The organism is Thermostichus sp. MS-CIW-40 (genome assembly GCF_054058315.1).
The window spans coordinates 113079-170271 of record NZ_JBSSAC010000001.1 but is presented as its reverse complement, the minus strand read 5'-3'; the positions used below and the strand labels follow the sequence as shown (position 1 = coordinate 170271).

50 protein-coding genes and 1 tRNA gene (2 of these 51 only partly in view) are annotated in these 57193 nt (G+C 60.1%); 26 read left to right on the top strand and 25 right to left on the bottom strand.

The window, feature by feature from the left end; genetic code table 11:
* Positions 1–799, bottom strand: the 5' portion of a protein-coding gene (locus ACVWXF_RS00780; protein ID WP_457473375.1) for a RecQ family ATP-dependent DNA helicase. 617 nt of this gene lie to the left of the window's left edge; 799 of the gene's 1416 nt are visible here — the first part of the coding sequence; its start codon is at positions 797–799; the stop codon falls past the left edge of the window.
* A 311-nt stretch (positions 800–1110) separates the two neighbouring features.
* On the opposite strand from ACVWXF_RS00780, the gene hisB reads away from it, so the two are divergent.
* The 11 genes from hisB (at position 1111) to ACVWXF_RS00725 (ending at position 12846) form a co-directional block, all read left to right on the top strand.
* Complete coding sequence (gene hisB, locus ACVWXF_RS00775; protein WP_011432314.1) at positions 1111–1731, top strand: imidazoleglycerol-phosphate dehydratase HisB; 621 nt, start codon at positions 1111–1113, stop codon at positions 1729–1731.
* A 78-nt stretch (positions 1732–1809) separates the two neighbouring features.
* Positions 1810–2103 (top strand): alpha/beta hydrolase, encoded by a 294-nt coding sequence (locus ACVWXF_RS00770; protein ID WP_414351516.1) that lies wholly within the window; start codon positions 1810–1812, stop codon positions 2101–2103.
* A 140-nt stretch (positions 2104–2243) separates the two neighbouring features.
* The gene (locus ACVWXF_RS00765; protein WP_457402296.1) at positions 2244–2927 is read left to right on the top strand and encodes a hypothetical protein; all 684 of its coding nucleotides are present in this window, start codon (positions 2244–2246) and stop codon (positions 2925–2927) included.
* 36 nt (positions 2928–2963) lie between these two features.
* Positions 2964–3887 (top strand): ABC transporter permease, encoded by a 924-nt coding sequence (locus ACVWXF_RS00760; RefSeq protein ID WP_414407926.1) that lies wholly within the window; start codon positions 2964–2966, stop codon positions 3885–3887.
* Positions 3888–4507: 620 nt separating this feature from the next.
* Positions 4508–4660 (top strand): photosystem II protein Y, encoded by a 153-nt coding sequence (locus ACVWXF_RS00755; RefSeq protein WP_414330801.1) that lies wholly within the window; start codon positions 4508–4510, stop codon positions 4658–4660.
* A gap of 34 nt (positions 4661–4694) precedes the next feature.
* Positions 4695–5795 (top strand): NAD(P)/FAD-dependent oxidoreductase, encoded by a 1101-nt coding sequence (locus ACVWXF_RS00750; protein ID WP_457473374.1) that lies wholly within the window; start codon positions 4695–4697, stop codon positions 5793–5795.
* A gap of 178 nt (positions 5796–5973) precedes the next feature.
* A complete protein-coding gene (locus ACVWXF_RS00745) occupies positions 5974–6885 on the top strand; it encodes a 6-carboxytetrahydropterin synthase (protein ID WP_457473413.1) in 912 nt (303 codons plus the stop codon).
* A complete protein-coding gene (locus tag ACVWXF_RS00740; RefSeq protein WP_457473373.1) occupies positions 6869–8212 on the top strand; it encodes a DNA double-strand break repair nuclease NurA in 1344 nt (447 codons plus the stop codon). The genes ACVWXF_RS00745 and ACVWXF_RS00740 overlap by 17 nt, the downstream gene beginning before the upstream one ends.
* 122 nt (positions 8213–8334) lie before the next feature.
* Positions 8335–11772, top strand: coding sequence for a maltose alpha-D-glucosyltransferase (gene treS / locus ACVWXF_RS00735; RefSeq protein ID WP_457473412.1), 3438 nt, complete (start codon positions 8335–8337; stop codon positions 11770–11772).
* 47 nt (positions 11773–11819) lie between these two features.
* Positions 11820–12287, top strand: coding sequence for an SOS response-associated peptidase (locus ACVWXF_RS00730; protein ID WP_457402302.1), 468 nt, complete (start codon positions 11820–11822; stop codon positions 12285–12287).
* A 223-nt stretch (positions 12288–12510) separates the two neighbouring features.
* Positions 12511–12846 carry an SOS response-associated peptidase family protein gene (locus tag ACVWXF_RS00725; protein ID WP_457402304.1) on the top strand — a complete coding sequence of 112 codons (336 nt, stop codon included), beginning with the start codon at positions 12511–12513 and terminating at the stop codon, positions 12844–12846.
* Here ACVWXF_RS00725 and dprA read toward each other — a convergent pair.
* On the bottom strand, positions 12785–13942 hold the full coding sequence (dprA, locus tag ACVWXF_RS00720) for a DNA-processing protein DprA (protein ID WP_011432322.1): 1158 nt from the start codon (positions 13940–13942) through the stop codon (positions 12785–12787). The genes ACVWXF_RS00725 and dprA overlap by 62 nt on opposite strands.
* A gap of 142 nt (positions 13943–14084) precedes the next feature.
* On the opposite strand from dprA, the gene ACVWXF_RS00715 reads away from it, so the two are divergent.
* Together ACVWXF_RS00715 and ACVWXF_RS00710 are read left to right on the top strand one after the other, a co-directional pair.
* A complete protein-coding gene (locus ACVWXF_RS00715) occupies positions 14085–14276 on the top strand; it encodes a hypothetical protein (RefSeq protein ID WP_238376882.1) in 192 nt (63 codons plus the stop codon).
* Positions 14269–15723, top strand: a complete 1455-nt coding sequence (locus ACVWXF_RS00710; RefSeq protein WP_457473372.1) for a sodium:solute symporter family protein — start codon at positions 14269–14271, stop codon at positions 15721–15723. Before ACVWXF_RS00715 ends, ACVWXF_RS00710 begins: the two co-directional genes overlap by 8 nt.
* A gap of 24 nt (positions 15724–15747) precedes the next feature.
* On the opposite strand, the gene ACVWXF_RS00705 is transcribed toward ACVWXF_RS00710, so the two are convergent.
* A complete protein-coding gene (locus ACVWXF_RS00705) occupies positions 15748–16572 on the bottom strand; it encodes a CPBP family intramembrane glutamic endopeptidase (protein ID WP_457473371.1) in 825 nt (274 codons plus the stop codon).
* 15 nt (positions 16573–16587) lie between these two features.
* A complete protein-coding gene (gene clpS / locus ACVWXF_RS00700; RefSeq protein WP_099812808.1) occupies positions 16588–16869 on the bottom strand; it encodes an ATP-dependent Clp protease adapter ClpS in 282 nt (93 codons plus the stop codon).
* Between the two features lie 269 nt (positions 16870–17138).
* On the opposite strand from clpS, the gene ACVWXF_RS00695 reads away from it, so the two are divergent.
* The 3 genes from ACVWXF_RS00695 (at position 17139) to ACVWXF_RS00685 (ending at position 18463) form a co-directional block, all read left to right on the top strand.
* The gene (locus tag ACVWXF_RS00695) at positions 17139–17759 is read left to right on the top strand and encodes a PhoD-like phosphatase N-terminal domain-containing protein (RefSeq protein WP_457473370.1); all 621 of its coding nucleotides are present in this window, start codon (positions 17139–17141) and stop codon (positions 17757–17759) included.
* On the top strand, positions 17737–17859 hold the full coding sequence (locus ACVWXF_RS00690) for a hypothetical protein (protein ID WP_276307366.1): 123 nt from the start codon (positions 17737–17739) through the stop codon (positions 17857–17859). Before ACVWXF_RS00695 ends, ACVWXF_RS00690 begins: the two co-directional genes overlap by 23 nt.
* Before the next feature lie 244 nt (positions 17860–18103).
* Entirely contained in the window at positions 18104–18463 is a 360-nt protein-coding gene (locus tag ACVWXF_RS00685; RefSeq protein ID WP_457444599.1) for a hypothetical protein, read from the top strand.
* 55 nt (positions 18464–18518) lie between these two features.
* Here the strand turns inward: ACVWXF_RS00685 and ACVWXF_RS00680 are convergent, their stop codons facing one another.
* From ACVWXF_RS00680 to ACVWXF_RS00670, 3 genes are all read right to left on the bottom strand, one after another.
* On the bottom strand, positions 18519–20813 hold the full coding sequence (locus ACVWXF_RS00680; protein WP_457473369.1) for a glycosyltransferase: 2295 nt from the start codon (positions 20811–20813) through the stop codon (positions 18519–18521).
* A 60-nt stretch (positions 20814–20873) separates the two neighbouring features.
* Positions 20874–22838, bottom strand: coding sequence for a cellulose biosynthesis cyclic di-GMP-binding regulatory protein BcsB (locus ACVWXF_RS00675; RefSeq protein ID WP_457473368.1), 1965 nt, complete (start codon positions 22836–22838; stop codon positions 20874–20876).
* 121 nt (positions 22839–22959) lie between these two features.
* Positions 22960–23361 (bottom strand): cupin domain-containing protein, encoded by a 402-nt coding sequence (locus ACVWXF_RS00670; RefSeq protein ID WP_148202691.1) that lies wholly within the window; start codon positions 23359–23361, stop codon positions 22960–22962.
* A 272-nt stretch (positions 23362–23633) separates the two neighbouring features.
* On the opposite strand from ACVWXF_RS00670, the gene ACVWXF_RS00665 reads away from it, so the two are divergent.
* The 4 genes from ACVWXF_RS00665 to ACVWXF_RS00650 all read left to right on the top strand — a co-directional run bounded on the left by ACVWXF_RS00665 (position 23634) and on the right by ACVWXF_RS00650 (position 28291).
* A complete protein-coding gene (locus tag ACVWXF_RS00665) occupies positions 23634–25274 on the top strand; it encodes a hypothetical protein (RefSeq protein WP_457473367.1) in 1641 nt (546 codons plus the stop codon).
* Positions 25271–26401: a hypothetical protein gene (locus ACVWXF_RS00660; protein ID WP_457473366.1), complete on the top strand. Its 1131-nt coding sequence runs from the start codon at positions 25271–25273 to the stop codon at positions 26399–26401. Before ACVWXF_RS00665 ends, ACVWXF_RS00660 begins: the two co-directional genes overlap by 4 nt.
* A gap of 151 nt (positions 26402–26552) precedes the next feature.
* Positions 26553–27353: a hypothetical protein gene (locus ACVWXF_RS00655; protein ID WP_457473365.1), complete on the top strand. Its 801-nt coding sequence runs from the start codon at positions 26553–26555 to the stop codon at positions 27351–27353.
* A gap of 101 nt (positions 27354–27454) precedes the next feature.
* On the top strand, positions 27455–28291 hold the full coding sequence (locus ACVWXF_RS00650; RefSeq protein WP_457395058.1) for a universal stress protein: 837 nt from the start codon (positions 27455–27457) through the stop codon (positions 28289–28291).
* 24 nt (positions 28292–28315) lie between these two features.
* Here the strand turns inward: ACVWXF_RS00650 and ACVWXF_RS00645 are convergent, their stop codons facing one another.
* The 4 genes from ACVWXF_RS00645 to prmA form a co-directional block, all read right to left on the bottom strand.
* Entirely contained in the window at positions 28316–29836 is a 1521-nt protein-coding gene (locus tag ACVWXF_RS00645; RefSeq protein ID WP_457473364.1) for a hypothetical protein, read from the bottom strand.
* A 7-nt stretch (positions 29837–29843) separates the two neighbouring features.
* Positions 29844–31127 carry a histidine--tRNA ligase gene (hisS, locus tag ACVWXF_RS00640; protein ID WP_457473363.1) on the bottom strand — a complete coding sequence of 428 codons (1284 nt, stop codon included), beginning with the start codon at positions 31125–31127 and terminating at the stop codon, positions 29844–29846.
* Positions 31128–31221: 94 nt separating this feature from the next.
* Positions 31222–32058 carry a 16S rRNA (uracil(1498)-N(3))-methyltransferase gene (locus ACVWXF_RS00635; protein WP_457473362.1) on the bottom strand — a complete coding sequence of 279 codons (837 nt, stop codon included), beginning with the start codon at positions 32056–32058 and terminating at the stop codon, positions 31222–31224.
* A complete protein-coding gene (prmA, locus tag ACVWXF_RS00630) occupies positions 32028–32969 on the bottom strand; it encodes a 50S ribosomal protein L11 methyltransferase (protein ID WP_457473361.1) in 942 nt (313 codons plus the stop codon). The genes ACVWXF_RS00635 and prmA overlap by 31 nt, the downstream gene beginning before the upstream one ends.
* A gap of 414 nt (positions 32970–33383) precedes the next feature.
* On the opposite strand from prmA, the gene ACVWXF_RS00625 reads away from it, so the two are divergent.
* On the top strand, positions 33384–34217 hold the full coding sequence (locus ACVWXF_RS00625) for a hypothetical protein (protein ID WP_457473360.1): 834 nt from the start codon (positions 33384–33386) through the stop codon (positions 34215–34217).
* Here the strand turns inward: ACVWXF_RS00625 and ACVWXF_RS00620 are convergent.
* Positions 34214–34963, bottom strand: coding sequence for a phycocyanobilin:ferredoxin oxidoreductase (locus ACVWXF_RS00620; RefSeq protein ID WP_414344751.1), 750 nt, complete (start codon positions 34961–34963; stop codon positions 34214–34216). The genes ACVWXF_RS00625 and ACVWXF_RS00620 overlap by 4 nt on opposite strands.
* A gap of 211 nt (positions 34964–35174) precedes the next feature.
* Positions 35175–35261: transfer RNA gene (locus ACVWXF_RS00615), tRNA-Ser, on the bottom strand.
* A 151-nt stretch (positions 35262–35412) separates the two neighbouring features.
* Here ACVWXF_RS00615 and panB point away from each other — a divergent pair.
* Positions 35413–36198 (top strand): 3-methyl-2-oxobutanoate hydroxymethyltransferase, encoded by a 786-nt coding sequence (panB, locus tag ACVWXF_RS00610; protein WP_457473359.1) that lies wholly within the window; start codon positions 35413–35415, stop codon positions 36196–36198.
* Positions 36199–36335: 137 nt separating this feature from the next.
* On the opposite strand, the gene ACVWXF_RS00605 is transcribed toward panB, so the two are convergent.
* Positions 36336–36755, bottom strand: coding sequence for a hypothetical protein (locus ACVWXF_RS00605; RefSeq protein ID WP_457473411.1), 420 nt, complete (start codon positions 36753–36755; stop codon positions 36336–36338).
* Positions 36756–36852: 97 nt separating this feature from the next.
* On the opposite strand from ACVWXF_RS00605, the gene ACVWXF_RS00600 reads away from it, so the two are divergent.
* Positions 36853–38529 carry a hypothetical protein gene (locus ACVWXF_RS00600; protein ID WP_457473358.1) on the top strand — a complete coding sequence of 559 codons (1677 nt, stop codon included), beginning with the start codon at positions 36853–36855 and terminating at the stop codon, positions 38527–38529.
* On the opposite strand, the gene ACVWXF_RS00595 is transcribed toward ACVWXF_RS00600, so the two are convergent.
* From ACVWXF_RS00595 to ACVWXF_RS00580, 4 genes are all read right to left on the bottom strand, one after another.
* Positions 38523–39731 carry a glycosyltransferase gene (locus tag ACVWXF_RS00595; protein WP_457473357.1) on the bottom strand — a complete coding sequence of 403 codons (1209 nt, stop codon included), beginning with the start codon at positions 39729–39731 and terminating at the stop codon, positions 38523–38525. The two genes, ACVWXF_RS00600 and ACVWXF_RS00595, sit on opposite strands and share 7 nt — an antisense overlap.
* Before the next feature lie 29 nt (positions 39732–39760).
* The gene (locus tag ACVWXF_RS00590) at positions 39761–40174 is read right to left on the bottom strand and encodes a PH domain-containing protein (RefSeq protein ID WP_011432347.1); all 414 of its coding nucleotides are present in this window, start codon (positions 40172–40174) and stop codon (positions 39761–39763) included.
* 75 nt (positions 40175–40249) lie between these two features.
* A complete protein-coding gene (locus tag ACVWXF_RS00585) occupies positions 40250–40756 on the bottom strand; it encodes a hypothetical protein (protein ID WP_011432348.1) in 507 nt (168 codons plus the stop codon).
* Positions 40757–40818: 62 nt separating this feature from the next.
* Entirely contained in the window at positions 40819–41634 is an 816-nt protein-coding gene (locus ACVWXF_RS00580) for an ion transporter (RefSeq protein ID WP_457473356.1), read from the bottom strand.
* Positions 41635–41782: 148 nt separating this feature from the next.
* Here ACVWXF_RS00580 and ACVWXF_RS00575 point away from each other — a divergent pair, with 148 nt between their 5' ends.
* Entirely contained in the window at positions 41783–42421 is a 639-nt protein-coding gene (locus ACVWXF_RS00575) for a Maf family protein (RefSeq protein WP_457473355.1), read from the top strand.
* Between the two features lie 230 nt (positions 42422–42651).
* Here the strand turns inward: ACVWXF_RS00575 and gatB are convergent, their stop codons facing one another.
* The 7 genes from gatB to ACVWXF_RS00540 all read right to left on the bottom strand — a co-directional run bounded on the left by gatB (position 42652) and on the right by ACVWXF_RS00540 (position 52430).
* Positions 42652–44124, bottom strand: coding sequence for an Asp-tRNA(Asn)/Glu-tRNA(Gln) amidotransferase subunit GatB (gene gatB, locus ACVWXF_RS00570; RefSeq protein WP_414351470.1), 1473 nt, complete (start codon positions 44122–44124; stop codon positions 42652–42654).
* 147 nt (positions 44125–44271) lie between these two features.
* On the bottom strand, positions 44272–44556 hold the full coding sequence (locus tag ACVWXF_RS00565; RefSeq protein WP_414351467.1) for an acylphosphatase: 285 nt from the start codon (positions 44554–44556) through the stop codon (positions 44272–44274).
* Positions 44553–44735 carry a hypothetical protein gene (locus ACVWXF_RS00560; RefSeq protein WP_457473354.1) on the bottom strand — a complete coding sequence of 61 codons (183 nt, stop codon included), beginning with the start codon at positions 44733–44735 and terminating at the stop codon, positions 44553–44555. Before ACVWXF_RS00560 ends, ACVWXF_RS00565 begins: the two co-directional genes overlap by 4 nt.
* Before the next feature lie 1179 nt (positions 44736–45914).
* Positions 45915–46976: a sensor histidine kinase gene (locus ACVWXF_RS00555; protein WP_457473353.1), complete on the bottom strand. Its 1062-nt coding sequence runs from the start codon at positions 46974–46976 to the stop codon at positions 45915–45917.
* A 567-nt stretch (positions 46977–47543) separates the two neighbouring features.
* Positions 47544–48272 (bottom strand): LmeA family phospholipid-binding protein, encoded by a 729-nt coding sequence (locus tag ACVWXF_RS00550; protein ID WP_011432355.1) that lies wholly within the window; start codon positions 48270–48272, stop codon positions 47544–47546.
* Positions 48273–48397: 125 nt separating this feature from the next.
* Complete coding sequence (gene bchD, locus ACVWXF_RS00545; RefSeq protein WP_457473352.1) at positions 48398–50416, bottom strand: magnesium chelatase ATPase subunit D; 2019 nt, start codon at positions 50414–50416, stop codon at positions 48398–48400.
* 571 nt (positions 50417–50987) lie between these two features.
* Positions 50988–52430 (bottom strand): gamma-aminobutyraldehyde dehydrogenase, encoded by a 1443-nt coding sequence (locus ACVWXF_RS00540; protein ID WP_414344852.1) that lies wholly within the window; start codon positions 52428–52430, stop codon positions 50988–50990.
* Between the two features lie 891 nt (positions 52431–53321).
* Here ACVWXF_RS00540 and ACVWXF_RS00535 point away from each other — a divergent pair.
* Positions 53322–54620, top strand: a complete 1299-nt coding sequence (locus ACVWXF_RS00535; protein ID WP_457473351.1) for an efflux RND transporter periplasmic adaptor subunit — start codon at positions 53322–53324, stop codon at positions 54618–54620.
* A gap of 61 nt (positions 54621–54681) precedes the next feature.
* Positions 54682–57193, top strand: partial view of an efflux RND transporter permease subunit gene (locus tag ACVWXF_RS00530; RefSeq protein ID WP_457473350.1) — the 5' portion only. It continues 698 nt past the right edge of the window; the window shows 2512 of its 3210 coding nt (coding positions 1–2512); it begins with the start codon at positions 54682–54684; its stop codon lies beyond the right edge, outside the window.

Below are 57193 nucleotides of genomic sequence, written 5' to 3'. Positions count from 1 at the left end.
TGGCGGTTTTTAGGTTCTGTCGGCCCAGCCACTCGGCCAGCTCTTCCCCATCCCGTCGGGTGCGCACATAGACCAGACCCGACCCGGGATTCTCGCCCAGGAATCGCAGCAGACGACGACGGCGATCCGCCGGGCTCCAGGCTATCGCCACATTGAGGGAGATATTGGCCCGCAGGGGATCGGCGCGAATGTGCTCCGGATCCCGCAGCCCCAGGATTTGGCTGAGGCGGCTGCAGGTTTGGGGGTCAGCCGTGGCGGTAAAAGCGGCGATGGGAAAAGAGGGCTTCACCGGGGCCAGAGCCGGGCGCAGCAATCCCAGACGGCGGTAGTCGGGCCGGAAGGATCCCCCCCAATGCACCAACGTGTGGGCCTCATCCACGATCAGGCCGTTGATTTGCACCTGAGGCTGTTGCAGCCGTTGCCAAACGGGGGGGCTGAATAGGGTCTCCGGCCCCAAATAGAGCAGGCGCAGTCGGTTTTCCTCAAGGGCCTTCAACACCCGCTTGCGCAGGGCCGGATCCAGTTCGCTGTGGAGACAGGCTGCCGGCAGCTTGCGTTTCCAAAGATCCTGAACTTGGTCTTCCATCAGGGCGATCAGGGGCGAGACCACCAGCGTCACCCCTGTTTGCAGCAGGGCTACTAGCTGAAAGCACAGGGATTTGCCAAACCCCGTCGGCAACACCACCAGCGCGTCGCGCTTGTCCAGCAGAGCCTGGATCACCTGATCCTGGGGTGGGCGCAGCCTCTCGTAACCCCAGTGTTGCTTGAGGGCGCGCTGAATCTGCTGCCAATCCTGCAAACGGCAACCCCCTTTTCAACAATTTCCTTCAGCAATCTACAGCGATTTCGGGAGAAGCTGTCTTATAGGCTATTTCAAATCCCGCTGAACCTGCTAGCTCCCCTCTCCCAAGGGGTGAGGGCGCAGAGGATCGGCCCCACCGGCTTGCCTGTAGGGGATCCCTGTCACACCTATCCCCGTGTCCAGGGGGCTGGGATCAGGATCCCCGGCAGAGAAGGGATTCTCACCTGCTGCATGGGTGAAGGTGTCGATGGCGGCGGGCTTGTGCGATCCTAGAGCTGGGACTTCCCGCCTGCTTCGATACTTTTCCCATGACTGCCCTCGACTCCTCGCGCCTGCTCCAGCCCAGAACGGCCTCTGTTCACCGTCGCACTGGAGAAACGGATGTCCAAATTCATCTGAACCTGGATGGCAGCGGGCGCCATGAGATCGATACTGGGATCCCCTTTTTGGATCACATGCTGGCCCAGCTCAGCACCCACGGGTTGATCGATTTGCAGATCAAGGCCATAGGGGATCTGCACATCGACGATCACCACACCAACGAAGATGTGGGCATCACGCTGGGACAGGCTCTGGCGCAGGCTTTGCAGGATCGGCGGGGCATTCATCGCTTCGGCCATTTTTGGGCGCCTTTGGATGAAGCCCTGGTGCAGGTGGTGCTGGATTTTTCGGGTCGCCCTCACCTCAGCTATGGCCTGGAGCTGCCCACAGAGCGCATTGGCCGCTACGAAACCCAGTTGGTGCGGGAGTTTTATCAGGCGGTGGTCAACCACGCCCAGCTTACCTTGCACATTCGCCAAGCTGCCGGTCTCAACGCCCACCATATTGTCGAGGCCAGTTTTAAGGCGTTTGCCCGCGCCCTGCGCATGGCCGTAGAACGGGATCCCCGCCGACAAGAAGGGATCCCCAGTTCGAAGGGAGTACTCTAGGCATGAACTGGCCACGGAGACTGTTGGCCTTGGCTCTGGGATTGAGGACAGTTTTCTTCGGTCTGGGCCAGATGGGGGGTGCAGAGCGCTTGGGGGTGTTTCTGCCGCCTTTGTTTGATTGAGTTCTCCTTGCCCGTGGAGGATCTGGCCCAGTTTGCTCACAATGGCACGGTGAGCCGGCAGTTGGATTTTTATCTGCGGCGGCTTACGCCAGAGCAGCAGGCAGCTTTGGCAGATTTGCTCACACGCGATTTTGATCCCAGCACCTCTGCGCACTACTTTGATTCGAGACCTGAGGCCAGAACAGATCCAACTGGCCTTGTCCGCAGCAGAGGTGCGGAACACTTTCCCGTGAGAAGTGTCTTGAGCTGAGGAGCTGAGAAGAGGGCTGGCTGCTATCTTTGTCGGATGGCCCTCCTTGGTCTTGTTGAATCTCTGCCCATGCTGCTGTTGCTGACCAATCTGATTGCCGTTTTGCTGTTTTTGCTCTGCCCTTAGTGGATGCTGAGTGGATGCTGAGGCGGGAGTTCGGCGGAGCAGGGGTGCTGGCGGGAACCTTTGGCCTCATCGACCCGCAGCAGTTGGGAATCCCGGAGACTTTGGCGGTGGGTTGGATCCCAGGGTTGAGCTGGGCCTGGGTGCTGTTGGCGCTGTTGTCATGTCTGGCTCTGGGGATCAAGGAGCGGCAAGTGCGGGCCCGCTGGCTGTACAGCTTGGGAGTGGTCGGTCTGGTTCTATTTGGGCTGGGCTTGCTCTGGTTTTATGGGGCAGTGGGGGCGGTGAATGGGGCGGCCCTGGCGGAGGGGATCCCGCCGGCTCGGTTGCCGTTGCGGCGGTTCAGCCCTTCTTTGGCTGGCTATGCCAGCTTTGCCTATGCCCTGCTGCTGTTGCTGCTGGGGCGGCTGCAGTTGCCGGGAGGAAAAGCTTTTTTGGTGCGGCAGCGGCAGATCATCGTACCCCTGAGTGCCTTGGGGGCGGCGGTGGCAGCAGGGGCGGTGGTGGTGGGGTTGCTGCGGCCCGGCCTGGGCTCCTCGCCCGATTCGCCTTTTTTTGTAAAGCTGAGCACCAAACTGGACTTGATCACCTACACCTTTTCATTGCTGCAGGCGGCCTGTTGCCCGGCTATTTCACGGATCCCTTGCAGGCAGCCCAGGTGGAAATGGACTGCGATGAACGCTCAACTTGAGTACCTCTGAGCGGAGATCTCGTTTGCGCTGGCGCTGCGGAGCAATATGGCAACTCTGTTTTGGGCTTTGATCCCGGCTACCCTGCGCTCCACTACCCCTCTGTTGCTCACGGCCTTGGGGGGCATGTACTCCGAACGCAGCGGCGTGGTCAATATTGCCCTGGAGGGGATCATCTTGTTTGGGGCTTTGGCGGCGGCGGTAACCACCCAACGCCTGGAAGCTTCCCTTCTGGCCCAGACTCCAGCAGCTCAGGTGGGTTGGATCCCTTGGGTGGGTTTGTTGGCCGGCGCCTTAGGGGGGGTGGCCATTGCCTTTGTGCATGCGCTGATGTGCATCCGCTACAGAGCCGATCAAATTGTCAGCGGCACTGCCATCAACCTGTTGGCCATGAGCGTGCCTTCGCTGGTGCTGCAATCGTTCTACGGCAACACCACCAACTCTCAAGAAATTGTCAATCGGCTGCCGCTGTGGCATGGGTTTAGCCCCTTGGTGTATCTGGCCTTTCTGTTGGTGCCAATCTCCTGGTGGTTGCTGTTCAAAACACCCTGGGGCTTGCGGCTGCGAGCGGTGGGAGAGCATCCTCAGGCTGCTGCCACCATGGGGGTGGATGTCCTGGGTATGCGCTACGCGGCGGTGCTGCTCTCCGGCTTGTTGGGGGGCCTGGCGGGGGCTTATCTTTCCATCGGCTTTTTGAACCAGTTTGTCCGCAACATGTCAGCAGGAAAGGGCTTTATCGCCTTGGCAGCGATGATCTTCGGCAAGTGGCATCCCTTCGGGATCTTGGGCGCAACGCTGTTGTTTGGAGCCACCGACGCCCTGGCCATCCAACTGCAGGGAGGAGATGTGATGCCGCCCGTGTTGATCCAGGCGTTGCCCTTTGTGTTGACGATGGGGGTTCTATCGGGAGTGCTGAGCCGCACCCGCCAAACCCGCCCGCCGGCTGCCCTGGGCAAAATCTACAGCAACTGAAAGAGAGCCGAGAGACAACCCTTTCTAGCGCACAGTCATGATGGTCATCTCGATTCAAACTAGGACACTGCACCCACACCTAAAACGTTGGTCGCGTCGGCGTTGCGGAACAGTAATGCACTCGGCCAAAGGCTTTCCTCAATGGCCCAGGCATCTCACCCTAGACTGAACACCGCAGTCTAGAAATGGTCTAGAAACAGCTTAGAAACCCTCGGAAAGGCAGAGGGGCGCCAAGATGGGCTCCGGGGAACTCCCCAAAACAGGGATCCTCTCATGGGCAGCAATATCAAACTGGCTCGGTTGCTGGCTTTGGCGGCAGTTAGCGGTTGATCGGGGTCGATTGTACGCCCCTGCTGGGTACGCTAGTTCTGGACGCGATTCTCGGTGTGGGCCTGTTGGCTCCCGCCTTGGCAGCCCAGATGGGGCAAAGTCTAGCCGGTAGGGATCCCCATTTGGGTTTATTCTGGACTTAGCCATCTTTCCAGAGTTGCACCTCAGCTTATGCGGGATCCAGAGTCGAAAACGGTTTCACCCCATCGGGATTCCGGCGGTGGCCAACCCTGGAGGCTCTTGTTCCAAGCAGTCGGTAAATCAATCTATGTTAGGGGGGGATGAAAACCATGGACATTGATCTCCGTCCGCTGATCGTTCTGTCGCCCATTGTTTTGGTGGTTGCCTGGGCTGCCTACAACATCATCAAGGCTGCCATCAAGGGAGAAGCCAAGCTCTTCGGAGAGAGGGGCAACAACCCCTTCGGCAGAGGCGGGAGCTGAACGTGCGGATCCGGTCACAGCTGGCAGGCTCAGTATGCTAGGCGAAGCAACCCAGGCAGCGGTAACCCCTTCCGAGGGAGCCCGCTCAACATCCGCCGATGTGATTGTCATCGGGGCGGGAGTGGCCGGTTTGGTGTGTGCAAGGCAACTGCTGCGGGCGGGGCTCCAGGTTCTGGTGCTGGAAAAATCGGCGGGCTTGGGCGGGCGCATGGCCACCCGTCGAGTTGAACATGCTGGGCAAACGGTGCCAGTGGATCATGGGGCTCAATACCTGACTGCCGATTCGGATGGCTTTTATCGCTGGGTGAAGGAGCTGCTGGGCCTGGGGCTGCTGGCGGAATGGACGCGCTCGCTGCATGTGCTGGATCGAGAAGGGCTGCGCCCAGAGGATCCCAACGACGAGAAACCACGCTACGCTTGCCCCCAGGGCATGACAATGCTGGCCAAACACTTGGCTGCCCCGCTGTCGGTACACACCCAAACTCGTGTGGTCAGCCTCAAACCTTTGGCAACAAGCTGGCAATTGAGGGCGGAGAACGGCCAATGCTACGAGGCTGCTGCCCTGGTGGCGACAATTCCGGCCCCCCAGTTGCTGCCCCTGCTCCGGGAAGGGATCCCTTCGGCTGAAAACCTGTTGCCTCTGCTGGAATCCGCCCAGTATCAACCCTGCCTTGCGGTTTTGGCGGGCTACTCTGAGCATACGCCGCCTTGGAAGGGGATCAAGTGCTTGGAGGATCCGATGTTGGCCTGGCTGGGACTGGACAGCAGCAAGCGCCTGCAGCCGCTCCCGCCTGTGGTGGTCTTGCATGGGGGGGCGGAGTGGTCATCTCTGTACTTGGAGGCCGGCCCCTCTGAGCTGGAAAAGGCCGGTCGAGAATTGCTGGCCCACGCGGCCCAACGGCTGGATCCCTGGTTGGCTTCGCCACAATGGATGCAGGTGCACCGTTGGCGCTACGCTTTGCCTTTGGAAACCACGGGATTGGCCAGCTTAAGCACCCGTGTGCCGGTTTCCGCTGCTGAGGGATTGCCTTTGGTTTGTGCCGGCGATTGGTGCGCCGGAGGGCGCGTAGAGGGGGCTTGGCTCTCAGGGCAAGACGCTGCCAAAACCCTGCTTGGAATGCTTTCTGGGAAATGAGGGTATGCACAGGCCGACCCGGTCGGCAGGGCAAGTGCCTGACCTGGCGCAGGACAGAGATGACGGCAAGACCACTGGGAGGGTAGGCTGAGGGCCGCTGAGAATTTCCACCCTCTGGGCCGGGGAGTGTGCCAAGCTGAAAGGGTGGATCCCCTGGCAGATGCTCTCCTCTCCACTCATGTCCAGAATCTGTACAATCTACCGCCGTGCGCAATTTGCCGCCAGCCATCGGTACTGGTTGCCCGAACTCTCAGAAGCCGAGAACTTAGCCCGCTTTGGCCCAAATGCCCGTTTTCCCGGCCATGGCCACAACTATGTGCTGGAGGTGGGCATGAGTGGTGAGGTGGATGACTATGGGATGGTGCTCAACCTCTCGGAGGTGAAGCAGGTGATCCGGCAGCGAGTGATTCAAGATCTCAACTTTGCTTATCTAAATCAAGCTTGGCCGGAGTTTGCCCAAACCTTGCCCACCACCGAGTTTATCGCTTACGTGATTTGGCAACGCCTGGCCGAGGCTCTGCCCCTAACCAGCGTCCGTCTGTACGAGGATCCCGAACTTTGGGCCGAATACCGAGGAGAAGCCATGCAAGCCTACCTGACGGTTGCCACCCATTTCAGCGCCGCCCACCGCTTGGCTCTGGATCACCTGAGTTTTGAAGAAAACAGCGCCATCTACGGCCTCTGTGCCCGTCCCCACGGCCACGGCCACAACTACGGCCTGGAGATCACCGTCAAGGGATCCATCCATCCGCGCACGGGGATGATCGTGGACTTGGCGGCCCTGCAGCGGCTGATCGAGGAGCAGGTGGTGAAGCCGCTGGATCACACCTTTTTGAACAAAGACATTCCCTACTTTGCCCAGGTGGTGCCCACCGCCGAAAACATTGCCCTCTACATCCAGCGGCTGCTGACTCTGCCCCTGCGGGAGCTGGGGGTGCAGTTGCACCGGGTTCGCCTGCAGGAGAGCCCCAACAACAGCAGCGAGGTCTATGGGGAGTTTCCGCTGGAAGAGCTGCTCAACCCCTCAGCAGGGATCCTCCAGGGTGTGGCTCCCCCCGCTTCTGGCAGCCCTATTGCCACGCAACGCTGATGTGACCACCATGCTGGATCTGGTTAAGCTGAGCGGGCAAATTCCTGCGTTCACCCGGCACCTGCAACAGGAGTCGAAAGCCAGCCAAGAACGCCTCCGCCAAGCCTGGCAAGTTTTCGAGCGCTGGCAGCAGGAGCCGCAGGTTTGGCAGTCCCGCTGGGTGGAGTGGGGATCCCATCTGTCGTTTGTTTGCGCCAGCCCCGCCGAGCCGCCGGAAGCCTGGGGATCCCTGCCCAAGGTCGAGCCTCTGCAGGGGCGACACACGGTGGTGGCCACGGATGGATCCCAGATTTTGCCCAGTCACCACGAGATTGCCTACTGCTCGCTGATCAATGTTGGGCGCGTGGTTCTCCACTACGGCACCCAGGAGTGGCCGCTCCTGGACAGCCAGCCCCTGCTGCTGTATGGAGATGGGCCCCTTGCCCAGCAAAACCGCTCAGACTCCCCTCTCTCGGAACCGCGGGCAGAAGGGTTGCCGAGGGCCCCCCTTAACCGGCGAGACTCTCGCCCGCAGCGCGCTCCAGGTGAACGCAATCCTACCAGCGGCACGGAGTCCTCGTTGGGGCTGGAAGAGATACTGGCCTTACGACGCTCCCAAGCGGAACTGGAGGAGCTGGCTCGTTTGGCCCTGTCGGTGCCCCGTCGCCGCACCACGCTGGCGCTCCTGGATGGATCCCTAATCCCTTGGGGACTGGAGCCTCTGCCCCAGTCGGCCCGGCGCCCCTGGTTGGATCCCATTCTGGCGACCTTGGAGCAGTTGCGGGCGGCCCGCATTCCTCTCGTGGGCTACATCAGCGCCTCCCGCAGCAGCGAAACCCTCAACTACCTGCGCTTGGGGCTGTGCCCGTACCTGGGCTGTGACTGCTACCGCTACTGTCCCGGCGAGAAGTCTCCTCCCTGCCATCCCTTCGCCCCCCTGGCAGACCGCGTCTTTTGGGGATCCCTGCTGCAGCCGGGAGAGCGCAGCCCCCTTTGGCGCAGCGGCGCCAGCGTGTTGGACGCCTTCGGGGAACACCACGTCCACTGTTGTTACCTCAATGTTGGCGAGGGATCCCTGGGCCAAGCCGAAATTGCTCGCCTGGAGTTTCCCGCTTGGGTGGTCCAGGATGCGGAGTTGCTGCAGCGGGCTCTGGCAGGGGTGCTGAGCCAAGTGCACAAGGGCTTTGGCTACCCCATCGCCTTGGCGGAAGCCCATCATTTGGCGGTGGTGAGAAGCGGGGATCGGCAGCGGTTTTTTGCCTTGATCGAGCAGGAGCTGCTCCGGGCCGGCCTGCGCCACGTGGCCGTCTCCCGCAAGGAAGCCCAGAAGCGGAGTGGCATTGCCTGAACCGACGCCGGGGATCCCTGGCACCCAAGAGAAGGCTGTAGCCTATTGAGGGGATCCCCATTCAACGGCTAGGGTTGCCAAGGTGTCCCAATCCTGTCTCTGTTGCCGACATGACCGACATGATGATCCGAGCCCCTCTGCGCAGCCTCATCTCCCCCCTCACCCACGACCCCCTTTGGTACAAAGATGCAATCATCTACGAGCTGCCGGCACGGGCCTTTTTCGACAGCGACGGCGATGGCGTGGGCGACTTCCAGGGCCTGACCGAAAAGCTGGACTACTTGCAAGAACTGGGGATTACAGCCGTCTGGCTGCTGCCGTTTTTCCCCTCGCCTTTAAAAGATGACGGCTACGACGTTTCTGACTTTACCAGTGTTCACCCTGACTTGGGCACCCTAGAGGACTTCAAGATCTTTCTGGAGGCTGCCCATAAGCGGGGGATCCGCGTCATCATTGAGCTCATCCTCAACCACACTTCGGATCAGCACCCCTGGTTTCAGCGGGCCAGACGAGCTGCCTCCGGCACCCCCGAGCGGGACTTTTACGTTTGGAGCGATACCCCCGAAAAGTACAAAGAGGCCCGCATTATCTTTCAAGACTTTGAAGCCTCCAACTGGACCTGGGATTCAGTGGCCAAGGCCTACTACTGGCACCGCTTTTACTCCCACCAGCCAGATCTCAACTACGACAACCCCGCCGTACAAAAAGCCATGTTCGAGGTGGTGGACTTTTGGCTGAGCTTGGGGGTAGATGGCATGCGGCTGGACGCGGTGCCTTATCTCTACGAGCGGGAGGGCACCACCTGCGAGAGCCTACCGGAGACCCATGCCTTTCTCAAGGCTCTGCGCCGACACATTGACCAAAGGTATCCTGGCCGCATGCTGCTGGCGGAGGCCAACCAGTGGCCAGAAGATGCTGTGGCCTACTTCGGCGATGGGGACGAGTGCCACATGGAGTTCCACTTTCCCCTCATGCCACGGCTGTTTATGGCCATCCAGATGGAGGATCGCTTCCCCATCATTGACATCCTGCAGCAAACCCCTCCCATTCCTGAAACCTGCCAGTGGGCCCTCTTCCTGCGCAACCACGACGAGCTCACCCTGGAGATGGTCACTGACGAGGAGCGGGACTACATGTACCAGGTGTACGCCAAGGATCCCAACGCGCGGGTGAACCTGGGGATCCGCCGCCGCTTGGCCCCCCTGCTGGGCAACAGCCGCCGCCGCATCGAGCTGATGAACAGCCTGCTGTTTTCTCTGCCCGGCACGCCGGTCATCTACTACGGGGACGAGATCGGCATGGGGGACAACATCTACCTGGGGGATCGCAACAGCGTGCGCACCCCCATGCAGTGGAGCGCCGACCGCAACGCCGGCTTTTCGCGGGCCAACCCTCAGAAGCTCTACCTGCCCATCGTCATCGACGCCGAGTACCACTACGAAGCTGTCAATGTGGAGGCGCAGCGAAACAACCCCCATTCCCTGTGGTGGACCATGAAGCGGCTCATCGCCGTGCGCAAGCGATTCCAAGCTTTTGGCCGCGGCTCCTTTGAGCTGCTCCACCCGGAAAATCGCAAGGTGCTTGCCTTTATGCGGGCCTTTGGCGATGAGCGCATCTTGGTGGTGGCCAACCTCTCCCGCTACGCCCAGTGGGTGGGGCTGGATCTATCGCCGTGGGAAGGATTGATCCCGGTGGAGATCTTTGGCCACACCGAGTTTCCCCCTATTGGGCGACTGCCCTATTTCCTAACGCTAGGCCCCCATTCCTTTTACTGGTTTTCCCTTGAGCCCAAAACGGAGACCATCCACCTCAGCCCCAGCAAAGCGGAGGAGCAGGAACGCCTGGTCCCTCTGGTTGTTCAAAGTGGTAGTCCTCTGGTTGTTCAAAGTGGTAGTTGGGACAGTCTCTTGCAAGGGGAAAGCCAAAAGCAGCTGGAGGCAGTCTTGGTGGACTACCTCTACCGCTGTCGTTGGTTTGGCTCCCAAAACCGCCAGCTCCAGGCGATCCATATCCTGCAGGCTATCCCCTGCCGCCGAGAAGAGGAGTCCTTGCTGGGCAGCCAGATCTTGCTTCTCCAGGCCGAGTTTATCGAGGGCGATACGCAGCTCTACTCTCTCCCTGTGGGCTATGCCACCCAAGAAGCAGCCGTACACCTGCGCCTAGAGATGCCCCAGGCGGTCATCCTCCCTGTGCAAGTGGCCGGAGGGCCGGCGGGAGTAATTTTCAACGCTCTGGCTGACAAAAGCTTCTTGCTGCGGCTGCTGCAGCTAATTGCCCAGCAGGGCCGCCTGCGTCACCGTCAGGGAGAGCTCTGGGCCACTAGCTTTGCTGCCCTTGAGCATGACCTGGAACCCCGCCTCCTCAAGGCGGAGCAGAGCTACACCTCCGTTGTCTATGGCAACCACTACCTCCTCAAGCTCTACCACCGGGTGGCCGAGGGGGTAAACCCAGAGCTGGAGATAGGCCGCTACCTGCTGGAGCACCATCCCCAGGTGCGCGTGCCACGGCTGCTGGGATCCCTGGAGTATCGCCGTCGTCGCGGGGCCCGTGGGTTTGATCCCGCCGATCAGCCCATTACCCTGGCCATTTTGCAGGAGTACATCCCCAACGAGGGAGATGCCTGGCACTACACCCTGGACAGCCTGGGGCAATTTTTTGAGGCGGTGCTGGTTCACTACCCAGAGGTGGATCCCGTGCCCGTGCCGCAGGGATCCTTCTTGGAGCTTTCCCAACAGCCCTTGCCGGAGCTGGCCTACGCCACCATCGGCAGCTACCTAGAATCGGTGCGGATCTTGGCCAAGCGCACCGCCGAGCTGCACATCGCCCTGGCTGCCGATACGGAGAACAAAGACTTTGCCCCAGAGCCTTTCTCCAGCCTGTACCAGCGCTCCGTTTACCAGTCCATGCGCAACTTGGTGGGGCAGGTGTTTCCGCTGCTGTTCGCGTCAGCGGGACGGAGTCCTTATAAGCAGCTCCCCAAGCTGCCGGAAGCAGAGGCCAACTTGGCTCGGGCTGTTTGCGACCAAGAAGGGGAAATCATGAGCCGCTTCCGCCTGATCCTGGAGCGGAAGATCACTGCCCTGCGTACCCGCTGCCACGGGGATTATCACCTGGGCCAGGTGCTGTTTACCGGCAAAGACTTTGTCATCATCGACTTTGAAGGGGAGCCGGCCCGCTCTTTGGGCGAACGGCGTCTCAAGCGTTGCCCCTTACGGGATGTGGCGGGGATGTTGCGATCCTTCCACTATGCTGTCCACACAGCTTTGCGCCAGCAACTGGAGAGCGGCTTGGTCTGCGCCGACCACTGCCCCGACATGATGCGGTGGGCCCAGTTTTGGCACCGCTGGGTCTGCGCGGGCTTTTTGGCCGAATATCTGCAGGTGGCTTCCCAAGCGGCTTTTTTGCCCCGCAGCCTGCAAGAGATAGAGGTGTTGTTGGACGCCTATCTGCTGGAAAAAGCCATTTACGAGCTGGGCTATGAGTTGAACCACCGCCCCGAGTGGGTGGAGATTCCCCTGCGCGGGATCCTGCAGTTGCTGGGCATTTCCACCAAGGTTTAGGGGATCCTGTCGGCAGGCCATTTGGGGTGAGCGACTGGGGGACAAGCATGTGTGGACGGTTTAGCCTGGGAGTGGCGCCAGAAGTGCTGATGCAGCATTTCGGCTTGCCGGTGGCAGCCCAAGAAAGGGCAGCTGTCCCCCGGTATAACATCGCTCCTTCTCAGCCGGTGCTGGCGGTGGTGGCGGGATCCCTTCAGCGCGAGGCAACCCATTTTCGCTGGGGCTTGATCCCCAGCTGGAGCCGAGCTCCTCAGGCCGGCTGGATCAATGCCCGAGCTGAGACAGTAGCTGAGAAGCCTTCTTTCCGCGAAGCTTTCCGCCGTCGTCGCTGCTTGATCTCGGCCGATGGTTTCTACGAGTGGGCCGACTCAGGTACGGCCAAGAAGGGCAGACAACCCTACTGGTTTCACCTGGTGGATCGACCGGTATTTGCCTTTGCCGGCATTTGGGAACGCTGGCGCAGTCCAGAGGGGGTGGAGCATGCCTCTAACCCCCAAAACCCTGAACTTTGCTGAATTTACTGAGCTTTAGGCGGTTTGGCAAAAGTCATTGAGAGGGATATAGTAGACCAAGTTTCCCCCTGATCCTTGAGTCCACCGCAACGGTTGCCGGGAAGTGAAGGGGGAAAGCGCTCGGGGGGTACTCCTCAGGGCTTTGCGGGATACCGCCTTCCTGCTCAGAGATAGGCAGGATGCGATCGCTTCTTTCCTGAACCATGTTCAGGAGAGTTCAGCGTGAATGTATCAGGTGGAAACCTGTGCCATCCTCAACACTGCCGCCAACCGTCTGATGCAGCTTTTTCACGAGCGGATGCCCGTGATTTTGACGGAAAACGACTACGACCTCTGGCTGGATCCCCAGGTGCAGGATCCCAAGCTGCTTTTGCCCTTGCTCCGCCCCTACCCAGCAGAAGCCATGGCGGCTTATCCGGTCAGCACCTATGTGAACAACCCCCGCCACGAGGATCCCGCTTGCCGTGCTCCTATCGGAGAAGCAGTGCAGGGATCCAGCCTCAGCGAGCCCGCTGGTAGCGCATCCCCGGCAGTTGTACCAGCCAGCCTTCCAATTCCATAAGCAGCAGGGTACTGGAAAGGGTGGCAATATCCATCTGGCTAGCCTGGGCCAGGGCATCGAGGCTGAGGATGCCCTCCCCTAGCAGCTGCCAGAGCAGTTGCTGTTGGGGATCGCTGGGGCCAGTGGACGAGGGCTGCTTTAGCACAGGGGATCCCTGGAGGAGGCCCAAGTCTTTCAACAGCTCCTCGATCCCCAGGATCATGCCGGCGCCGTCGCGGATGAGCTGCAGGCAGCCGCGGGCTGCTGCCGTGTCGATGTTCCCCGGCAGGGCATACACTTCCCGACCGTAGTGGTTGGCCAGGTGAGCAGTAATTAGCGCTCCCGAGGTTTCCGGAGCCTCCATCACCAAAGTGGCGCGGCAGAGGCCGGCAATGATGCGGTTGCGCTGGGGAAAATGCTCCTTGGCCGGTGGCGTGCCGGGGGGATATTCGCTGAGGATGGCCCCTTGGGCCAGGATGCGCCGGTAGAGAGCTTGATGGTGAGCTGGGTAAACTTTGTCCACCCCCGTTCCCACCACGGCCACCGTCTTGCCGCCGGCATCCAGACAGGCCTGGTGGGCAATGCCGTCGATCCCCGTTGCCAGCCCCGAGACCACCACACAGCCAGCTTCCGCCAGGGCAGCGCTGACTTTCTGGGTCCACTGTCGACCGTAGGCCGTAGGGGCGCGGGTGCCGACGATGGCAATAGCCGGCTGTTGCCAATTGGGACATTCTCCTAGGGCATAGAGAATGGGCGGGGGATCTGGCACCTCCCACAGCAGCGGCGGATAGTCCGGATCTGCAGGCGTGAGAAAGGGGATCCCCGCTTTGAGGGTTTCCTCCAGGATCTGCTCGGGATCAAGGCCAGGACGGGCAGAGACAATAGCCTGGGCCAGGGTGGGGCCAATGCCTTCCACCTGCCGCAGGGCCGGGGCATCCGCTTGCCAAGCCCGCTCCAGGGATCCAAAAAACTCCGCCAGCCGCTTGAGCCGGTGGGGGCCAATCCCTTTGATGCGGGCCCAAGCTAGCCAGTAGGGCCGCTCCCGTTCTTCATGGCCTGGCCCACGGGAAGGCTCCCTCTTGCCAACAGGATCTGAAGGGGAAAGGGGAAAAGACAATTTAGCTCTGCGCAGTAGTGGCCGTATCTTACTTAAATGATTGGCAAAAGGAACGCTTGGCAAAAAAGCAGGAGATGGGTAGATGTCAGGGTTGGATCCCGCCGGTAACCTTCAAGGATCAAGGCAGCTGCGGTTTGGGCGGATGCGCCAAGCTTGGGTGTGGGGGGCCTATCCCCTGCTGTGGCTGTTGACCTGGGTGGGATCCCGCTCGGCCCAGCCCCAGTTTTTGGGGATCCCGGCCTGGTATTGGCTGGCGGGATTGGCTGTCCTGCTGTTGGTACCTCTTAACTTCTACATTGTGCGCGTTTGCTGGCCGAGAGGCGGAGATGAGTAACACGGTTTTGAGTCTGGGTGTGGTGGGGGCATACTTGCTGCTGCTGGCGGCCATTGGCTTCTGGAGCTATCGCCACAGCGGCCAGGATCCGGTGAGCTATTTTTTGGCAGGGCGGGGGTTGGGATCCCTGGCTCTAACCTTGACGACGCTGGCGACGCTGCTCAGTGCCTTTACCTTCATTGGGGTGCCAGCGGATGCCTATACCCATGGCCTGGGAATCTTCCTGGGGGTGGGAGTGACCACCGCCCTCATTTCGGGGCTGTTTTTGTGGGTGGGCTACCGGGTATGGCTAGCAGCCCAACACTTTGGCTTCATCACCCCTTCCGAGTTTTTCGGCCACCGCTTCAACAGCCCTCTTTTGGCTCTACTCTACTGCCTTAGCGCCCTGACGTTTACCGCCCCCTACATCAGCATCCAGATCATTGGCGGAGCCCGCACCCTGGCGGCGGTGTTGGGGGAGGGGATCCCCTACTGGCCCTTGGCAGTGGTGGTGGCGCTGGTGATCTTGGGGTATGTGCTCTTTGGCGGATCCCAGGCGGTGGTCTGGACGGACGTGGTGCAGGGGATCATCTTGATTTTGGGGATGGGGGTGGCCTTTGTTGCCCTAGCCTTGGGGGTGGGCCAGGAGGCTGCCGGGCAGTTGGATCCCTGGCTGAGCTTGCCCGGCCCCCAAGGACGCTGGAGCTGGCAAGGGTTACTCGGCAATCAACTGCTGTTTTTCATGGCCACTCCCCTTTTCCCACAATTTTTCCAGCGCTTTTACATGGCCAGGAGTGCTCATCCCTTCAAGACCCTGATGGTAGTCTGGCCGCTGCTGATTCTGCTGGTCTTTTTCCCGGCAGCTCTGCTGGGGGTTTGGGGCCGCCTGGCTTTTCCCAGCCTGGAGAAAACGGATCAGATTATGCCCATGATGTTGCAAACCCTGCCCAGCGGCGTAGCAGCGGTGGTGATTACGGCGGCCCTGGCTGCTCTCATGTCTACAGCTGACTCCCAGCTTCTCACCGCCAGCTCCCTAGTGACGCGGGATCTGGTGGTTACCTTCTTCAGGCGCCAGCTTTCCCCCCACCAAGAAGAGTTGCTAGGCCGCTGGGTGGTGCTGGGGATCGGCCTAGCTTCCTTTGTGATTGCTCTTAACCCGCCGGGGCTGATTGTGGAGATTGCCACCTGGAGCTTTCAGGGCAACGCCATGCTGTTCCCTGTCTTAATTGCTGGCCTGTACTGGAAGCGGGCTACCCGCGCCGGGGCAGTAGCCGGGGCCCTCGTCTCCAGTGGCCTGACTTTAGGTTGGCTGTCGGGTCTGTTGCCGCGGGCTTGGACAGGGGGCTGGTTACCCGTAATCCCGGCAGTGGTGATCGGCAGTGGGGTGTTAATTGGCGTAAGCTTGCTTACCCAGCCGCCCAAGGAGCAGGTGACCGCCTACTACGAGGAAGGGCCTTGGGGAGAGTAGGTTATTCTTTATCGATCAGCTCAATCAACGCTTTTCCAGGTCTGCCGGTAGCCAGCCAGCTTGAGCCAGGCCGTTGAGAAATGCGAAAGTCCCTCCTAGAAAAAGCAAGCCCATCAGGCCCGCCAAGGGGTTGCCACCAATCCCCGTTAGCCACGCTGGCGCCCTGCCGGTGTAGTCTATCCAGGCCAAGTTGTTGACCCAGGCCATGCCCCATACCCAACCCGCGTGCAGCCCTAGGCTAAGGCCCAGCTTGTTTTGGTTCCAGACCCTCGCCTGCACCAGCAGCAGCCCCATCAGCCACAGTCCGGGAAATTGCGGCCAGGTGGCGAGAATCTCAGGCAAAGGCTTCAGGAAATGGGCCATAGCAAACAGGAAGCTGGATCCCCACACCGCAGTGCTGCAACCGTAGTCCAGCAGCATCTCCTGCAGCAGCCAGCCGCGAAAAAACAGCTCCTCCGCCAGCGCCACCCCCAAGCCCAAAAGCAACCCCAGCAACCCATAGACCAGCAGGGATCCCCCTCCTACCGCCCTCCAACTCAGCCAACCCAGGGATCCCTCCAGGCCCAAAAGCAAGAAAAGCCCCCCGACCCCGATCCCCAGGCCCCACAGGATCCCGCCTCGGCAAGGCCAACTGCCATCCAGTCCATAGGCGGAAAACCCGGATCCCCACAGCCCCAGCCAGACCAGCAGCAAGGCGTACAGGGGCAGCCACAGGTAGGCTCGCGCTTCCGGAAAAAACCACCCCCCCAGCCCGACCCACGGCAGCCAGGCTAGGAGGGGGATCCCCAAAAACAGCAACAGCCGCAGCGGCAAGGGCAAAGCCTTGAGTTTTGCAATCAGCAGGCCCACCCCAACCGCTCCTGCTTAGCGTTCCGGCTCAATGGAGCTGGTGAGGCCGTGCTGACGCAACTGCTCACAGTAAAACTCCGCGTGCTCCCGCGGCACCACGATCACCACAGCAACGCCGTTGTTGTGGGCTTCCAGCATGATCTCAGTGGCTTGCGGCGGCATCATCGCCGGGATCACCTTCACCAGCACCTGCACCACGTACTCCATGGTGTTGACATCGTCGTTGTGCAGCAACACCCGGTACATGGGCATGTGCTTTGGGGTTACAGAAGGCTTGACCAGGGTCTCTGTAGCCACAACGATCCCTCCTTCGGCAGGGTCAAAAGAAGTCTAAGGAACGCAAAACCGCAGAAATGGGGCAAAAGCAGGAAAAACTGTAATGAAATTTTAGCCTTCTCAGCAAGCTCTGTGAAAAGGCCCTGGGGAGCCTAATCCATTAAACAAACCCTAACCCAACCTTCACCTGCCCACAACCTCAGCTTGAGGGTAAAGGTGCTTGACTAAAAAGGCGATTGGCCTCTGCTGCGGATCCCTTTACATTTGCCTGTGTCCCTGAGGTGGGCCCTATGAGTTCCCTGCGTTCCCGTCGCTTTTTCCTGCAGTTGCTGATGTTTGGAGGTGGGGCAGCTGCCCTGGCTGCCTGTGGGGGCACCTCCAGTTCCTCCATTCCCCCCCTGGGAGAGCCCGGGTTCCCTCAAGGGGTATTTGCCGGGGATCCCACCGCAGAAGGGGCGGTGCTTTCCACGCGGGTGATCCCGGCCAGTGCAACAGACACGGTTGCGGTGACGTTGCAGGTGGCTGAGAATTCCGAGTTCAACCCCATTTCGCAACAAGTTTCGCTTACTGCTCGCCGTGTGGCGGGCCGCAACTACCGCACTGAGCCAGGCGACTACATTGCTCGTGCCGTCGTCACCGGCTTGAGGCCAGCGCAGCGCTACTTCTACCGGTTTGTCAGCGAGGGGTTTACCAGCCCTGTAGGCCAGTTTCGCACCCTGCCAGCTCCTGGGGATGGACGACCCATTCGCTTCTTACACATCAGTTGTGCCAACGAGCCTCCCTTTCCTAATTGTGAACGGCTTTTTGGCACCGGTGAACCCGACCAATCCGCAAGTGAGCGGGATCCCAGGGGTAACGACGGGCAACTTGCGCTTTTTGGAGCTGGCGGTGCCCAACTACAACGTTATTGAAGTGTCCGGCAGCCGCTGCACCATTCAAATCAAAGGCCCCGCCGGCAATGTCTTGACGGATCCCTTAGGGCGAAGGGGGGAACTGAATTTGCCGCAATGAGAAGTCGGCCAGACCGATGCGGGAGCTTCGCCGGATTTCTGGTCAGAATTAAGGGATCCCTGCTCTACTCGGGATCCCTTTTTTTGTAACTCTTTTTCGCGATTTTCAGCATGAGATTCTTAAGATCCTTAACGTGATCTGAATCATTCGGGAGAAACGGATCTGGGTGCTAGAGTGTGGGCGTTGAGGTGGATCCCTGTAGAAAATCTATTCTTTCTCCGTTTTTCAGTAGGAGGGCAGTCTTATGGCTTCGGTGCGGGGCTGGTTGATGGCAAGCTTAATAGGGGCAGCCACGGTTGTTGGGGGCGCTGCCGCCTGGGCTCAGAGCCGTAGTTTGTGGCTTCTTAATGGACAATCGACCGTAGTTACAGGCTATTTCTACCGAGGTGAAAACATCTGGGCGCAGTGCGACCAGGATTGCTTCGATGTGGATCTGGTGCTTTACGATGCCAGCGGTCAGGTGGTGGCTGCAGACGAACTGTTGGACGATTTCCCCATCGTGCAGGCGCCCTACGAGGGCAACTTTTCTGTCAAGGTGATCATGGCTAGCTGTCTCCACCCCAGTGGTTGTGCTGTGATCGTAGACTCGGACTACAGCTTCTAGAAGGGTGCTGGCTGTCCTCACTTCGCTGCTACTGCTTAGGAACTCAGTCCGTAGCCTAGGCTGCTTTGTGAGCAGCTTCCTGGACTTTGGCGTGGGTAAACTTGCTCAGGCCGTGGATGGTCTTTTCCCAGTAGAAGGGCTTGGTAAAGAGCTGCCACAGAGCCATGTAAGCTGCCATAGAGTGCAGTTGCCAGTAGATGGGGTTGAGCAGGGCATAGAAGGCCAGATCGTAGTACCCTCGCCGGAAAACGGCCACCAAGTTGAGGTAAATCCCAATGGCATTGCCCACCAGGAGGTTAAACAAGCCCAGATAAACCAGCCAACTGGGGAAAATGTTTTGCAGCCAATGGGCGCGGGTGAGCAGCCAGTAAATAAACAGCAGCCACATGATGGGGCTGGTGAGAAAGGTAAAGAAGCTGCCCCCGATAAAAAATTGGTAGGATAGCCAGTTTTTGAGGCCCAGCTTGCGCAAGGAGCGCAGGGGGTTGCGGTTGTGCACCAGCCAAGTTTGCATGTAGCCTTTGATCCAGCGGGAGCGCTGCCGGATCCAGTTTTTAACGGCACAGTTGGCCTCTTCGTAGGTGGTGGAGTTGATCACGCCCACGGTATAGCCGTGCTGGCTGGCGCGGATGCCTAGATCTGCGTCTTCGGTGACGTTAAAGGGATCCCATCCCTGCAGCTCCCGCAGGCGGTCAGTGCGAAAGTGGTTGCTGGTGCCACCCAAGGGGATCGGCATTCTGAGAGTTTCCAAACCCGGCAGCAGATAGTCGAACCAATAGGAATACTCCAAGGTAAACATGCGGGTGAGGAAGTTCTCGTTGCGGTTGAAGTAGTTGAGGGCAGCCTGGACGCAGACCAAGCTGGGATCCCCTTTCTGGAAGGCGATGACCGCTTTTTTGAGTTGATCTGGGTCAGGAATATCTTCAGCGTCGTAGATGGTGAGATATTCGCCACGGGCAAAGGCCAGGCCGTAGTTGCAGGCTTTGGGTTTGGTCTTGGGCTTGCTATCTGGCACGATGAGCAGGCGCACGTAGCGGGGGGGCTTGGCAGCTCGAGCTGCCTCAATGGTGTCTCGGTCGTTTTCCTCCAACAGAATAAGCACATCCAACCGCTCATGGGGGTAATCCAGCTTGGAGAGAGACTTGATCAAAATCGGCATTACTTCCGGCTCTTTGTAGACCGGCACCAGGATGGTGTAGATGGGCAAGGTGCGGTCATCGAGGGCGGCCACTTCTTCATCGGTAATCTGGTGGAAGCGATCGGCGGATCCCACTAGGCTGAGCAGCAGTTTGAACAGGATCGAAGCGACGTAAAAAAGATTGATCAGCAGCACCAAAATGGTCAGAGTCGTCCAGGGAGCAGTGGCCAACCCCAATAGAAATAGCAGCAGCAGGCCGTAGCCCACTGCAATCTGAGAAGGAGTAAACACCCGCGAGGCCGATTCCTCCGGCAGGCGGGCCATGAGCTTGTACACCGCCTCTTGGCTGAAGCGGGATCCCTGGTCTTGGCTGAGCAGTTGCGTGATATCCTGCTCGGTGCCCAGCACCTTTTCAATCCGCAAGCCTGGCCGCCAGCTGTAGAGCAGCTCATCCACCGCCCAGTCCAGGGGGTCATTGACCATCACTGTAAGGGTGTGCTCATCCGTCCAGCTCAAGGGGTAGAAGAGGTGGCGCATCATCACCTCGGGATCAAACTGCCGGCTCAGGCTCTCGTCGCGGTGGAGCAGCCCTGTCCCCATTAGTTCTGAGACAGCGGGGTAGCCCAGCAAATGGGTTAGGATGCTGAGATACTCGGGGGTGGAGAGGTAGCTCAGCCGGGTCAGCACCTGCCCCAGGCTGGAGCCGGTGCGGCGGCGGATCTCCAAAGCCTGCTGCCACTGCTCTAAGGTAAGACGGCTGCCCAGCAGCTCGGCGGCCAGCTTGCGCTCAAGGATGACCGTCAGGATCTGCTTTTCAGTGGCTGGGATCTCCCAGAGTTTTTCTGCTTCCGGGCACAGGTGTTTCACAGACTGCCAAATGGCGGGGAAGCCCGGCTCTTCTGTGGCCACCACAACAGTTTGCGGGTCGAGCCAGCCACAGGGCAGAAAGCGCACCGGCACCAAATCAATAGGCTCAATCAGCCAAGGCAGCTCTGGATCTAGGGAGTGCTTGAGCAGCCAGTCTCTCAGCCTAGGCCGGTCCAGAATCTGGCGACACAAGTTGACAAACTCGCCCGGGTGCATGACTCGCAAGCTCCAAAGAGCCCTAGGCAAGGAGCAACTAGCTGCTTCGCGATACTCCTCAGCTTCCGCCAGTTGCTGCCGGGTGAGGTAGCCTGTCTGCACCAGCCAGGACTTAATCGACTGCAGCATGGCCTCAAAGTTTGGGTTTGGCTTCAGTCTGGCTCAAGCAGAAGTCGATGACTAGCCCCCCTAGGAAAGGGTGGGCGACTCAGGGCGGCGGGCCAAGCGTTGGTAGGTATTCCAGGCCCCTACTGCCAGCAAAAGGGCCAGCAGCAGCACTAACCAATAGCGGTATTGCCACAACAAAAGCTGCCAACTGAAGCGACCGGGGTAGCGCACTCGATAGCCTGCCGGCGTGAGATCCCAGCTCTGTACTTGGGTGAGATCGGGGGCAGCGGCATAGGCGGTGAGCACGTTTCCCTGTAGCTGGTTGGCCAGGCGGGTGCGCGGATCGGCAAGGCCGCGGCTGAGGCGCTCTGCCAAAGCCGGGTCAGATCCCCACCAGGAAAGCCAAAGGGTGGGCTTGCCTTGGAGGAGAAAGTATTGCAAAAGGCCGAGATTCTCCTGGGGCTGAGCGGCCAAGGCCACCTGCTGGTTGAGGGGATTGATGATTTCAAACTGGGATCCCAGCCGGATGGGGCTATTAAGCTCCACCTGATCTGGCCCAGCCACGATCACCTGCCAGGCAAAGTTCTCTGCTTGGAGTTGGGATTTCCCCTCCGGCAAAAACTGGAGGGTGGGCAACAAGGGCTGTGCCGACAGACGACCAAGGGCACCCAAGAGATAAGCAGTAGCTGGCAGCAACTGGGGATCCCCTACCCACACTTGGCCGGATCCTCGAAGCACCGCCGGGATCTCCTGCAGCTCGCCGCTAGGGGCTTGGTAGCCGCTCCAGAGAAGGCCAGAGCTATCGGAACGCACTTGCAAAGTCAGCGGGGTCAGGGATCCCTGGCAATTACCGGGGCTGGCGCCATAGTCAAAGCGGAGCTCCAGTTGATTAAAGCGGCGCAGCAGGCGGGTGGGCAGGATTACGGTCTCGTTGAGCTGGGTGCGCCCGGTTAGGTTGTAAGTGCGCAACAGAACGCCATTCAAGAACACGTAGCCGGTGAGGCGATCCCCCACTCGGCCATCCACCGGGTTCATAATGACGTCTAGTTGCGCCGCCAGATCCCGCGGCCGCCCCCCCAATTGGGACAGGTTGAAGTTGAAGACCAAAGACTGGCTGCCAAACCCCCGCAACATGGGATCCACGATCCCCAGCTCTCGCAGGCTGAGGCGGTTGGCCCTGAGCGCTCTCTCCAGATCCGCCACCCTTGTCACCTGGATGCCGCGGCTGACCAGCCCCGCCCGCTTCCATTCTTCATAGAGAGCAAGAATAGCTTCCCGGCGGGCGGCCACTCGCAGGCGGGATCCCTCTGGGGTAATTTGATGCTGCAAGTGGGGGGTGAAATTGGCCGGCTCTAAGATCACCTGTGCCCCCTGCTTCGGACGGTTGCTCCACAGGATGGGCGTTTGCGGAAACAGGTGAGAAAGGAGGCTGTACAGCCACAGAGCTGCTTCCGCCGTCTCAGAGGAAGGATTGGCCGGCACTACCAAAGTAACCTGAGGATACAGCCGGCCCAGAAAACCGGCCACCGTGGCATCAGGAACGAGGGGCGCCAGCTCAAAGAAACTGTCCCGCCCTACCGTCAGCAGCAGGTTGCCGGTATTCAAGTCGGCACAAATATCGTCGCTGATGCTCAGGAAAGGCTGCACCGACAAGGTGATAAAGCGCTCGCCAGCGGCCAAGCTGGGGATGGGCACCCGCACCACCGGCTCCTGCCGCAGATCTTGCACCAGGAAGATACCCGCCAGCTCGTCATTGATCAGCACCCGCACCGTGGACGTGGGCTTGAGCACCGGCGAGGGATCCAGGCGTAACTGCACAAAGCTGGCCTCGGGGTCAAGGCCGTTGAGGGGGGCAGGGACAGTAACATCCAGGCGCGGGTTAGCTCCTTGCAGCAGCACCGAGCGGTCGTAGCCCAGCCTTTGTAGAGAAATGACTTCCGCTGCGTGGACAGCCGTCGGCCCGCAACACCAAAGCAAACCGGCAACCCACAAAGCCCACTGCCTTGCCTTCTGCGTCACCTTGACCCCCTCTTGCTTATCCCTCACTTGTCTAATGCAGGCAAGCCCCTTGGCCCACCTGACCCAAGTTTGCCCAACATGCAGAAATCTGTAAGCTTTCGGGGGTCTTTACGCACAAACCGTAGATTCGGATGCCCAGGGGATCCCTTTACTGGCGGGCGTAGTCATCCTCAAAGCGCACAATGTCGTCCTCCCCGAGATATTCCCCGTTTTGCACCTCGATCAACACCAAGGGAAGGGTGCCGGGGTTTTCCAGGCGGTGCTTGGTGCAGGGGGGAATGTAGGTGGACTCGTTGGAGCTCAGCAGCATCACCTCTTCTCCACGGGTAACCTTCGCTGTGCCCCTGACCACGATCCAGTGCTCGCTGCGGTGGTAGTGCATCTGCAGGCTGAGCCGATGGCCGGGCTTCACCTCGATGCGCTTGATCTTGTACATCGGGCCTTCATCCAAAACCCAGAAGGATCCCCAGGGACGGGTCTCTGCTTGAGAGGGCACCAGCTCAAGCGCTGGAACTGCTGCTTCATTCACGTCCCGCACAGCCTGCAACATAAGATCATGTCCTTGCAAAGTCACCCTCATTCTCTCTCAGCGTCCGAGACCTCCTCATCGACAATATGGCTGAATTGGCCTACGCCAAAACTCGTAGATAAAGTCTCTCAGGCCAGGGAATGCTAATCTAGCCCTGTGTCCAGTGCCTAGACACGTCAGCCCATCCCCATACTTTTTCTGAAACTTGTTCTCATCAGACAACTCTTAAGGCTTGATTCGATTCGCTGTTGAATGAGTTGCCTTCTAACTTCTTGAAGTCGTTAAAGCAACCCATGTTTCTCACCAAGCTCAGGGCTTTCTTGCGGCTCTTCGCGTCTACCGGGATCCCGTTTCTGCTGCTGGCCATTCTTCTTTGGGGTCTGAAGGAGGGCTGGGGCTGGGTGAGCTTGGAGATGCAGTTTCTCGGCTACAAGGGATCCGTGGCGGCCTTGGGGCCGGATCCGCGCCTGCCCGTTGTGGGCACCACCTTTCCTCCCTTGCTGGTGATGGTCACGGCCATTCTGGGACGATCCCCGCTGTTGTTGCAGACTGTCTTCGGCTCTCTGGTGCTGGGCTGGACGTGGCGGCAGTTACGCCGTTTGCCGGTGGAGGTGGGATGGCGCTGGCTATGGGGTTTGTTGATGATGCTGCAGCCGGCTTTGATCTTGATGCTGCTGCGCAGCCCCGCTTGGACGGCCACCTCGCTTTTGCTGGGGGTAAACATGGCCTTGTTGTTTCCCCTGGCTGACGAGAAACGAGCAGCGGGGAAGTCAGTGGCGGCAGGGGATGAGCTGCCTATTACCCTGAGGCTGCTGCTCGTTGGGCTGGCGCTGGGGCCCCTGATGGTGCTGCGCTGGGAAAGCGGATGGCTGCTGCCCTGGGCGGGGATGCTGCTGCTGGTGGCCTTTCGCCGAGAAGTCTGGGGGTTTCGCTGGGCCTCGCTGTTGGTGGCCGGCTTTGTCAGCCTAGCCTTGATCCTGAGCTGGCTGTATGTGAATTGGCTGTCGGCAGGGGATCCCTGGGCTTTCACCTACCAGGTGGGCAGCGGTCTGCGGCTGCCGCAATTGCGGGAAGACTTGCAGCAGGCGGGTGGCTGGCGGGGGGTGCTGGAGGCTGGGAAATGGCTGGCGGTGCTGGCCCCTGCCTATCTGCTGTTGGGGCTGGGATCCCTGCTGGGCCGAGGCCCGGGTCGCTGGGTATGGGCTCTGGTCTGGGGGATGCCGCTGGTCATCCTGCTGGCTTCTCTAGGGCAGGGGCTGTTTTTGCGGGAGCTGAGCCGCTTTGGCCTTTTCTGGGTGCCGCTGCCTTTGCTGATGGGCGCCTACTTGTGTCGCGGAGCCGGCCCCGGCTGGGCTAAGCGCCTGTTGATCACTGCCCTCTTGGGGTTGAACTGCCTCACTGCCGGTTATGGGGTGAGCCAAGAGCCGGGTTTCCTCATGCCCCTGGTGGCCGAGGAGCGGGATCTCTGGGAGCGGCTGGTGGCAGGGTTAGTGCCCCTTAGTGGCGAGTTGGAAGCTGCCCAAAACCTGTATGAAGTAACCTCTGCTGGGCAAGCCCTAGAAGACTGGCGGAGGCTGCGGCAGGAAAAGCGCCAGGTTGGGCAGTATCTCTATCGCCACCTGTTGCCCGGACAAAAAGTGCTGGTGGACGACGACATCCACTTTGAGGCTATCTTTTGGGCAAGGGATCCCCGCTCTTTCCTTACTCCTCACCAGTACGAGTTTGCCCTGGCCCTTCAGCATCCCCAGGAAAGGGTGGACTACCTCTTGGTAGCGGGGCTGGCGGATCCCTTGCGGAGCGCCGATCGCATCCTGCAATTTTGGCCTGAGCTCAATTTTGAGGGGCTGCCGGGCTTCAGGGAGGTTTATAGCTCCCCCCAAGTGCGGCTGTGGGCTCGCCAACACCAAGAGGAACCGCAGGAGGAGAGGAGATGAAAAGGAGACGATCCTGGCAGCGGCGACAGGTGCTGCAAGCGGGCGGAGCGCTGCTGGCTGCCTATGGGGTTGCCGGCTGTGGCCAGGAGTTTTTGAGTCAGCAGGGGAGTCGCAGCCCGGAAAATGCCGAGACGGGAAGCATGAACTTGTCAGAGCTGCTGGCCCGCTGGCAGGTGGGCATTGGCGAGGATCCCGGTCGCTTCCTCTGGGAAATCGAGTCGGATCCGCAGGTGGCGGCAGTGGCGCAGGGGTGGGATCCCCATTTCCTGAGCGGCTGGCTCAACAGCTTTGATCACCGCCAGGGGGATCTCTCCTTTTGGCGCAACTGGCACCAGGCCGGGCTTTTGCGGCAGTGGTTTGAGCGGGGCTATACCCTCCACATCATCACCTGGGAAGACGACACCCACCGCCCCTGCGGCGACTACCACATCTCCAAGCAGTTTGTCCAGGATGTAGCCGAATTGGCCGGCTATATCGCTCAAGCCAACCCCCAAGGCCGCCCTACCTATTGGAGCCTGGCCACGGAGTTTTCCTATTGGCGGATCCCAGCAGATACCTACAACGCCGACACTGCTCCCTACTACCAAGCCCTGATGCGCAATGTCCTCAAAGCCCGACAGGCCATCAAAGAGCGGCTGCCAGAGGCCGAAGTGGCCCTGTGCTGGGGGGGCTGGATTGCCACCTTTGACGACCCTTCCCAGGGGGCAGGCCGCAGCATGGTGGAGCCCTTTGCCGAGACCCTGAGCCGGATGGACGGGATCGCCTTCCAGTCGATGCGCCAGCGGCGGCCAGGGGAGTTTAACCCAGAGCTGAACGGCCCGGATCCCGGTAACCCGGAGCAGATCCGCCTCTGTTGCCGCCTGTTTTCCCCCATCCACCCCAACCTGATGTTGGCCCACTACGAGCCATCGATTAAGGACAAGCACCCCAGCGGCGGACGGGCCGACACCGTCCATACAGACTTTCAGCTCATGAGCCAGCCGGAGTGGCTGCAGGAAGTGTCTCAACTGGGGCTGCGGCGCTTTTCCCTCATGCACTACGGCCTCTACAAAGGGGATCCCTATGGGGCGCTGACCGCCGCTCGCCAATTCCGGGCACAGGTGGGCCTACCGGCTGCCACCTCATAGTTAGCAGTCGTTCCAAAGCCGGTTTTGTCCCGGATCTTGGCCCAAATCTTGATCCTAGGGATACAATCCCCCTGAAGCTGCCGGGATCCCTGCCATGGAGAAGCTGAGATTTCTAAGGGCAAGCCTGCTGGCGAGTCTAGTGGTTAGTGCAATGCCGCCGGAGCTGCCGGCCTGGGCAGGATGCGGTTTTCCCCGCGGTGCCGGCAAGACTTTTTTTTCGCTGCAGCCGGAGGTCTATCGGCCTCGCACCCGCTTTGATCAGGGGGGACGCCTGCAGCCGGCCCTTTCGGAGTACGGAGAAACCCGCCTCAACCTTTTCGCCGAGACTGGCCTTAGCGATCAGCTCACTCTCAACCTCAACACCAGCTACGTTTTCATCGAAAATCGCTTTGCCAGCGGGGCTGACACCGTTACCCAGCGCAACCAGGGCCTGCGGGATCTGGAACTGGGCCTGCGCCATACTTGGGGGAACGGGGATCCCTTCTTCTCGGCTCAGCTAACGGCCTTGATCCCGCCCGGATATGCCACCCAAGACATTCCCCTGCCCTTGGGGTACGGTGTTTTCGGCTACGATCTCAAAGTTGGGGTGGCGGCCAATACCCAGTTGGGATCCCTGCCTGCCTTTTTCGACTCCTGCCTCACGTTCCGGGACTACCTGGGCTATCCCGGGGATCGGGTCAAGGCCAACTTAACCCTTGGGGCCGATTTGACTCCTGAGCTGCAGGCCATCCTGGCTTTGGATGGGGATTTTACGTTGGGCAACGGCGCGCCTTTGTTGTTCGGGGATTTGGCGGTTCAGGATCCCGACTACGACAACCTCAAGCTTTCTGGCCAGCTCAACTGGCGGCTGGAGGGAGGGTTAACGCTGGGCTTGGGGGGGTTTCAGTTCCTGGCCGGTCGCAACACCAATGCCGGCGGCGGCTTTACCGGCTATGTGTGGCTAAGTTACTGAAACCAAACAAAATGTTGCAGGATATCCCCTACGGTAACAGGGATCCGCAGGGGCAGATCTAGGATGAGTCTTGGCAAACTACGGCCCGGAGAACGGATCCCATGCCTCGATTTGAGAACCTCATTGCCGCTATCGACGGCAGCGGCCCCACTGAGCAAATGGTGCATACCCTTCTGTCTCTGCCGGCCTTTGCCCAGTGCCACGTGACATTGCTGCATGCGGTGCCTTCCCAGACCTCTGCCGAGGAGATGCGGGCTGCCTGGCAAAAGGGGCAGGAACTGCTGGCCCAAACCCTGCAGACTTTCCCCCCCCGCCCAGGGCTAAAGATCAGCACGCAACTGGTGGAAGGGGATCCCAAGGTGGTGGTGCTGCAGGTGGCCGAGTCCCTGCCCAATCCGCTGATTGTGATGGGATCCCGGGGGCGCAACCGCATCATGGCCATTTTGCAGAACTCGGTGAGCCAATATGTGTTTCAGCTCGCCTCCTGCCCAATGCTGCTGGTCAAAGACGACGCCTACGTCAAATACCCCAGCCATGTCATGGTGGCCCTCAACAACTCCCCCGCTGCCCAGGCCGCCTTTGCCACGGCCCTTGACTTGATCTCCGGCATTCAAGGGGCCCAGATCTTCCTGGCCTCTGTGCAGTTGGATGCCGACAACCCAGGTAGAGATGAGGCCCTAGATCGGGCAATCGACATCCTCAAAAACCGGCAAATCGGCCACCAGGTGTTGACGGCTGTCGGGGATCCGGCTACGGAGATTGTCCGCCTGGCTGAAGAAAGCAAGGCCGATCTGCTGGTGATGGGATCCCCGGATCGCCGACCTACCATTGCCCGCAGCATCCCCGACCTGGATCGGCTGCTGGGGCGTTCCATCTCCGACTATGTGCGGGTGCACATCGGCTGCCCCGTGCTGATGGTGCGCTCCGTCCAAGACTAAACAGGACTCAAGAGCGAGGGATCCCTAAGGCAAGATAGAGCGGTGCTCTGTAACTCGGTCGCTCTGCTGCTGGCGATCCGGGCTGACGGCCCAAGCTTCAAAGATCAGCTCGGGGACGCCTGGGGGAATGGTCATGCGGGTTAAAGCTTGCCACTGCCCCTGATCGTCGCGGGAGAAGTCCAGCAACCAGCGGGGGCCATCCACCAACGAGCGGGTGCGGCCATGCTTGACCCAAAACTTGATCCAATAAGGTGGCTGGGAGGCGGCGCCGGCGGCGGAGGCAGGGGCCAAGGCCGGCAAACGCAGCACCACATCGAAATTGTCGCCCGCTCGCAATTGCTCAGGCACCAGCAGTTGTGGCGCCGGGCACACTTCTGGCGGCGGGGGCGAGTTTTTGGTGTCCTTGCTGGTGGCAGGCAGGGCGAATGCAGGCGGAGGTGGGGTGGCCGGGCTCCCTGCTGGGGCTGGCAGGGCGGCATCCTCGCCCATTGGCTCAGCTTGGGGGGGTGAGGGAAGAGGGGAAATCGGCGCCGCAGGCTGGGGGTTAGGTTCGGGTGCGGCCTTAGCAGAGGGCTCTGCCGGCTGAGTCGAGCCGGGATCCCCTCCAGCAGGAGCACTGTGCTGCCAGATGCGCAGCAGCTTTTGCAGGGTGCGTTCGGGAGAGAGCAGGGTTGCGGTCGAGGCAGGACTGGCAGCATCGGCCAGCCTCTCTTCCTCTTGCTGCTGCGGGAGGGGGATCCCTGCGCCAAGAAGTCCTGCCTCTTGGCTGCGACAGCGAATGGAAAAGGGGATGGTCAGGGTCTGAGGCGACGGCTCTGGATCCCACCAGGAGGAGGGAGTAAGGGCCAGTTCTCCCCGTAAAGGACGGGCCCACACTTGGCTGGGCAGGGTGATGGGGATGCTGAACACCGCCGTCCGCGCCCCCGCCGGGAGTTGAATTTGCCGTTGTCCCTGGAAAAGCGGCCTCTCCTCCCCTTCTGGCCAAACCTGTACCCGCAGCTCGCCGCTGCAGCCGATCCGCCCCGTCAACACCAGCACCTCCTCCGGGGATCCCTCCAATTCACTGTGCATTAGGGAAAACAGCTCTGGCGGGATGGCGACCTCTTTTTTCTGGGGGGGCTCAAACCCGGCCTCTTCAGCCACCGGGGCAGGGATCCCTCGTTCCGGCTCCAGAGGGGCAGGCACAACCTGAAAACGGAGACAATTGTCCAACTCGGTTTCACCGAACAGTTCTGCGATCAAGTCGGCATCTCGACAGTGCAATTCCCAAAACCCAGGGGTGAGGTGGCTGGCGGGCAAAATAATGCCGATCCCTTCATCGTTGGTGCGCACAGAACGGGTTTGGACCTGTGGAGGAGTCGTGCCGGTGTTGGGGCCCTGATTCTGTGGCCCTAGAGGACGCTGCCGGACTTCCACCGTGATGGTGAAGTGGGGCTGAGGCGAACGGGCAACAATGGTGTAGGTATCTTCTTCCAGAACTGCTCCCTCGGCTGGTACTGGCTGCCAGTCTTCCTGGCCGTCCCGCCGAACCCAGAAATTTAACATAGCTCCATCACCTTGGTGCTCCGCACTGCTGACGCGAATGGCATGCCAGATACTGAATCAGATCGGCTTGCAAAAGGGTTTGCTGTTGCCCTGTAGGCAGGTGCTTAAGCTGTACCTCTCCGGCTGCAGCTTCCGCATCCCCTAGCACAACAGCCCAAGTTGCGCCGCTGCGGCTGGCCCGTTTGAACTGCTTGCCAAAGGCGCTGCCGCTCAGATCCAGCTCGGTGCAGAAACCAGCTTGGCGCAGCGCTTGAGCGATCCGGAGGGATTGGGCCTCAGCCTTCGCCCCACGGGAGATCACGTAAACCTCGACCGGTGCTGGCGGAGCCTCCCCTTGTTTCTTTTGCAACAGCAGCACCAGCCGCTCCATGCCGACGGCCCAGCCCACCGCTGGGGTAGAAGGTCCGCCCAGCTCTTCCACCAAGCCGTCGTAGCGACCACCCCCACAGACGGTACTCTGGGATCCCAAGTCAGGTGAGACGATCTCAAAGGCGGTGTGGGTGTAGTAGTCCAGGCCCCGCACCAAGTAGGGATCCAACTGGTAGGGAATGTCCAACATCTGCAGGTGAGCTTGTACCTGCTCGAAGAAAACCCGCGATTCTGGGCCGAGGTAATCCGGCAGCTTGGGGGCCCCCTCGGCAATCTCGCGGGTGCGGGGATCCTTGCTGTCTAGAATGCGCAGCGGGTTGCGGGTGAGACGCTCTTGTGAGTCGGGATCCAGCTTCTCCCGCAAGGGGGTGAGGTAGTCCACCAGGGCCTGGCGATAGGCCCGCCGGTCCTGCGGATCCCCCAGGGAATTGAGCCGCAAGCTCAGGTTCTCCGCCCCCACCGCTTGCAACAGCTCCCAGGCCAAGGCGATGACTTCCGCATCGGCGCGGGGATCCCGGCTGCCCAGCAGCTCTACCCCCAACTGATGGAACTGGCGTTGCCGCCCCGCCTGAGGACGCTCATAGCGAAACATCGGCCCACAATACCAGAGGCGTTGCACATCTCCAGCCGTTTGCAGCCCGTGCTGGATGTAGGCCCGCACCACACCTGCTGTGTTCTCTGGGCGCAGGCTCACCTCTTGCTCGCCACGGGTGCTGAAGGAGTACATCTCCTTGCCCACCACGTCGGTGGCACTGCCAATGCTGCGGGCAAAGAGCTCCGTCAACTCCAGGATGGGGGTGCGAATTTCTTGGTAGTTGGCCCGTCCCAGGATCTCTCGGGCGCTGGCTTCCACCTGCTGCCAGAGCCGCACCTCCTGCGGCAAAATGTCTCGGGTGCCTCGCACCGCCTGGATCATCTCCATTCTCGTTCTCCCTCCCTGGGGTGGGCCTGGCCGCCTGCTATGCCAATGGCTGTTCTCGTCAAAGGACTCCGTCCCGCTGACGCAAACGGCCTAGTTATTGATTATCGGCGACAACACTCCCCGTCGCTAGCGGAGCCAAATGACCCCGATCCAAGCTCGAGTCCAACCAGGAGTAGGTGGCGGCAATTTGGCTGGTGGCAACAACAGCGGCGGTGGTAGCTCGCAAGATGGTAGGGCCAAGGGAGACGGACACTCCCCCATATTCCTCAGCTTGCCGACGTTCGGCAACGGTCCAGCCCCCTTCTGGGCCAATGGCTATGGCCAAGGCCGGGATCTGCAGCTTTGGCAGGGCCTGCACCAGCAGGGGGGCGTTCTCGCGCGCCACGGCTATACCCCACCAGAAGGACTCCGTCCGAGTAGCGCGAACGGCTTGCAGCTCCGCCAGCCAACTTGTCCAAGGGGTGGGGGGATCAACCTGAGGCCAGCGCAACCGCTCACATTGTTCTGCGGCCTCCCGCACAATTTTTTGCCAGCGTTCCTGCCGCCCAGATCCCGGTTCCAACACGGTGCGCTCTGTCAGCAGGGGAGTAATGCGCGCCGCCCCCAGCTCGGTAACCTGGCGGAGCACCTCGTCAAACCCCTGCCCTTTGACCACCGCCAAGCCCAGATGCAAAGAAACAGGCAATTCCCGCGGCAGCACCTCCACCTCGCCCACAACTCGAGATCCCTGGGCTTGCCAACGGGCCGCCCACAGCTTGCCTGAGCCGTCCAAAACCAAAAAGAGATCCCCCGGCCTGAGGCGGCGTACCCGCTGCAAGTAGTGCTGTTGCAGACCAGTTAAATGGAGAACACCGCTGGGATCCCGCTGCGCTGGGTCAATCGCCAATCGGGGCAAAGCGCTCAGGTCATGCGTGCGTTCAGACAACACCATTCCCCCCGTCGCCAGAGGGCTGCCACCACCCATTCGTTGGCCTCCAGCATCTCCGCCACCAACTTGGCCTGCTCGATGAGGATGCCGCTGAGGATCAGCCATCCCCCCTCCTTCACCACCAGCCGAAACTCCGGGATCATATCCAGGATCACATCTGCCAGGATGTTGCACACCAGCCCATCCACCATTTCGGGAATCTGCTCCAGGCTGCCCTGAGCGACCACAATGCGATCCGTCAGGCCGTTGAGATCGCGGTTGTGCATCGTGGCTTGCACCGCCAGGGGGTCGATGTCCACCGCAAACACCCGCTTCACCCCCAACAGGGCCGCCGCCAACGACAAAATGCCGGATCCACAGCCCACATCCGCCAGCGTCGCCGCCGGGGGATCCCCTCCCCAGCTCTCCAGACGCATTTCCAGCGACTCCAGACAGAGCTGAGTGGTGGGGTGAGTGCCCGTGCCGAAGGCCATACCGGGATCCAGCCGCAACAGGTGACGACCGGGGTGAGAGGGCGGCTCCAGCCAGGCCGGACAAATGAGCAACTTGTCCCCGACCCATTGGGGCTGCCAGTGCTGCTTCCAACTGCTGCTCCAATCTTCCGCCTCTATGCGTTCCCAGCGCAGCTTCGGAACCCGCTGACCGGCAATGAGGGCATCCTGCTGCAGGCGCAGGGAGAGGGCTGCCAAATCCAGGAGGCTGACGTGAGGCCAAGGCAAATAGGCGTGAATGCAAATCTGATCTTCGCCATAGGCTTGGCTGGTCATGCCCCGACAGCCAAAACTCTCCAGCCGCCAAAAGATCAGGTCTTCTTGGGCAGGGGAGGCGATGAGACTGAGATCCCACCAAGCACCAGCGGGGTCCAGCGCTTGTGCGGGCGAAAACGGAGTGGGATTGGCAACAGTTTTGCTCACAGGGATCCCTTCACAAACCTAAAGGAAAACCAAAGTGATGGCTAACAAGATGGCGCTTCATGTCACCCAGCCGGCCAGCACTCAATGCGGCACTTTATATCAAAAATTGCAGCGCTCTGCTCAATTCATAGTTTAGGCTTATTCTGGCTATTCTAGGATTGAAAGGCTCACAGCGTCGGTTCAGCAGCGAAGAAGGGAAGGATCCCCCCAATTGGGGGATGACCCTCAGCGGCTCTTTGGATGACCAGCTCAGCCCTATGAGATAGATTAAGTCCAAAAGCATTGAACAAGAATTGGATGCAGCGTTGACATTCGTTCCGAGCCTCAGTGATTTTGCGGATAGATGGGGTTTGGCTGGGGCGTACTGAGCAACGATGTAAGGATGAAGAAAGAGCAATGCAGGTGGCGAGGTCGATGTCAATTGAGCAGTCAGGGCAGCAGCCGAAGGTAGCTCCTTGGGGGATTACCAGAGGGGAAAGGGCTGCCCATGAAGATCTTCAGCCGCTCAAAGTCAGCACCCGCAAGAACTCCGTCCCGCTGACGCGATCCGCTCTGATGCGGCGTTTTAACCAGAGCTTTCCGCCTTTTTACAGCCAGTTTGTCAGCAGCGAGGTACAGGCCCAAAATCTGCGCTTGGCTTACACCCTCTACCAGACCCGCAAGGCGGTGGTACAGATGCAGGACGAAGGTCGCAAGACGGTGGTCTGTCTGGCCTACCGTAATCGACCTTCCCTGCTCAGCGATCTGTTTGGGGTGTTCACCGCTTTTAATCTCTCGGTGCACGGCATCCATCTCTATGGGCAGATCTACTCACCGCACCTGGTGTTTATCCGCACCATTGTCTCCCGCGATGGCCACAGCCTTTCTTCCCAAACCAAGCTCAGCCTAGAACGGGCCATTCACGAATGCCTGGCGGGTGTGTTTCGCGTTCACGAAACCTTGGCACTGGAGTTTGATCTCAAGGCCGGCCTGAAAGAGGCGCAGGTTTCTTTTTACTTTGACCCAGTGTTTCACCTACCCACACTTCTGGTGGATGTGGACAACCAGCCGGGCGCGTTTTACCGGGTGATGACGGCCCTCGCGCAGGAGGATTTGACCGTTGTTAACCTCAACTTGATGCTCCGCCGCAAGCAGACGCGCTTTATTTTCTACTTGCTGGGGCCGGATTCAACTCCAGCCATGCCGGAGTTCCTGGGGCAAAAATTGGCCTTGAGCATCCAGCAGCGGCTGCAAGGGGATCCCGCCTAGATCTGCACGGGACTGGGAGGCAAGTCAAAAAGGACGGTGTTCATGTAGCGCTCTGCCCAGGCGGGGCCAAAAGCTTTTTCCAAAACGCGGCGGGTGCGGTCGTTCTGCTGTTGCTGGCTGCAATAGCGCTGCTGCCCCTGGTAGTGGGCCAAAATCTGGCCGGGATCCGTCTGTGGGGGGATCTGCTGCGCCAGCCGGCAGTGAATTTCCAGGAAACGGCAGGCAAAGTGTAAAAAGCGCTCGGCCTCTGCTTCGTCGGCAGGACGCACGAACAGGCAGTAGGGAGAAAAAATCGTGCCCCACTCCGGCAACCGGCGCCGGTGTTGGAAAGGGACGAGATGGGATCCCAACGCTTCCAGCTCCTGGATATAGAGATCGGGCAAGCTGGGGGTCACCGGCGAGAGATCGACAATGGCGGCGCTCACCTGTCCGCGACCGACCACAATGTCGCAACCGAACAGCGGCAGCGGGTACTGCGGCTGCGGAAACATAACGCAATGGAGAATATCCAGGCTCTGCCCGGCCTGGGCCAGCTCCAGGTGCAGTTTGCGAAAGGGATCCCCTTGGTAGCAGCGGTTTTCAATTTGCAATTTTTCGCCCTCTAGGCGGCCCTCCACGTAGCCCAGATCTTCAGGCAGAGGATAGGGGGCTAGGGTGAGGGTAGATCCCCAAACGTTCAGGATTGCCTCAGATAAGCCCTGAATGAGCGGATGCAGTTGGGCGGAAAGAGCAGGAGCGGTGAACATAAGACCCCAAAAGAAAGGCTGAGAAACCCGTCCACGCTTGAGGGGTGGCCCCCTTCAATTCTTCAAAAGTGTCAAAAGTGCTGTGCCCAAGGCAGGGGAACTGCACCGCTGACCTGAAGGGATTGGGCGAAAGCTTCGACCCATTAAGCATCACCTCCAAGTACAGCCCATCTCTGTCCGATAGCCGGTACGTTATCGGATTACATGGTAACGGAAGGGGTGGGATTCGAACCCACGGTGACCTTGCAGTCACAACGCTTTTCGAGAGCGTCACAATCAACCACTCTGTCACCCTTCCAGTCAGCTGTGGGGCTTTACCATCTTAACGGCAAACCGAGTCTCCTGCTTCTTCCCAGCCTCAAAGCCAAGCTTGCTTCCCCCACGGGATGCGGTTGATGGGAAAGTGCTCCGCACCGCTGGCGGGAACGCCCAGATGAGATCATGGAGATATGGCTGCTTTATCCATTCACCACTTTCGCCAGGCCAAGCAGGCGGGTCAACCTTTGGTGGCCCTCACGGCTGCCGACTACGCCACCGCTCAGATTTTGGATCAGGCTGGGATCGACTTGATCCTGGTGGGCGACAGCTTGGCCATGACCCACTTGGGGTATACCAGCACCCTGCCCCTGACGCTGGAACAGATGCTCCATCACGCCCAGGCGGTGCGCCGCGGGGTAGAACGGGCCTTTTTGGTGGCCGACTTGCCCTTCTTGACTTATCAAGTCCACAAAGAACAAGCTCTCCTCTCAGCAGGGCGGTTGATGAAGGAGGCAGGAGTCAACGGGGTCAAGCTGGAGGGGGGCTACCCCGACATGGTGGAAACGGTGGCCTTTCTGGTGCAGCGGGGGATCCCGGTTTTGGGTCATATCGGCCTCACTCCGCAGGCCAAACATCAACTGGGAGGCTATCACCAGCAGGGAAAAACCACTCCGGAGGCGGAGCGTCTGCGACAAGAGGCCCTCAGCCTGGAACAAGCAGGGGCATTTGCCCTGGTTCTGGAGCACATGCCGGCGGAATTGGCTGCCCAAATCTCAGCCCAGGTGGGGATCCCAACCTTGGGCATTGGGGCCGGGCCGGCTTGCGATGGTCAGATTTTGGTCACCCACGACCTGCTGGGGCTGAGCGAGCGGCTCCCCCCTTTTGCCAAGGCCTATACCAATTTGAGACAGGCGATCCGAGAAGCAGTGGAAGCTTTCGCCGACGACGTTCGCCAAAAAGTATTTCCCCCCCGCTGAAGGGATCCCTTACCCATTCAAAGCTTGGGCAGAGGTGCTATGCCTACGGCACCTCATACTGCTACCTACTGCTACGCAATGCTTATGGGAACGGGAACCGCACCGCTTTCTCAAGGCTGGGCAAGGATAGGGCGACCTCAGGGATCCCTCACCAGCACCGTCCCGGTCACCACAGCACTTTGGCCCAACCGGTCGAAGACCCGCAAGCTGAGCAGGTAGGAGCCGGGCACCAAGCTCAGGGGAGGGCGAATGCGGAAGCGGGTTGTACAAGACACCTCTCCAGACACACAATTCACCTGGGCTGCCGATAGCGTCTGCACCTCGATCCCTGACCACGACACCTGAAACGCCAGCTCCGCCGGGATCCGCCCCGGCACCGATACCGAGACCCCCAGCTCCAAAAAGCCGTTCCGATTCACCACAGAAGGAATATCACTGCTGGTGATCAAAGGCGGCAGCGGAGTACTGGCCGTCAGCGCATCGGCACCACAACCGACCAAGGCCACACCCAGCAGGCCCAGCACCCATCCCCAGGATTTGGATCCCAGCTTCATCACAGGGTTCAATCTGAAGACTCACCTTCTCAGTATAGAGGGTGGGGATAACAGGCTTAGCGTCCTTTTCGAGAAAAACTAAAAATTCACGCCACATATAGTGGCAAGCTGGATTTTTGCCCAAACCATCTGCTACAGTAAGGCCCATAACCTGTCGAGCAGCCTGGATATGGAAGGGGAAGAGGAGCTAAAAGCTTTGCGGGCGCGGGTGCGCAACCTAGAGCGATCCCTCGCCGAATCGGAAGCGCTGTCATTGCAGCAGATTGAGTGCATCCATCGCCTGGAACATCAACTGCTGGAAGCACAGGCCCAGATTCAAGAGCGGGATCAAGCTTTGCAAGCGTGTCAAGAGGAGAAAGCGCGGCTGGCCCAGCGCCCTACCCCAGAGGCTTTTCAGCTTCAGCAACAGCACATCGAAGAACTGCAGAATCTCCTGTGGGAAATGGAGCGCCGTCCAACGCTGGAGCACTACCACATTCTGCAGCAGCAGTTGCAAACCAGTCAGACGGAAATTGAAACCCTCAAGGCGGAATTGCAGCGGCGCGTCGATCCGGCCCGATTTTACCAACTGCAGCAGGAGCTCCTGGAGCTGAAACAGCAGGCCAACCAATTGGGAGAATACGCCGTCAAGTTGCCGCAGGTGCAGCTTTTGCAAGCCCAACTGCAGCTCCGTGTACAGCAGCTAGAGGAGGAAAAAGCACAATTGCAAGCGCAAATCCAAGAGTTGGCTGCTCGACCTTCTGCACAAGAACTGGAAACCCTACGGGCGGAGCTAGAGGCTGCCCACCGCCAAGCGGAAGCCGAATGGCAGCGCTTGAAGACCCATCTGGAAACCGAAAAGGCACACATGGAAGCTGACCTGAACACCGCCCGGCAACGTATTCGCGAACTGGAAGAGCGTCCTACCCCAGAGCAATGGGCACGCTTGCAGGCGGAGCTGGATCATCTGCGCCAACAGGCCTCTTTTGCTAAGGCCGAGCGGGCCACCTTGCTGGAAGAGCTGCAGCAGAGTCAGCGGCAGCAGGCCGAGCAAGCCCAACAGATTGCCAAGCTGGAAGCGGAAGCAGCCCAGGCCGCCCACCTCAGGGAAACAGAGTCCTCACAGGTGCAGCGAATCCTTGCCCTGGAGGAGCAGGTGCAGGCTTTGACCCGCGAGCTTGGTGCTTTGCGAGCCGAGCGGGATCAGCTCATGCAAGAGTTGGCCCAGCGTCCCACCCTTGCCCAGTGGCAGGAAGTTCAGCAGCAGGTGCAGGACACCCGAGAAAGCCTGGAAGCAGCCCGGCGGGGGCGAGAACTGGCCGAGGCCCATCATCTGGTCAGCCAAAAGCAAATCGAGAAGTTGCAGCAGCAGGTGATGGCTTTGAAAACCGAGTGTGTGCAGGCCCACGCCTACGCGCAAACCCAAGAAAAGGAAGTGGCCCTGCTGCAGCAGCGCAATCAAGAACTGGAAGAGCAACTGGCCACACTGCGTCAGTCGGCCTCCGCTTCCCCTCAGCCAGCGGTTGTCGAGCCCAGGTCGAATCATCGGGCCCAGGAACGGATTCCTGCCGCGGCTGACGAGTCTGCTCCTTCCCCGGCCACCACCTGGAGAACACCCACCCCAGGGATCCCGCCGCTCACCCTGGACGAGCGGGAAGAAAGTGCCCCGCTCGGCTGGCGCCAACGGACAGAAAGGCTCCTGAAACGCTCCGCTTTGGCCGCTTCACGGGCAGGAGGGGAAACGGGCAGTCGCAACCGGATTGAGTTGCCGACTTTTGTGCAGCGGCGGCCCTACTGAGCGCTCCATTCTCGGGGATCCAACCGTTCTCCAGCTTGAAAACGAGGCCAAGCCCAGCGCAACAGGGCTCCCAGCTGGGCATGAAACCGCTCTGGGGCAAATTGCAGAGCATGGGCCCGAATCCGCTGCGGATCCCATTCCTGTCGATCCGCCTGCCGCAGCCCTTCCACCAGCGCTTCCACACTGGCCTCGGGAATGAGGATGCCGGTTTGGCCGTGGATGACCGTCTCTTGGGCACCTCCCCGGTTGAGGGCAACCACGGGGCGGCCGCAGGCCTGGGCCTCCACTGCCACTAGGCCAAAATCCTCCTCCCAGGGGAACAGCAGCAGCCGGCAATTGGCTAGCAGTTCCCGGAAACGATCGGGGGGCTGATGGGGCAAAAACTCCACCTGCGGCCCCGCCAGTCGCTTGAGCCGAGCCAGCTCCGGCCCTTCGCCCACAACCAGCAGCCGACGACCCAGCCGTTCACAGGCGGCAATCGCCAGATCCACCCGTTTGTAGGGCACCAGTCGGCCTGCCACCAGGTCATAATCGGCGCTGGGATCCGCCACCGGCTCCAACCCCTGCAGCGGAACGGGCGGGTAGATAACAACAGCCTCGCGGCGGTAGAGCTTGGCAATGCGGCGGCGAATGTGCTGGGAGTTGGCGATCAACAGATCTGGACGTTGAGCTGCCAGAAAATCCCATTGGCGCAAGCGGTGCAGCAGCCATTGGCCAATTGCGCCAACAGGCCCGCTTCTCCCCAGCCCTTCTCGCTGCAGATACAGCTCCCGGTTCTCCCAGAGGTAACGGGTGGGGCTGTGGATATAGCTCAGGTGCAGGGTAGAGGCTCCCGTCAGGATCCCTTTGGCAAAGGCGTGGCTGCTGGAGATCACACAGTCATACCCCGAAAAGTCGAAGCTCTCGTAGGCCAACGGCATCCAGGGCAGCAGATACTTGAGGCGGGCATGGTAATCAGGGCGCAGCACCCCCAGCCACTTGGCCCAGCCTTGCAAAAAGGAGGTGTGAATTGTCAGCTCCTGCCAGCTCGGCGGCAGGGTGTGAGCGGAGAAGAGACTGACGTAAAGGGGGGCCTGTGGGGCAAAAGCCACCAGCTCCTGCAAAACCTTTTCCGATCCCCCCGGCCAGATCAGGTACTCGTGCACCAGGGCCAGGCGCTCAGGCCAAGCGGGATCCCGGCTGGGAAGAGTGGGGACAGCCACAGGAAGGGATCCCCAAGGCTCAGGCACGGTCAGGACTTGGCAGAGCGGCGCTTTTTGCCAATTGGGCCGCTCACCTGCTTGGCTTTCTCGTCGATCCGCTCATTGATGTAGTTGTAGATCTCGCGGAAGCGAGGCAGGGCCCGCATCTCCAGGCGACTGCCGTCCTTGAGGGTGAGCACCATGTCTCCCCACACGCCCAAGCCACGGGGCACCATAACCACCTTGGCAATCTCGCCGTAGATTACATCTGAGCGCTCCTTGCCGCCCCATCCCCCAATCACGGTGATGCGACGATTGGTAATCCGATAGTGTACCCACAGCTTACGCACCAGTGCCCCCACAAACAGAGGCAAGCCGACAAGTGTAGCCCCAATGAAGGAGTTCAACACCAAATCGCCACTGTGGGGGCCGCCCTCAAAAAAAACCTCCTCTTGCACCGCCATGCAGAGCACCGTCCGGTTGTTTAGAGTGTTGCCGTTAACGATCTTAAACGATTTCTCAGCTTTCCCCAACTGGGGCTAACGGCAGGTTCGGGATTGGGTCAGCCTTCGGACGGCTTGTAGGGAACGGCAGGTGGCCAAGACCAGGTAAACAAACAACACCATCACCACCACCGCCACCGCTGCGGCTCCGGCATTACCCAGCCAGCCCCACCCTTCCAGCCCCGTCAGGGCCACCAAAGCCCAAGAAGCCGGGTGCAGCATTCCCCCCAACAGGAGAATTTGCGAGAGCATTTGCCCAGCCGTAAAGCGGGATCCCAGCACCACCAGGGCCAGTCCGCCGCCGATGTTGATCAACCCCATGTTGCCCAAAAAGGCGTAGCAAATGTGCCAGGCGTACTTTTGTTTGGGCACCTCCTGCCAGAGGAGGGGCTCGGCAGGGATCCCCGAAGCCTCCTGGGGGGCGAGCGGCAACGGCTGAACTTGGCTGAGGATCCAGCCGAGGACAATGGCGGCAACCAGCATCGCCACGCCCGCCTTCACGTTCAGCTTGCCGGGGATGGTTAGCTCGGGGTGGGCCAACATCGCAGATCCTCCTGCAACCCGTCCTAGCCTATCCTGTCTTTGCCCCAAATTGGCCAACAGCCTCAATCCCTTGGATAGAGCAGTGTGCCACAGCGTTTGCAGAATTGGGCATCCCCATCGTGCTGGGAGAGGCCACAGCCTGGGCAGGCCCATTGCACCGAGTTGCCGCTTTTCACCAATTGTTTGATCAGCTCCCCCACTTGCCAGGGAATTAGAGCGATCCCCGTCAGGATCATCAGCACCGTCAGCAACCGGCCCAGCTCAGAAGTGGGGGTGAGATCCCCAAACCCCACCGTGGTCATGGTAACGACGGAAAAGTAGAAAGCATCCAAAAAGGTGGCAAAAACACCAGGATTCACTCGATGTTCTACCTGGTAGATCAGCCCAGAGTAGACGAAAACAATGGCAAAGAGGGTGAAGAAAATGCGCAGCAAAATGCGGCTATCGGCGGAGATCACTTGCCCAAACAGGGTTTTGCCCTCTACCAGGCGCAGCAGCCGCAAAATGCGAAACCAACGGAAGATGCGAATGAAGCGAATATCGGTTAGCCCGGCAAAAAAAGGCAAAATGGCGAGCAAATCGATGAGCGAATACAAGCTCACGACATAGCGCAACTTCTGCGGGGCCGCTGCCAGTCGGAGCAGATATTCCACCACAAACAAGCCGAGAATGAGGCGATCCACCCGCTCCAGCCAAAGACGTACCTCAGGGGGAATGGGATAGGTTTCCACCACAAAGAAGGTGGATGAACAGAAAACCAACACCGCCACCAACAAATTCACCCAGCGGCTTTCCGGGGTGTCTTGATCCCCCCAATAGCGCTGAAGGATCCCGGAACGGGCAAGATCGAGATCAGCTTGGGTGGGGAGAGTGGTCACAAACGGGATCCAGCTGGGAAGATATCGAGAGAGTTTCCTTTCAACGCCCATCAGGCGCATACTAACTAAGCTAATGGAAACTAGCTCACAGAGCGAACTTCCCCTAAGCAAACGTCCAGGCTTTGGGTGTTAATTAGGTGTTGAGTCGATGTTGCCTCCTATCGTACTGGCCTCGCAATCCCCTGCCCGCCGCCAATTGTTAAAGGCTGCCGGGATCCCCCATCGCGTTCAACCCAGCTACTTCGACGAAAGCCAAATCCAGAGCTCTAATCCGGTGGAGCTGGTGCAGAAGCTGGCCTCGGCGAAAGCCGAAGTGGTGGCGGCCCAGCAACGGGAGCCCGTCTTGGTTGTGGGGGCCGACTCTGTGCTCTACCTAAATGGCGAGATCCTAGGTAAGCCGCCCAATGCCCTAGAGGCAGAACGGCGCTTGCGGCAAATGCGGGGCGAAGTGGGAGAGCTCTACACAGGCCATGCCTTAATTGACACGAAGCAGAACCGTCGCCTCACCCACTATGCGGTGACGCGGGTGTTTTTTGCCAAGCCCAGCGACGAGGAGATCCGCGCCTATGTGGCCACCGGTGAGCCTTTGGCCTGTGCCGGCTGTTTTGCCATCGATGGTCGTGGCAGCCTGTTTGTGGAGCGGATCGAGGGGTGCCCCGGCAATGTTATCGGGCTGAGTTTGCCCCTGCTGCGGCGCATGATGCAGGAGTTGGGCTATTCCCTCACCGATGCTTGGAGCATGACTCTAGTCAATGATAAGCTCAACTATACTGAAAATAATGTATAATATGTTCAGTACGGATTACTACCAGTTGATCTTTCTGTTTACTTTCGAGTCTGCCAACATGGTAGCCAAAGCAAAGCAGAAAATTGGTAGTAAGACGACACGGAAACTGCGCTTTGGGTATTCTACTCAAAGCTTTGCGGGATACCGCCATTCTGTTTGGAAACAAACAGAATGCTATCGCTGCATAGTTGAACAGTGATGTTCAGCAGTGTTCAGCGTAAATGTATCAGCTAGCCGTCGAGGTGTTGCTTGAGCAGGTCGTTGGCCAGCTTTGGATCCGCCCGTCCCTGGGTTTTTTTCATCAATTGCCCGACAAAGTAGCCGAAGAGCTTGGTTTTGCCCCCCCGATACTGCTGCAGTTGCTCGGGGTTTTCTGCCAGCACCTCGGCGATCATCTGCCCCAGCAGAGCGCTATCCGAGATTTGGGTCATGCCCTTAGCTTCCACCAGGGCGCGGGCCGATCCCCCTTTTTCCAGCAGTTCCGGCAGGATCTCCTTGGCGATTTTGCTGGAGATGGTGCCCTGCTCGATGAGGCCAATCAGCTCGGCCAGGGTTTCCGGCTTCAGGGCAATGTCGGGGTAGTCCAGCTTGTGGGTGTTGAGGTAGCTGGCAATGTCGCTCATCATCCAGTTGGCGGCTGCTTTCGGGTCGGCACCGGCGGCGATCACGGCTTCAAAGTATTCGGCGGTGTTGCGTTCATCGCTGAGGTAGCGGGCATCGTACACCGAGAGGCCGTACACCTCCTGATAACGTCGCCGCTTCACACCGGGCAATTCCGGCAGCTCTGCCCTCCAGCGGGCCTTTTGCTCTTCGGTAACGCGAATCGGCGGCAGATCCGGCTCCGGGAAATACCGATAGTCGCTGGATCCCTCTTTCTTGCGCATGCTGATGGTGCGCTGGCTGTTTTCTTCCCAAAGGCGGGTCTCTTGCACGATCCGCTCGCCCGCCTCCACAACCTTGACCTGGCGGTTGAACTCGTACTCGATGGCCCGTTGGATGGCGTTGAAGGAGTTCATGTTTTTAATTTCCACCTTCGTGCCAAAGGTCTGGGATCCCAGCGGACGCACCGAGATGTTCACATCACAGCGCAGGGATCCCTCCTGCAGGTTGCCATCGCACAGCCCGGCATAGCGCAGGATGCGGCGCAGCTCTTGCACATACTCGGCTGCCTCTTCCCCGCTGCGGATGTCCGGCTCGCTGACGATCTCGATGAGGGGAACCCCCGCCCGGTTGAAATCCACCAAAGAGTAGCTGGATCCCGATAGGCGGTCGCTGCCAGCATGTACCAGCTTGCCCGCATCTTCTTCCATGTGCAGACGGGTGATGCCGATGCGCTTGGTACGACCGTCGCTGAGCTGGATCTCAATCCAGCCGTGGGTAGCAATCGGCAGGTCGTATTGGGAGATTTGGTAGTTTTTGGGCAAGTCGGGGTAAAAGTACTGCTTGCGGTCGAACTTGCTGTAGGGGGCAATGGTGCAATTCAAGGCCAAACCCGCTTTGACCGCGTACTCCAGCACCTTTTCGTTGAGCACCGGCAGGGTGCCGGGCAGGCCCATGCAGATGGGGTCAATCTGGGTGTTGGGGGGAGCGCCAAAGGCTGTCGCGCTGCTGGAGAAGATCTTGGAGCGAGTGCTGAGCTGGCAGTGAACTTCCAGCCCAATCACAGCTTCGTATTGCACTTTGGCGGGGGCAGCAACAGTCATGGGATGGGAAAAACTGGCGGTGTAACCATTCTAGTGCGACCTTGGGGATCCCAGCTCACAGACAGTTTCTGGGGACGGCAGCCCAGAACCCAGGAAGAGGCCGGAGCAGCCCAGCTTGAAGCAGATCCTCAGAACAGCGAAACTTCCTCAAACGGTAGGGCGAATCTCAAAAGTGGGTAGACCTTCCGGCGGCTCGGAACGTTGCTCAATGGCCTCCACAACCGAACCGGGGCTGCCCTGTTGGCACCAGCGCAGCATGGCCTCCACCGCAGCAGGGGATCCTTCAAAAACGGCCTCGACGCGACCATCCCGCAAATTGCGCACCCAGCCGCCAACACCGGCATTGCGGGCCATGGCTTCGGTGTGGGCGCGAAACCCCACCCCCTGAACCCGCCCCCGTACCCAGACGTGAACGCGAACCCTGTCACTCATGCCGACGGGGATCCCTCCGGTGTGCTGCAGGGTTCTGGCGACTCGGTCGGCTCCTCCGGAGTCTCTGAGGTCTGCCGATCCAGCCACCCCACAAGAACGTTGACCAGGGCAACCAAGCCTAGGAGCCCCAGCGAGATCCCACAGGCATACCCAATCGCTTGCCACAGCACGGAAGACATGAACCCAACCTCACGAACGCTTGTGCAGAGGATCCCACCCTTCATGCACCGTGACATCCTCCCGGCGCTCGTCCTACGGACAGAGCGCGGGCCACCCTTCCCGTCAGCAGGACGGAGTCCTTACCTCGCGGCTGGGCATTCCTGCCCCACGCCACTTGTCTGGGTCTACAACCCCCGACAGAACAACTGGACAGGCGGTTCCCCTTCCCCAGCCTCCCTGGCTACTGCCAGCTTGCAAAACAAGTCTAATCCACAGGGAACGGTGCATCGGCAGGCAGGATGGACTCCTGCACCCAGGAACCCCTGTCCACCGGACAAGAGCAAGAGGCATCTGGATCAATCCGGTACTTGTAGGTTACCGCCAGCATAAGTAGGTTTTACTACAGATTTCGCTCAACAGATTTCGCTCAGAGGTATGGCGGGGATCCCTGTATCCCGGTGCTCACCCTGCGGGTAGAGTGCAGGACTGATTGCCCCTGCACCCCCGTTAGTTACCGCTAGCTACACCGCCGGGAAGCCCCGCCCTCTATTAGTTAGTGGCTAGTGAATAGTGAATAGTCACTATCCACTAACCACTATCCACTATTCACTATCCAGGGTGAGGGTCGGGATGAAAGGCGGGGACATGATGTTTTGTCCTTACTGGTGCCATAAAAAGTAGCGGGGTTTTATACACTGCCGCTATAGACATCAAGTACAGGGGCGGGGCATCTCGTCCTTTTCGCGTTAGCGGGACGTAGTCCTTAAGCCCAGGAAATGTCCTTTTCGCGCTAGCGGCGCGGAGCGCTAACCGGAGTCACTGTTCGCGTCAGCGGGACGGAGTCCTTGAAGCCCGCACTCTCTCGCTTTAGCGGCGCGGAGCGCTTTGCATCAACATGAGTGCGGGAGTATGTCACTTAAAATGACTACACCAGTCTTGTTCAGCACCAATCTATTGGGTTAGCTTATGGGGGTGTGGGGGTAGCTAAGCCCCGCACTGTACCCGTAGGGTCAGTGCCGGGATACAGATACCCCCACATGGTGTATGATAGGAGTAGTTGCACAAAACGGCTTTTGCCGGAATCTGGTGCAACTACGCGGTAGGGCATTCCGTGTCTGCTCGTGGAGGGTTCTTGCGTAGGCTCCCCGATGAAGCGAGAAGCCCGCTCCGTACTGCCAGCAGTCGGGGTCGGGAGTATGTCACCGCAACACCAGGGCTAGAGCAGTCCCTTGGGATCCCGTCTCGACCAACCGCAAGTCCCCCCCGTGGGCCTGCAGGATGCGCCTGGCGATATATAGCCCCAGACCTCCTGAGCCGGTTGGGTAGTGGTGGCCGGCAATGTGAATGGGCTGGGTCACGTAGGGTTGGGCCAACTCTTCTAGGGGAGCCGGCAAGCCGGGGCCATCATCCTGCACCTGGATCTGGTGGGGGCTGACAGTGAGCACCACTGCATGGCGTGCGTAGCGCAAGGCGTTGTCCACCAGATTCACCAGCGCCCGCTCCAGCTCTGCCTCATCGGCGTTGCCCCACCCTTCTCCTTCGACTCGCAGATCGATCCCCCGCTCCTGGGCCAGGGATCCCATGCGCTCGGCCACCTTTCTGGCCAGGGATCCCAGATCGCAAGGCCGAGGATGCAACTCGATCTCTCCCCGCTCCAGGCGGTGAGCCTCCACCATTTTCTGCACCAGCGAGAGATTGTGTTGGTTTTCCTGCAGGATGCGATCCAGCAGAGCGCGACGTTGCTCCGGATCGAGCTGTTGATCCTGTTTGAAGGCGCTCAGCAGGTGCCCAAAGGCGATGAGGGGAGTTTTCAGGTCGTGAACGAGGGTGGCGGTAAAGGCTTCTCGCCGCATTTGGTCGATCTGGATCTGGCGCAGCAACTGGGCAAAAGCCTGCCGCAAGATCAGGGCTTCCTGGGGATCCCCGGGGCGGAGCAGCAGATTCCAACGGGCGGGCTGGTTGATCAAGGTTTCCAAATGAGCCAACTCGCGGGCCAGCAGGGTGAGGGGGCGCAAAATCATGGAGGACAGAGCATAGCCCACCACCGCCGACAGCACCGCCAGCAACGGGATCCACAGCAGCAGCAGGAGGATCCCTTCAGTGCTGAACTGCGTGTCGGGCCAGATCCACTGCACCGACAGGATGAAAACCAAGTTGGGGACGAACGAAAGGCTGGCAATGACCAATGCCACCTGGGTGCGCAAGCTGTGGGGAAAGCGGCGGCGCCAAAACTCAAGTACGCGGAGTGGTTGCTGTTTCAAACTCGGTGTGCTCGCTTTGACAAGACCTGCTTAAATAGTGAACCAACCGTAGGCAAAGAATAAACATCCCCTCACGGTCAAGGCTGAAGAGTTCTTTCCTAGGTCTTAGAATGACCGTTATGTCTTGAGCCACTTCATCCCCATGAATAAAGAAGGATGCCGTAACCCCAGCTTTTAGGATACCCAGCTACCCCATTCTTTAGAGAAGCCGCGCCGTATTCCGGTTGGCAAAGCTGTGGACATCACAGCAAAGGCAGCTTGATCCCCGGGCATGACCAACGTCGAGCAATTATGGCCATCTTATAGCCATTTCAAACTAGATTGAGACACTCCCCAAGCGCTCTGCGCCGCTTCCGCGACCACCCCAAGCCCCTCTCTTTTTGGGAGAGGGGAGTTAGAGAGCAATGAACGAAAATGTTTTATTCCTATTCAAGATGACTATAATGCGGAGCACTTAAGCTCCTAGGACATGAAAAAACCCCTGGGCGTCTGTCCGTGTTTCGACCCCAGAGGCTTCTTCTCTTCACTCCTCACCACTATTGAGCGTAGCCGCCCTTCCAAAGGCTGTCAAGCACTTTCCCATTGGGGTTGGCGTGTGGGAAATTGCGCTAGGGTGGCACTGCCGTACAGGATCATCTGCTGGGGCTGCAAGTTCACCCGGTCTACCCGCAGCTCAGTGCCTCGCAAGGCGAGCCGATCCAAATCCAGAAGCTCATTCAGGCAGCGTACCAAAGCTTGGCTCAAGGCTAGCTCCTCTTCTGTACCGCTTTCAAACACTGGATCTGTAAAGCGGATGCGACGCCGCTCCAGCACCTCAACCTGGGCGGAAAAACCGACGCAGAAAGCCCTGGCTTCTCCCTGCTGTACATTTGCCTGGAATTGCAGTCGTCGCGCCGGGGTGATGCTGATATGGACGTGATGGAAGGATAGGGGGCTATCATCCTGCTTTCCTAAGGCCAGCCTATTCAGCACAAAAGGTGTGTTAAACGATTGCGCCAGATCGTCTTCGCTCAGCACCACGCGCATTGTGGCCTGTACTGGCTGGCGCAGCTTGATCTTCCCCTGCCAAATTTGGCTGAAATCGATGGCCACCGCATTGCAGAATAGCTCCAGAGCCGAAAGCCTCAGGCCGTTGTACATCTGCAGATGCTGGCCCAACAGTTCAAAGCTGTCGATACGACCCTGCAACAATTTGGCAACAGGCTCCACTCGCACGCGCGCCTCCAGCCGCTCTGCATGCTTAAAGAGGGCACGAATGGCTGCGCCTACCCCTCGGCTAACCCAATCGACAGCCATGGGATTCTGGAGGGAAAGTTGGGGCAGGAGTCCTGTAGCCATGGGACAAGGTGAAGTTCGCCTACAGGGATCATAACCAACCATTAAGAAAAGTTACAACCTTTGCCAACGGAGAGGCTGTTCTCTCAGGGGTAGGTGCGTCCCTCCTGCATAGCCGAGCGGGCCACGGCTGCGATCCCCCGGTCGGTGGCACGGGGCAGATGAAAGTACCGTCCGCCCGCCAATTCCGCCAGCTCGGCGCTGAAGCCGGTGGTTACAAAGCGGCTTTGGGAATCGATCAAAAGCAGCTTCAACCCCAGGGCGCGGATGCGCAGGGCGATCTCCCGCAGCTCTTGCTTGAGGTCGATGGGATCCGCTCCCAACTGGCTTTTGCTGTCGCTCCGTCCCAAGGAGCGGCTGAGGGGGATGTTGGCCCGGCCATCGGTGAGGGCCACCAGCATCACCTGACCTACATCGCCAGCGGTGCGGGCATTGACTCCCATGCGCACGGCTTGGGTGAGGGCATGGGCGAGAGGGGATCCCCCGCCACAGGGCAGGGATTCCAGACGGCGGCGGGCCAGCTCGATGGAGCGGGTGGGGGGGAGCAACACTTCGGCAGTTTCCCCACGAAAGGCGATGAGGGCCACCTTGTCACGGTTTTGGTAAGCCTCGGTGAGCAGGCGCAGGGCGGCACCTTTGGCCGCTTGCATGCGGTTGAGGGCCATGGAGCCGGAGGCGTCCACCACAAAGATCACCAGGGCTCCGGCCTTGCGAACCAGCTTTTTGGCGCGGATATCGCTCGGCTCCACAATCACGCTACGTCCCGGTTGCCGCTGGCGGCGGCTTTTCTGATAGGGGGCAGCAGCTCGCAAGGTGGCATCGACGGCAACGCGGGGGTTGGATCCCTGGGGCAGGATGGGCTTGATGTAACGGCCCCGGTCGGCGCTGAACACCAGGCTGCGGGATCCCGTTTTCCCCTGTTGGTTGAGGGACTGGGCAAAGGCCAGCAGGCGCGGGTCCAGGGCCACCTGCTCAGGATCGAAAAAAAACTCCTGCGGCAGGCTGAGGCTTTCCGGCTGGGGATCCGTCTCCTCCTGGTCCTCGCCGGTGTCGTCGGAATTGCTTGGGGAAGGATCGGGCTGTTGGGATTGGGGTGGGGGGGGAGGCGGGGGCTGGTCGGGGTCGTAACGGGCGCGGGGCAGCAGCACCAGCTGCACGGCCTGCTGCAGATCCTCGGCCAGGAGGCGATCCCGCCCCTCCAGCGCCGCCAGGGCACAGGCGGCTCGCAGGGCAAATTGTTCTCCCCGGTGCCCTTGGACGTTGCCGCGGATGGCCTCCTGCACCAGGTAGAGGAGCTGTTCCCGCTGCGGCTTGACCTGGGGCAGCCACTCCCGCGCCAGGAGGATGCGGGTGCGGATTTCCTCCAGTTCCGCCTGGTGCTCGGCCAGGAAGGGCTCGGGAGCATCGACAAATTGCGTTGCCCGTTGGACAATTTCCCCTCGCTCTTCTAGGCTCAGCTCCTGCCCCACCGGCACCACCAGTGCCAGGCGATCCAGCAGGTGGGGGCGCAGGGATCCCTCTTCGGGGTTGTAGGTGGCCACCAAGAGAGGCCGGCAGGGGTGTTGCAGACTCAGCCCCTCCCGTTCCAGGCGGTTGACCCCATCCCCCACCACCGTCAGCAACAAGTTGACGATGGCGTCGTCCAAGAGGTTGATGTCATCCACATAGAGCACGCCCCGGTGGGCAGCAGCCAAGAGCCCTGGCTGGAAGACCGTTTCCCCCTGCCTGATGGAGGCCTCCACATCGACGGATCCCAGCAGCCGATCTTCGGTGACGCCCAGGGGAACCTGGACAAAGGGGGGCGATATCACTTGGGTGGGCGGCACCTCTCCGGCTGGGTAGCGAGCCTTGGCCCAGTCGGACCAGGTATCCGGCTGCGCTGGATCGTCGTTGCAATAGGATCCCGCAATCACCTCGATGGGCGGTAGCAAGGCGTGGATCCCTCTGGCCAAAACCGACTTGGCGGTGCCGCGAGGCCCCACCAGCACCACACCCCTTAGGCTGGGATCCACTGCTGCCAGCAGCAGAGCCAGCTTGGCCGCCTGTTGCCCCACTACAGCGGTGAGGGGAAAGGTACAAGGAGCGGATAGAGTTGCGGATCCCATGGTTGGCGGGTAGGCTTGGCGAGCAACGGTTCAATCGAGCAGATTCGCAGCGGAGCGGGAGCTGTACACCCCAGTCTATCGCTTGAGTGCTCCGCACCGCCTTTGCAACTGAGATTTTCTGGGGAGCATGCCTCTAACCCCCAAAACCCTGAACTTTGCTGAATTTACTGAGCTTTAGGCGGTTTGGCAAAAGTCATTGAGAGGGATATAGTAGACCAAGTTTCCCCCTGATCCTTGAGTCCACCGCAACGGTTGCCGGGAAGTGAAGGGGGAAAGCGCTCGGGGGGTATTCCTCAGGGCTTTGCGGGATACCGCCTTCCTGTTTGGACTCCGTCCCGCTGACGCGAACAGAGATAGGCAGGATGCGATCGCTTCTTTCCTGAACCATGTTCAGGAGAGTTCAGCGTGAATGTATCAGGTTCCAAACCGGCTCCAGACAGTTCCCCAAGCCCTCTCCCAAGGGGAAGGGGTAGGTCGGAATCAAGGCCACCAATGGCCTACGGCGACTGGGAATACCCCTGGTGAGCCGCCGCTGTTTGGTGGTCATCTTCTGTTCAAAATGGGCATCACTTCAGCGGGTTGCAATCATCACGTGTTTGGTGATTTGGTAGTCGCGCACCGCTTCTGCCGAGAGATCTTTGCCAAATCCCGATTGCTTAAAGCCGCCATGGGGGGCCTCAGAGGCAATGGGAATATGGTCGTTGATCCAGACGGTGCCGAACTCCAGATCGGCGGCCAACCTCATCGCTCGTCCGATGTCTTGAGTCCACACAGAAGCCGCCAGCCCGTATAGGACGTCATTGCCCAAGCGTAGCGCTTCCGCTTCTTCGCGAAACGAGCCGAGCGTGAGAACCGGCCCAAAAACCTCACTCTGTACGATCTCCGCTTTTTGATCGACATTGGCAATCACCGTGGGTTCATAGTAGTAGCCCTGGGCAAGCTGGGAAGGGATCCGACCGCCGGTCAGCACCTTGGCTCCCTCTGCTTTGGCCCGCTCCACAAATCCCATCACCCGCTCCCGCTGGGCTGCTGAGACCAAAGGCCCCATCTCCACTCCCGCCTCGAAAGGGGATCCCACCGTTACTTTGCGCATGGCTTCTACAATGGCCTCTTGCGCCTGCGCCAGCTTGCTCTCGTGCACATAGACGCGGGTGGCTGCCGTACAGTCTTGGCCGGTATTGACGGTGGCAGCAAATGTGGCCTTGGCAGCAACGGTCTCTACGTCCGCATCCTCGAAGACGATAAACGGCGCTTTGCCCCCCAGTTCCAAATGCACCCGCTTCAGGGTATCTGCCGCTGTCCGCATCACCTGCTTGCCGGTGGCGGTAGAGCCGGTAAGGCTGACCATGCGCACCTGGGGGTGCTCCACCAGGGCTTGGCCGGTGGCATTGCCTCCGGTAACGATATTGACTACCCCGGGCGGGATCCCAGCCTCGGCGATCAGTTCCCCCAGCATCAGGGTGGTCAGGGGGGTGGCAGGAGCGGGCTTGAGCACCACCGTACAGCCGGCGGCCAGGGCGGGGCCGATTTTCCAGACGGCCATCATCAGCGGATAGTTCCAAGGGGTAATTTGCGCGCACACCCCCACTGGCTCTTTGCGAAAGAGGGAGGTGTAGCCCTTGGCGTATTCCCCAGCACTAAAGCCATGGATGTCGCGGGCGGCGGCGGCGAAGAAACGCAGATTATCCACCGCAAATGGCAGATCTCCCCCCAAGCTGAGGAACTCGTAGGGCTTGCCGGTGTTTTCCGATTCCACACGAGCCAGTTCTGGGGCACGAGCCTCGATCAGATCTGCCAATTTCCAGAGGGCCAGGGAGCGCTCGCCGGGGGTGAGTTTCGACCAACGGCCATCGTAGAAGGCTGTTTGGGCGGCCTGCACCGCCCGATCCACATCGGCAGGGCTGGCATCCACCACCTCTGCCAGTTTCTCGCCGGTGGCCGGGTTCTCGATGGTCATCAGGCCCCCCCCTTGGCTATCGACCCATTGGCCGTCGATCCAGAGTTTGTAGGCCATAGCGATGTCCTCAACAGCTTGGTGAAATGGCTCTCCCCATTGTGCCGAATCTTTTTGGCTCGGCTTGAATCATAAGCTTCATTCAACTTTGGCAACTTTGGGGTGCAGAGATGGGATCCTTTGGGATTGGGATGGCCCAAACGGCTATTCGCAAAGCGGGCCGTAGACTGTGGCCAACGGCCCACTGGTGAGGATCCCGCATCTGCTAACTAACGGAGGTGCAGGGGCAATCAGTCCTGCACTCTACCCGCAGGGTGAGCACCGGGATACAGGGATCCCCGCCATACCTCTGAGCGAAATCTGTAGCAAAACCTACTTATGCTGGTGTAACCTACAAGCACCGGATTGATCCAGATGCCTGCCAACAAGCCGCTCGCGTCAGCGGGACGGAGGCCTTGCTGTTGGCGTGGCTGGAGATTGGCCGGGACGTATACAACTACACTTTGCCGGAAATCAACGAGTGGATAGCATCTTGCTCTTGGCCGGTGGACAGGGGTTCCTGGGTGCAGGAGTCCATCCTGTCTGCCGATGCACCGTTCCCTGTGGATTAGACTTGTTTTGCAAGCTGGCAGTAGCTAGGAAGGCTGGGGAAGGGAAGCCACTTGTCCAGTCGTTTTGTCGGGGGTTGTAGACCCAGACAAGTGACGTGGGGCAGGAATGCCCGACCGCGAGGTAAGGACTCCGTCCTGCTGACGGGAAGGGTGGCCCGCGCTCTATCCACAGGACGAGCGCCGGGAGGATGTCACGCATCCACCCTAGCTCTGGATTGGGAAGGATGGCCAGCGCTTTTGCACAGGCGCAGCAGGGCACAGTCTCAGTACCCTGTTTGATTGAGTCAATGCAGAGGTGGGATCCCTCTGTTGGGATAGCCGTTAGGGAGGCAAGTTCACGATGCAACTGCGAACAGCTCTGCCGCTGTTGTGCCTTTCTCTCTTGGTAGCTGCTTGCCGGCCCGGCGGGCCACCTCGCAGCATGGGGGGTGAAGGGGGCGGAGAAGGCCAACCCACACCAGTGGCCGTCGGCAGGGTAGAGGAACAGCAAATCGAAGAGACCTCAGAGTTCATGGCCAGCCTCGGATCCCAGCAGGTGGCCAGTATCCGCCCTCAGGTCAGTGGACAGGTGACCCAGGTGTTCGTGCAGCTGGGATCCCAGGTGGCTGCCGGAGCCCCTCTCTTTGAGATCGACAGCCGGCAGCAACAGGCGGCGGTGGCCGGCCAAACGGCGGGGATTGCCGCAGCCCAAGCCAACCTGGAGAGCGGCCGGGCCGTGCTCAGCCAGTTGCGGGCGGATCGGATGCGCCTAGAGGCAGCGGCGGAGTTTGCCCGGGATCTGCACGAACGTAACCTGCGCCTATTGGCCGAGGGGGCCATCAGCCAGGCGCAAGCGGATCAATCCAGCCGCGACCTGCGCCAGGCGGAGGCGGCTTTGGCGGCGCAACAGGAGCAGATCCGCGCTCAGGAGGCCGCGATCTTGCGGGCAGAGCGGGAGGTGCAGCGAGCCCAGGCCGAGGCGGAGCGGCAACAGGTGCAATTGCAGTTTTTCCAGGTCACGGCTCCCTTTGCGGGCATTGTGGGGGATGTTTTGGTGAGGCAGGGAGACTACGTGACGCCTCAGACGGTTTTGACCACCTTGACCCAAACCCAGGCGCTGGAGCTCAACCTTAACATCCCGTTGCAGCGGGCCCCCCAGCTGCGCATTGGCACGCCGGTGCAGATCCTGGATAGCCGCGGCGAGGTGATCGGCAGCAGCCAAATCTCTTTCATTGCTCCCGAAGCCAACGCCGCCACGCAATCGGTGCTGGCCAAGGCTCTTCTGGAGAACCCTGCCGGCCAGTTGCGCTCGGCCCAGTTTGTGCGGACTCGGGTCATCTGGGAGGAGCGGCCGGCCTTGCTGGTGCCGGTGACGGCGGTGGCCCGCTTGGGGGCGCAAACCTTTGTCTACACGGTGCAGACAACGGAGCCGCCAGCAGAGGGCATGCCCCCGGGGGCGGTGGCGGTGCAAAGGCCGGTGCAGCTGGGATCCATCTACGGAAACAGCTATGAGGTGCTGGAGGGTTTGGAGGCCAATGAGCCAATTGTGCTGAGCGGCCTGCAGAAAATCCGCGATGGCGCTCCGATTGTCGATGAGGTGCTTTTTCAGCAGAGGATGCAGCCACAAGGGGGAGGGAGACCTCCTGGATCCCCGCCCTAGGTCCTCTCTCCGGCGGTTTCCCAACTCAGCTATCCCCTTTCACTCCTCACTGCGCTGGACTATGTTTTTTGACTTTTTCATTCGCCGCCCTGTTTTTGCCAGCGTCTGCTCCATCCTGATCGTGCTGGTGGGGGCGGTGAGCATTCCCCTACTGCCGGTGGACTACTACCCACAGGTGGCGCCGCCAGCGGTGAGGGTGACTGCTGTTTATCCTGGGGCCAACGCCGAGACGGTGGAGACGGCGGTAACCAATGTGCTGGAGCAGGAGATCAACGGCGTCGAGGGTATACGGTCTATCGCCTCGGTGAGCAGCAGCAACGGCACCAGCCAGATCACCGTTACCTTCAGCCCGGATCGGGATCTGGACACGGCGGCTGTGGATGTGCAGAACCGGGTGGCGCGGGCCCAGGGCCGGCTGCCGGCGGAGGTGATCCAAAACGGCATCAGCGTGGAAAAGGCCGGCGACAGCGCCTTTGTGCTGGTGTTGGCGCTGCGCTCAGAGGCGGGGGAATACGACGAGCTGTTTTTGAGCAACTACGCGGAGCTGTTTGTGCGGGATGCTTTGCGGCGCATCCGCGGCGTCAGCGATGTCATCATTTTCGGGGAGCGCACCTATGCCATGCGCATCTGGCTGGATCCGACGCGGCTGGCCAGCTATGGTCTGACAGCTCTGGATGTGGTAAACGCAGTGCGCCAGCAGAATATCCAGGTGCCCGCCGGCCAAATTGGCGGCCAGCCCAGCCCCCCGGATCAGGAGTTTCAGATCAGCGTCCAGGCCACGGGGCGGCTGTCGCAGCCGGAGGAGTTCGCCCAGATCGTTCTCAAGGCCAACGCCGATGGCAGCTTGGTGCGCATTGCCGATGTGGGCCGGGTAGAGCTGGGGGCCCAAAGCTACGATACGTTCTTCCGCATCGGGGGGCAGGAGGCGGTGGGGATCGCCATCACCCAACAACCGGATGCCAACGCCCTAGAGGTGTCGCGGCAGGTGCGGCAGACGTTGGCGCAGCTGGCGGAGAGTTTTCCGCCCGGCTTGATCTACGAGATCCCTTTCGACGCCACCCTGTTCATTACCGAGTCGGTGCAGGAGGTGATTTTTACCCTGCTGCAGGCTATTGCCCTGGTGGTGCTGGTACTGTTCATCTTTTTGCAAGATTGGCGCGTCACCCTCATTCCCACCGTTACAATTCCGGTGGCGCTGCTGGGGACCTTCGCCTTTGTGCGCCTGTTTGGCTTTTCCATCAACACTTTGACTCTGTTCGGCCTCACCCTGGCCACTGGCTTGGTGGTGGACGACACCATTGTGGTGGTGGAGAATATCTCCCGCTACATCCGCGACCGCGGCATGCGGCCTCTGCAGGGGGCCTCGGCGGGGATGAACGAGGTGTTGGGGGCGGTGATCGCCACGACGCTGGTGCTGCTGGGGCTATTTGTGCCTGTTGCTTTCTTTCCTGGCACCAGCGGTCGCATCTACCAGCAGTTTGCCGTCACCATTGCCGTGTCGGTTTCGCTGTCCACGTTTAATGCCATTACCTTGGCTCCGGCTTTGTCGGCGCTGCTAATTCGCCCCCGCTCAGAGCAGATGTTTTGGCTGCTGCGCTGGTTTGACCGCGCCGTGGAAGGGATCCGAGCGGCCTACTGCCGCCTGCTGGAGCTGGTGGTGAAGCTGCGGCTGTTGGTGGTGACGGGGTTTATTGCCTGTTTGGGCCTCACCTACTGGCTGTTCCAAATTGTGCCGACGGGGTTTGTGCCGGATGAGGATCAGGGCTTTTTCATCACCATTGTCCAGGGGCCGCCGGGGGTTTCCCTCAACTATACCGACAGGGTGATCCGGCAGGCCGCCGCTATTTTGGAGGGGATCCCTGAGATCGAAAATCGGGTGATCGTGGGGGGGTTCAGCTTTACCGGGCCCTCGCCGGGGAATGGGCTGATCTTTGCCACCCTCAAGCCCTGGGAAGAGCGGCGGCAACCGGAGCAATCGGCGCAAGCGATTGTCAACCGGCTATTTGGGCCTTTTTTGGGCGGGATCAGCCGCGCATTGGTGATCCCGATCCTGCCGCCGGCCATTCCCAATTTGGGGGTTGCGGGCGGGTTTACTTTCCAGCTTCAGGATCGGGGGGTGAACGATTTCAACCTCTTGGAGCAGACGGCCAACACCCTGTTTTTTGTGGGCAACTCGCCGCCCCCGCCGGGCCAACCCCCCTTGGGCTTGCGGATTAACCCGCCCACCTTCAACGCCAATTCGCCGCAGCTAGAAGTACAGGTGGATCGGGAGATGGCCCAGTTGTTGGGGATCCCTCTGTTGGATGTCTTCGGCACGCTGCAGACGCTGCTGGGGGGCACCTACGTCAATGATTTCGATCTGTTCAACCGCAACTACCGGGTCTATGTGCAGGCGGATCAAGCATTCCGAGGTAACCCGGAAAGCATCGGCCAGTTCTACGTGCGGGGTGGGCAGGGGCAGCTCTTGCCGTTGAGCACCCTGGTTCAGGTGGAGGAGACCACCAGCCCGGCCATCATCAACCACTTCAACCTCTTCCGCTCGGTGGAAATTCAGGGCAGCGCCCTGCCGGGCT

What these genes read in the sequence shown, in the direction of transcription:
- hisB (WP_011432314.1), top strand. Translation starts at nt 1,111, where the DNA reads ATGACTGCCCTCGACTCCTCGCGCCTGCTCCAGCCCAGAACGGCCTCT.
- ACVWXF_RS00765 (WP_457402296.1), top strand. Translation starts at nt 2,244, where the DNA reads ATGCTGAGGCGGGAGTTCGGCGGAGCAGGGGTGCTGGCGGGAACCTTT.
- ACVWXF_RS00760 (WP_414407926.1), top strand. Translation starts at nt 2,964, where the DNA reads ATGGCAACTCTGTTTTGGGCTTTGATCCCGGCTACCCTGCGCTCCACT.
- ACVWXF_RS00755 (WP_414330801.1), top strand. Translation starts at nt 4,508, where the DNA reads ATGGACATTGATCTCCGTCCGCTGATCGTTCTGTCGCCCATTGTTTTG.
- ACVWXF_RS00750 (WP_457473374.1), top strand. Translation starts at nt 4,695, where the DNA reads ATGCTAGGCGAAGCAACCCAGGCAGCGGTAACCCCTTCCGAGGGAGCC.
- ACVWXF_RS00745 (WP_457473413.1), top strand. Translation starts at nt 5,974, where the DNA reads ATGTCCAGAATCTGTACAATCTACCGCCGTGCGCAATTTGCCGCCAGC.
- treS (WP_457473412.1), top strand. Translation starts at nt 8,335, where the DNA reads ATGATCCGAGCCCCTCTGCGCAGCCTCATCTCCCCCCTCACCCACGAC.
- ACVWXF_RS00730 (WP_457402302.1), top strand. Translation starts at nt 11,820, where the DNA reads ATGTGTGGACGGTTTAGCCTGGGAGTGGCGCCAGAAGTGCTGATGCAG.
- ACVWXF_RS00725 (WP_457402304.1), top strand. Translation starts at nt 12,511, where the DNA reads ATGTATCAGGTGGAAACCTGTGCCATCCTCAACACTGCCGCCAACCGT.
- ACVWXF_RS00715 (WP_238376882.1), top strand. Translation starts at nt 14,085, where the DNA reads ATGCGCCAAGCTTGGGTGTGGGGGGCCTATCCCCTGCTGTGGCTGTTG.
- ACVWXF_RS00710 (WP_457473372.1), top strand. Translation starts at nt 14,269, where the DNA reads ATGAGTAACACGGTTTTGAGTCTGGGTGTGGTGGGGGCATACTTGCTG.
- ACVWXF_RS00695 (WP_457473370.1), top strand. Translation starts at nt 17,139, where the DNA reads ATGAGTTCCCTGCGTTCCCGTCGCTTTTTCCTGCAGTTGCTGATGTTT.
- ACVWXF_RS00685 (WP_457444599.1), top strand. Translation starts at nt 18,104, where the DNA reads ATGGCTTCGGTGCGGGGCTGGTTGATGGCAAGCTTAATAGGGGCAGCC.
- ACVWXF_RS00680 (WP_457473369.1), bottom strand. Translation starts at nt 20,813, where the DNA reads ATGCTGCAGTCGATTAAGTCCTGGCTGGTGCAGACAGGCTACCTCACC.
- ACVWXF_RS00670 (WP_148202691.1), bottom strand. Translation starts at nt 23,361, where the DNA reads ATGTTGCAGGCTGTGCGGGACGTGAATGAAGCAGCAGTTCCAGCGCTT.
- ACVWXF_RS00665 (WP_457473367.1), top strand. Translation starts at nt 23,634, where the DNA reads ATGTTTCTCACCAAGCTCAGGGCTTTCTTGCGGCTCTTCGCGTCTACC.
- ACVWXF_RS00660 (WP_457473366.1), top strand. Translation starts at nt 25,271, where the DNA reads ATGAAAAGGAGACGATCCTGGCAGCGGCGACAGGTGCTGCAAGCGGGC.
- ACVWXF_RS00655 (WP_457473365.1), top strand. Translation starts at nt 26,553, where the DNA reads ATGCCGCCGGAGCTGCCGGCCTGGGCAGGATGCGGTTTTCCCCGCGGT.
- ACVWXF_RS00650 (WP_457395058.1), top strand. Translation starts at nt 27,455, where the DNA reads ATGCCTCGATTTGAGAACCTCATTGCCGCTATCGACGGCAGCGGCCCC.
- ACVWXF_RS00645 (WP_457473364.1), bottom strand. Translation starts at nt 29,836, where the DNA reads ATGTTAAATTTCTGGGTTCGGCGGGACGGCCAGGAAGACTGGCAGCCA.
- hisS (WP_457473363.1), bottom strand. Translation starts at nt 31,127, where the DNA reads ATGGAGATGATCCAGGCGGTGCGAGGCACCCGAGACATTTTGCCGCAG.
- ACVWXF_RS00635 (WP_457473362.1), bottom strand. Translation starts at nt 32,058, where the DNA reads ATGGTGTTGTCTGAACGCACGCATGACCTGAGCGCTTTGCCCCGATTG.
- ACVWXF_RS00625 (WP_457473360.1), top strand. Translation starts at nt 33,384, where the DNA reads ATGTCAATTGAGCAGTCAGGGCAGCAGCCGAAGGTAGCTCCTTGGGGG.
- ACVWXF_RS00620 (WP_414344751.1), bottom strand. Translation starts at nt 34,963, where the DNA reads ATGTTCACCGCTCCTGCTCTTTCCGCCCAACTGCATCCGCTCATTCAG.
- panB (WP_457473359.1), top strand. Translation starts at nt 35,413, where the DNA reads ATGGCTGCTTTATCCATTCACCACTTTCGCCAGGCCAAGCAGGCGGGT.
- ACVWXF_RS00590 (WP_011432347.1), bottom strand. Translation starts at nt 40,174, where the DNA reads ATGGCGGTGCAAGAGGAGGTTTTTTTTGAGGGCGGCCCCCACAGTGGC.
- ACVWXF_RS00585 (WP_011432348.1), bottom strand. Translation starts at nt 40,756, where the DNA reads ATGTTGGCCCACCCCGAGCTAACCATCCCCGGCAAGCTGAACGTGAAG.
- ACVWXF_RS00575 (WP_457473355.1), top strand. Translation starts at nt 41,783, where the DNA reads ATGTTGCCTCCTATCGTACTGGCCTCGCAATCCCCTGCCCGCCGCCAA.
- gatB (WP_414351470.1), bottom strand. Translation starts at nt 44,124, where the DNA reads ATGACTGTTGCTGCCCCCGCCAAAGTGCAATACGAAGCTGTGATTGGG.
- ACVWXF_RS00565 (WP_414351467.1), bottom strand. Translation starts at nt 44,556, where the DNA reads ATGAGTGACAGGGTTCGCGTTCACGTCTGGGTACGGGGGCGGGTTCAG.
- ACVWXF_RS00560 (WP_457473354.1), bottom strand. Translation starts at nt 44,735, where the DNA reads ATGTCTTCCGTGCTGTGGCAAGCGATTGGGTATGCCTGTGGGATCTCG.
- ACVWXF_RS00550 (WP_011432355.1), bottom strand. Translation starts at nt 48,272, where the DNA reads ATGGCTGTCGATTGGGTTAGCCGAGGGGTAGGCGCAGCCATTCGTGCC.
- bchD (WP_457473352.1), bottom strand. Translation starts at nt 50,416, where the DNA reads ATGGGATCCGCAACTCTATCCGCTCCTTGTACCTTTCCCCTCACCGCT.
- ACVWXF_RS00540 (WP_414344852.1), bottom strand. Translation starts at nt 52,430, where the DNA reads ATGGCCTACAAACTCTGGATCGACGGCCAATGGGTCGATAGCCAAGGG.
- ACVWXF_RS00535 (WP_457473351.1), top strand. Translation starts at nt 53,322, where the DNA reads ATGCAACTGCGAACAGCTCTGCCGCTGTTGTGCCTTTCTCTCTTGGTA.